This window comes from Maribellus sediminis (assembly GCF_011799805.1).
Taxonomy (GTDB): domain Bacteria; phylum Bacteroidota; class Bacteroidia; order Bacteroidales; family Prolixibacteraceae; genus Draconibacterium; species Draconibacterium sediminis_A.
The window spans coordinates 1211103-1268773 of record NZ_WXUB01000002.1; the positions used below are offsets into that span (position 1 = coordinate 1211103).

A 57671-nucleotide genomic window follows, 5' to 3' on the forward strand; every position below is an offset into this window, starting at 1 on the left:
CGTTTCCATTTTTCGTCGTAGTCTTCCGGCGGCCAAAGCGTACAAAAGTGGCCAAAAGTCCAGGTAACCTGGTATCCATTTCCTTCGAAATAACCATCCTTACGCGAACCTGCACCAATTACCTGTGCAATTTCTTTGGCAACACTTGGTTTCTCTGCAATACAAACAATCATAGCGCTGCAAATATACAAGTATAGCTGTGGCTTTTAAAAGCGAGTTATTAACAGGGGGGGGAGGAAAGATTGGGGGAGATTGAAAATAGATTGATGCAGATTGAAGGAGATTGTGAAATTGTAAAACTGATAAATTGTGAAATGGAGAAAGAGTGGAGTTTGTTCTAACACATTTGCCAACTAAGACGTATGACTGAAGGACTGAAGGACTGAGGGATTGAAGGGCTGAACACTACGACTGTGATTGCCAACTGCTGCTTTGCCAATTCAAGGATTGAGGGACTGAAGGATTGTGGGATTGAAAGTTCGAATGCGTTAATGCTTTAATGCGTTAATATTCTGGAAACTGAGACTGAATACTGAGACTATTTTTGCCAACTGCAACTTTGCCTATTGCCAATTGTGAGGGACTGAAGGATTGAAGGTTCTAATGTAAAATTGCTTTTATGCTAAAATGCTGTAATATTCTGTCAACTGAGACGTAAGACTGATGGTTTGATGGACTGATGGACTGAAAGATATAATTTTGAGACTTACTGAAAACTGAGACTGAATACTGAGACTATTTTTGCCAACTGCAACTTTGCCTATTGCCAATTGAAGTACTGAAGCATCGAATGCGCAAATGTTTTCATATTCTGGAAACTGTGACTGAAAACTGAGACTGCGACTGATCACGGAACTCTGAACTCTGAACTTTAAACTCAAATCAAACTTCACCACACCAAATCGCAGGCGTCAGCGGGCATCCAGTGCTTGTGCTTACCTTCCCATTTCACATTGCAGCCAATAGGATTTGTTACCGGCACCGAAATGGGTTTACCGCTTGTCAGTTCTTCGAGTGCACGAACCAGGTCGTTTACTGTTATTTTCGATGGATCGCGCGGACTATCCACTCCCCTTCCTGTGTAAACCAATTCACGATTTTCATCAAAAACATAAAAATGGGGTGTCCGTAGCGCTCCGTAAGCAAGCGCAATTTCCTGCGATTCGTCGTATAAGTATTTCCACGGAAAATTGTGTTCTTTCATACGCGCCACCATGTGCTCGAAATCATCTTCTTCGTAGGTATTTTTACTGTTCGAGTTGATGCCGACAAAATCCACTCCCAGAGGTTTAAACCGCTCAGCAGTTTTTCGCGTAACCTCATCGCTGTTAATCACATAAGGACAGTGATTACAGGTAAAAAACACCACCAAATATTTCGAGTCTTTAAAACTTTCCAGCGAATAAGTGTTACCGTCAGTTGCCGGAAGATTAAAATCGATTGCTTTTTTTCCTATTTCGAGTGTAAATGCCATGTCGTGTTTTTTGTTGTTTAAAAGTAAAAGGAATTTCGCCTTACATTTGTTTAAGTCAAACAAAAATCTTTGTCTATTTTTAGCGAAACTGAAGTTTTAGAATTCACACACAGATTGAAATGAAGCGGGAAGAAGCATTGGAAAAAATTAAAGCGCTGCAAAGCGAACTCGAAGAACATAACTACAATTATTATGTGCTGGCCCAGCCTGTAATCAGCGATTTCGATTTCGATATGAAACTGAAGGAATTGGAAAAGCTGGAAAAGGAATTTGGCATCAACGATCCGAATTCGCCAACACACCGTGTAGGTAGCGACATCAGTAGCGATTTTGAGCAGGTGGAACATAAATACATGATGCTCTCGCTTTCCAATGCTTATTCCGAAGATGAAATTCGCGATTTTGACACCCGTGTAAAAAAGATCATCGGTACCGAATGTGAATATGTTTGCGAACTGAAATACGACGGTTCGTCGATCAGCCTGACCTACGAAAATGGAGAACTGACACGAGCGGTTACCCGAGGCGACGGTGTTAAAGGCGACGACGTAACGGCCAATGTGCGCACCATTCGTTCAATTCCTTTAAAACTACGCGGAAACGATTATCCTGAAAATTTTGAGATCCGTGGCGAAATTCTGATGCCTTTCGAAGTATTCAATAACCTGAATGCAGAGCTTGAAGCAAAAGGAGAACCCTTATTGGCGAATCCGCGAAATACTGCTGCCGGAACACTCAAAATGAAGAACTCTTCCATCGTGGCTTCACGTAAACTGGATGCTTATCTGTATTACATTTTAGGCGAGAACTTTAGTATCGACGGCCACTATCAAACCTTGGAAAAGGCCCGTGAATGGGGATTTAAAATATCCGATGATTCTCAACTCTGTAAAAACCTCGATGAAGTTTTTGAGTTCATTCATAACTGGGATACCGAGCGATTTAACCTCCCGGTAGCCACCGATGGCGTGGTAATAAAAGTAAACTCAAAAAAACTACAGGAGAATCTGGGCTTCACGGCTAAATCGCCGCGCTGGGCCATCGCGTACAAGTTTAAAGCCGAAAGTGCCTCAACTATTCTTAATTCGGTGTCGTACCAGGTGGGAAGAACAGGCGCCGTTACACCGGTGGCCAATCTCGAGCCCGTGGCAATTGCCGGAACCATTGTAAAACGTGCCTCGCTTCACAATGCTGACATCATTAACAATCTTGATTTGCATGTTGGCGATACTGTTTTTGTGGAAAAAGGCGGCGAGATCATTCCCAAAATTACCGGAGTTGATGCTACTCAGCGACACCCGATGTTTGAACGCGTTGAGTTCATAAAAAACTGTCCGGAGTGTGGAACCGAACTGATTAGAAACGAAGGAGAAGCTGCCCATTATTGCCCCAACGAAGATGGTTGTCCCCCCCAAATTAAAGGTAAAATGGAACACTTTGTAAGCCGGAAAGCCATGGATATTGACGGTATTGGTCAGGAAACCATTGATCTTTTCTATAATCAAAATCTGGCGAAAAACATTTCCGAGCTTTATGAATTGACAAAAGAACAGCTTGAATCACAGGAACGCATGGCTGAGAAATCGGCCCAACGTATTCTCGATGGTCTCGAGGCTTCGAAACAGGTTCCCTTCGAACGTGTTTTGTTTGCACTGGGAATTCGCTTTGTGGGGGAAACAGTAGCAAAAACGCTTGTTAAGAAATTACACACCATTGAAAATATACAAAACCAAACTGTAGAGCAGCTAACCGAAATTGACGAAGTGGGCAGCCGAATTGCAGAAAGTGTTGTCGACTGGTTTTCAAAAGCTGAACATCTTGAATTGTTGGAAAAACTGAAAAAACAGGGACTTCAGTTTGCCATCAGCGAAGATAAACTGGCCGGACAAACTGATAAACTGGCCGGGCTGAACATTGTTATTTCGGGAACTTTCGAAAAACATTCGCGCGACCAACTGAAAGAAATGATCGAAAAAAATGGTGGCAAAAATGTAGGGTCAATCTCAAAGAAAACAAGTTATTTACTGGCAGGAGACAACATCGGGCCGAGTAAGCTCGAAAAAGTAACAAAACTCGGAATCCCGATGATCTCGGAGGACGATTTCCTTAAAATGCTGGAGTAGATAAAAAAGTAACTACATTTGCTTTTCATAATATAAGATCGATGACAGTCCTAATGAAAAACCTTTTATTTATTGTTCTTCTTGCATTCTCAGCATTAATTACGAACGCACAAAATATGCTGGATTGGTCGGAAGACTATCAACTAAAGGTTGAAGATTTTCAGGCTCAAGCACCGGACAACAGTCAACTGCAAAGTGCCTCGGGCAGTTTTTCAACATCCTACGAATTTGGCGGATTAAACCTGATCACTACCCGAAATCTCAATAAGAATGTGGTCAGCCAGTTTCAGCGCGATGCTTCGTATATTGACAAGGCAGATGAGCCTACCACAAAACGATTTCTTGCTTATCAGCAACTTATTTTCAATTTATACGAACTTCAGGCCCGAAAATTAAGGCAACAGTTTTTCGAAGAACGAAGCACCCTACTCACCAAAGGGCCGTCGGTATTGTACGAAAAGGTAACCGCTGAGCACAATAAACTGCTTACCCAGGTTCAGGACGAAACTTTCTATGGTTCAAACGCAGAAGAAATTGCCAGTTGGCACACTTGGGTATTGCAGGAATTGGAAAAGCTAAGCGATTTTTGCCAGGATTGCAAACCAACAAAAAAGAAAAAAAACAAATAAGACGGAATAACGCCAATGGGGATCAAAGAAAAATACCGCACCTGGAAACTTAAGCAGGAACTTGCTAAAATCAACCGAACTCCGGTTATTCGAAACATCGACGAAATAAAAAAGATCGGGGTGATATGGCAACCGCATCAAAAAGAAGCGGTGACTTATTTGCGGAATTATTTCAATAAAAATCACGTTGTATTTCGCACCTACTGTGTATTCGACGAGCTGAGCAACCCGGTTTCGGCAAACAATACGCTTACCACTGCCGACCTTAACTGGTGGGGCATTCCGAAACCTGAAAAAACCCAGGATTTTATGCAGGCCCACTTTGATGTGCTGCTGAATATCGCCCTGCAACAAAATTTTGTACTCGACTATATTACTTCGCTTACACAGGCCGATTTTAAAATTGGCTGGTCGCCGGATGAACAAAATCACTTCGATCTGAATATTAATATTGGCGAAAATCAGGACATGATGTTCCTGGTCAAGCAACAAATTTTCTATCTTGCGCAGCTAAATAAAAATAATAGCAAATGAGCCAGCTTTTTACTGGTGCCGGAGTAGCTTTGATTACACCGTTCACCAAAGAAAAACATGTTGATTACAAAGCACTTGAAACTGTAGTTGAAAATCAGGTAAAAGGAGGAATGGATTATCTGGTGGCTTTGGGCACAACTGCCGAAACTGCCACCCTGTCCGCCGAAGAAAAGGCCAACATTGTAGAGCTGGTTAAGGATAAATCGCAGGGACTTCCGGTTGTTGCCGGAATGGGCGGAAACGATACCCGCACGATTTTAAAACACATCGACAAATTCAATTTTAACGGAATTAGCGGAATTCTGGTGGTAACGCCGTATTACAATAAACCATCGCAGGAAGGCATGTATCACCACTACCTCGAAGTGGCCAAAGCAAGCCCGGTTCCGGTAATTTTATATAACGTACCGTCGCGAACAGGGGTTAACCTCGAAGCAACAACGGTAGCGCGACTGACTGCCGCAACCGACAACATTGTGGCCATTAAGGAAGCGTCGGGCGAACATTCGCAAATGACCAAGATCCTGAAATACACACCTGATAATTTTACCTTGATCTCGGGTGACGATCTCTTGGCGCTTACTGTTTCATCGATTGGCGGGAAAGGCGTAATCTCGGTAATTGCCAACGCACTACCTGCTAAACTCAGCAGATTGATGCACCTGGCTTTGGAAAACAATTACGAAGAAGCTCGCAAGTTGCATTATGAGTTGATTGAAATGTTCCAACTCATGTTCAAAGAAGGAAATCCTGGCGGTGTAAAAGCGCTGATGAACATCCAGGAAACAGTCGAGAACGTGTTGCGCTCACCGCTCTATAAAATCAGCGACGAGCTGTACGAAGAGATAAGAGCCACCTACAACAAACTATCGTAGTTAACGCTTTTTAACCCCAAAGCAACTATTCGATTGGTAAACATTTGTACATTTGCGTCGTTATAAAAAACGATGAGAACGTTTATTACCGCAATACTGGTGCTTCTTACTTTGGGGACATTTGCGCAGCAGGGACTGCAGCTCATGCTTCCCGAAGAAGATTCGGTTGACCTGAATACGGTGCAGCCAGCGCCATCGGTTTTGCTGAATGAAAGCGTAATTACGAATCCCGATTTCCTGATGTACCAGCTTCAGCCTGTTCCTTTAAGTATCGAACAAGGCTATATGAACCGGTACACGGTAAATTCCAGCGTTTTAAAAATGCCGGAGATCAACTACATCCCGTCGATGTCGCTTGGAATGATCTCACCATTTTATTCAAATGCGCAAATTTTTGGAGGCTCGTCTACAAAACTGAACGATAAACTTACCATTGGAGGATTCAGTTACGGAGCCAACTCCATTATGACGGCACCTCTGCCGAACCGGCAAAACGGGAATTTCGATTCGTATGGTTCTACCATGTTTATGCAGTACAAGGTTTCAAAGAACTTTAAAATTGAAACCCGTGTAAGTGTTGGGCAGCAACAGGGACCTCCCCCACCTCCGGGATTTTGAAGGATTGAAGGACGGAAGGATTGAAGGACGGAGGGATTGAAGGAGATTGATGCAGATTGATGCAGATTGAAGGAGATTGATCCGAGATAGAATGTCACAAATCCACAAGTTGAAAGATTACATAACAGATTCCTCAGTTCCCGAATTATCGGGACAGGCAATACCTCTTTCGGAATGACAAGAAAAGTTCTTCTTAAGCCGCGCTTGATCTTCACTATTTGAAGAAATAAAAAATAGCGCGGTCGAAACATACTCAATATTTGTCATCCCGACCCGTCAACTGACGGAGAGGGATCTCAAATTTCCGCGCATCGTCCATCCAGAATCCAATTATAAATTTTCGGCACTTAATCCGAAACGAAGAATTGTGCCAACTTAAGTTTGCCAATTGCCTACTTAGAGAACGAGTGATTGATGGGAGATTGAGAAAAGATTGATAGAGCTTGAAGGAGACTGAAAACTGAACTTTTCATTATCTTTAAACCCTATACTTTAAACATTAAACTTTCGAATGCTGACTGTTTACAAAGCTTCTGCCGGTTCGGGAAAAACCTTTCGTTTGGTTGTTGAATACCTCAAACTTATTCTGGAAAATCCGTTTAATTACCGGCATATACTGGCGGTTACCTTTACCAACAAGGCCACCAACGAAATGAAGAGCCGTATTCTGGAGCAACTTAATTTTATTGCCATCGGGAAAGATTCGGCCACCATTCAGCAGATTCAGAAAGAAACCGATTATTCCGAACAATTCATTCGATCGCGTGCTCAGCAGGTTCTGAAAAATATATTACACGATTACAACCGTTTTTCCATTAACACCATCGATTCCTTCACGCAAAAAGTGATTAAATCGTTTAACCGCGAGCTGGGAATTTCGCCGAATTTCACCTTGGAACTCGATACAGATATGATCCTGGAGGAAGCTGTTCAACGTCTGTTTGCGAAGATTGGTGAAGACAAGAACCTCCTGGACTGGTTACGAGAATACAGCCGCGAACGTATTGAGGAGAATTTTAGCCAGCAGCTCGATGCCGATATCAAACGGCTGGGAATCGAGCTTTTTAAAGAACGTTTCCAGGTGTTCTTCCCCGAAGACGGCGAAACCGTTTATACCCGCGAAAACCTTCAAATCTTTGTAAAAGATGTGCAGAAGGTGAAAACTTCCTTTGAGGCTACACTTAAAAACAAGGGCAATCAGGCGGTTACTGAAATGGAAAAAGCAGAACTAACACCTGCCGATTTTTCGGGTGGTGCCAGTCGCAGTGTGGGTGCATTCCTGGTGAAGCTGGCAAATGGCGATCAGCCTAATTTTACCAATACCGTAAGAAATGCAGCTGAAGATGCCGAGAAATGGGTAGCTCAATCAAAAAAATACCGCGAGGATATTGTACGTGTTGTGGAAAACAGTCTGCTGCCCGTTCTTCAGGAAATCATTACTTACTATGATCAAAATTTTGCACGATACAATACTGCCATTGCCGTATTGAAACAAATACGAACGCTTGGTATTCTTATCGATTTAAAGGAGGAAATTAAGGACCTGTTACACGAAAAAGGAATTCTGCCACTGTCGGATTCAAATCTTTTGCTGAGCAAAATTATCGGGCAAAGCGATTCACCCTTTGTGTACGAAAAAATAGGGAATTACTACCACCATTTTATGCTCGACGAGTTTCAGGATACATCGGGTTTGCAGTGGCAGAATTTCAGACCACTGGTGATTAACTCGCTCGCCGAAGGAAACGACAACCTGATTGTTGGCGATGTGAAACAGTCGATTTACCGCTGGAGGAACAGCGACTGGAACATTCTGGCCGAGAAGCTTTATACTGAATTTACAGCGGATCAGCTAAAAGACGAAACCTTGAAATTCAATTTCCGGAGCGACCGGAACATTATTGAATTCAACAACACGATCATTGAAGCTTTTGTGGCTGAATTCGAGAACCGGCTGTTCAGTGAAATTGGGGAAAGCGAATCGCATCTTCAGCGCTTTAAAACGATTTACAACGAGCACCTGCAGCAACCCGGAAATCCGGATGCGCCACAAAACGGTTTTATTCAGGCTAATTTTCTTGAGCCTGAAGATTTTGAAGAACTGACGACACAAAAGCTGGTTGAGCAGGTAAAACTGTTACAGGACCAGGGAATCAGTGCGGAAGAAATCGCTATTCTGATTCGGAAGAACAGCGAAGGAACGAAAATCATTGAAGCTTTTCTGAATGCGGCGAAACTTCCCGGGAATAAGAATTACAACCTGTCGGTACTATCGAACGAGTCGCTGTTTTTGAATGCTTCAAAAGGGGTACTTTTTATCGTTCACATGCTTGAATTCCTTGTCGATCCCGACGATAAAATAGCGAAAGCCACCTTGCTTTTTATGTGGCAAAGCTGGTTGAAGCCACAACTTCAAACAAAAGGAATTGTGTTAAATAAAGCTGAAGCTCAACAACCATCGCTTTTTGATCAACCTGAAACATGGAAATTAAGCAAAGATTTTGAAGCCGAATTTGAGCTTGAACTTGGCGAACTTCTTGAAAATATACGCTCAAAAGTTTTGCTGGCCTCACTCGATGAAGCCGTGACACAGATCGCTTCTCAAACAGGCATTTTCAGGCTGGAAGCCGAATTGCCCTTTGTTCAAACGCTGATGGACAAAGCCGGAGAATTAAAATCATCACTTTCAAACGATTTGTCGAACCTCTTGCTTTGGTGGAACGAAAAAGGCTACAAAACCTCGGTGAATGTGAATGAAGAAGTGAGTTCAATCCGCTTGCTGACGGTGCATAAATCAAAGGGCCTCGAATACAAGGCAGTATTGCTCCCCTTTTTCAACTGGAACACCGAGCCCGGTGCCAATCAAATGCCAATTCTTTGGTGTGAACCGCAGAGTTCGCCTTTTAACCAGTTCCCGCTGCTTCCAATCCAGTCTGGAAACACCATGAAAGAATCGGAGTTTGCACCGATCTACTTCGAAGAAAAAGTCAATAATTACATCGATACATTAAACCTGGTTTATGTAGCATTCACGCGTGCCAAATCAGTGCTTATCGTCAACTCGCCGCAACCAAAGCTAAAAAGAGACGGAACGGAATCTGAATCCACCAGCATGGATTATTTATTTTACAGTGCCCTGCAAAACTCCGTCATCACCGATAAATATGGAAAGGGACTGGATTCCGAAACTAAAACATTTGAGTACGGTTCATTCAAAGCTGAGCCGAAAAAAGCAGATGAAAACCAGACCTTGTTAATTGGCAAATATGCCTTCAACGATTTTTCGGAACGCATAAAGCTGCGCCTGAGTGGCGAAGACTTTTTGTTGGAAAGCGACAAACAACATTCGGAAAAGAATATCGGGAAAATTATTCATGAAATACTGTCGGCAATTGAAACATCGGAAGATGTTGCCCCGGCGTGTTTGCAGGCATTAAAAGCAGGAAAAATAAACGACGAAGAATACCGAACCATTGAACAATCCATAAGTAAAAATCTTCAACTAGATACCGTTAAATCGTGGTTCGACGGCTCTTTTGAGGTGTTGAACGAGCACGATTTGTTGAGTAATTCAACGCTTCTTCGCCCCGACCGAATTATGATCTCGGGTGATTCAGCGGTTGTGGTGGATTACAAAACGGGTGAAAAAATCCCGACAAAATACAACCGGCAAATCGAGCGCTATGCCCAAACCCTGAAAGATACCGGGTTAAAAAATGTAAGTGGTTATTTGTGGTATTTAAGCTCCAACGAAGTAGAAAAAGTGTGTGAGCTTTAGAAACCGTTTGGGACGTTGATAAAGGATTCCATCCGGCAAATGACGGATGGAATCCTTTATCATTTTTTTAGTTGCTTTCGATCACCTGACCGTGTTCGCGGTAGAGATCAACTTTTCCGTCGAGTAAAACGGCGATTACCGTCACTTCCGGATCGAGCACTTTCTCGGGCACATCGATGTACACAATTCCGGGAACAGCACTCCAGTATTGTTTCATTTTAACGTCCCAGTTCAATTTTGTACCGTTACCAACCACCCACATGCGGTTGATCTTGTTCTTGATTCCCTTCAACATCAGTGGCCCGTTGGGTTTGTGCGGAACATACAAATACAGGATATCTCCCTTTTGATTCAAAGCTGTTGGTCCATAGAAATGCTCGTATGGAATTCCCGCGCGGGTTCCGTAAATCGCCTCGGCATGTTTATTGGTCCAGCGGCCAAGTTCTTTCAAAATAGTCACCTGTTCTTCAGGAATTGTTCCATCCGATTTCGGACCGATATCGAGCAACAGGTTTCCGCCTTTATTAATCGTTTCCACTAAAATGCGGATGATCTGGTTCGGTGTTTTGTAATTGTGATCGTTGTGTTGGTAACCCCAGCTATCGTTTGTGGTCATACACAGCTCCCAGTAGCGGCTGTCGGGACGAGTAACGGGAAGTCCCTGTTCAGGTGTGGCGTAATCGCCATAGCCCTGAATACGGCTGTTCAGAATAACATTTTTATTCCATTTTCGCAGGTCCTCACTCAGTTCTTTGGCTTTCCATTTTTTTGCCGATTGCTCCCAGTCGCCATCAAACCAATACAGGTCGGGCTTGAATTGTTTCGATAATTCTTCCAACTGGCAAAAGTTAAAATCCACAAAGCGATTCCATTTTACTGAATCCTCCTTGTAGCGTTTTATCTCTCGTGTTTTGTTCGGATAATCAGGGTGCGACCAATCTAAAAGCGAATAATACAAACCCACTTTTACATCGTTTTTACGCAGTTCTTTTACAAAGGGAGCTACCAGATCTTTACCGGCAGGTGTCTTTTTCACAACGCTTAAATCGCCGCAATGCGTATCCCAAAGCGCAACACCATCGTGGTGTTTGGTGGTAAGCACCGAATATTTGGCACCACTTTCGGCAATCAGTTTTGCCCAGGCTGCCGGATCGTACTTACTGGCAGTAAAACCATTTAATTGTTTCATGTAATCGTCGTACGAAATATAATCGTTAAAAAACGACCAACTTTCGTCGATTCCATTTACCGAATAAATGCCCCAATGAATAAATATGCCCAACTTGGCATCTTCAAACCATTGCATACGTTTTTCCTTCTCGGCTTCAGTTTCCTGAGCAAAAACCAGATTGGTAAGTAAAATACCGGCTAGTAAAAAGATAATTTTTCGCATAGAATTGTAAATAAGTTCTGTTTTCTATGCAAACTTTGTAAAAAATTTTAAAACAACAATAACTATTCGAATGAATAGTGCTTTTTTATGGCAGATTGAATGTCCCAGACACACTCGAGGCCTTTGGGAAAAGTCACAAAATCGCCTGCCTTAATTGTGATCGATTCGAATTCAGTAGTAATCGTAACTTCACCTTCCAGAATATAGCACAACTCTGTCTGACCGTAATACCAATCAAATTTCTCTTCATCCCTCTCCCAAATTGGCCAGTCAAATACGCCTTCTTCTTCCAGTTCTTCCTGGGTGTATTGTGTGACTTCAATTTTCATTTCTTCTGAATTGCTTATTTTTAAATTTTACCTTTAGTCGTTTTAAAAAGTAATGGATTAACTCGTAATGAACAATTATTTGTTATTCACTCTTTATTAATCCGAAAACAAATTTAAAGATTAATTATAATTTTATTGTTATTTACCATCGGATTTATAGCATCACTGTATATTCGCACAAACAATGAATAATTCAAAATAAATGAAAGCACTAAAAACACTATTAATCAGCATATTAACTATTCTATTTATTTCGCATTCCCAAGCAAAACAAACAACAGATACCATACAAGAAAGCGACACTTTCTCCTTCGTCTTTGTTACTGACATTCATTTAACCGAAGAATATAATGCCGTTGAAGGGTTTTCTCAGGCAATCGACAGCATCAACAAACTGGCGCCCGATTTTGTTTTAACCGGCGGTGATAATATAATGGATGCAATTGCCCAAACATATGAAAAAAGCGACAGTGCATTTCACCTCTTCAGCTCAACCATAGAAAAACTTACTATGCCGTTGTACTCGACAATAGGCAACCACGATGTTTTCGGTCTGTACAAAAAAAGCGGAGTTGATCCGAATCATCCGGAATACGGGAAAAAATTTTATGAAAAACGGATTGCTAAAAGGTATTACTCATTCGATCATAAAAACTGGCACTTTGTTGTTCTCGACGGAATCGGATTCACCGACGACCGTCACTATTATGGTCATGTCGACGTTGAGCAGCTCAAGTGGTTGAAAAATGATCTCGAAAGGAATGGAAAAGAAAAACCGGTGGTCGTTTCCATTCATATTCCATTGCTAAGTATCGGTTCTCAAATTATGGAAAGCCCCACACAAGGCATGTTGGAAAACACGATCGTTACCAACGCCCACGATGTTATCAAAATCCTGGAACAATACAATACAAAGCTGGTATTGCAAGGACATCTTCACTTTTTGGAGGACATTGAATACAATGGTATTCATTACATTACCGGAGGAGCAATTTCAGCACAGTGGTGGACCGGGCCTAATTTTGGCATGGAAGAAGGTTTTGTGAAGATCGATGTTTCAGGCGACCAATTTAGCTGGGAATATGTTGATTACGGCTGGGTAGTGGCTAAGTAAAGAATAAGGGTTATTTCTTAGCTGTACACGGTCAGCACTATCCGACGGCTACCCCCATAATCGCGAAACTCACAAAAATAAATCCCCTGCCAGGTTCCCAAATTTAAACGGTGATTGGTAATAGGAATAGTTACTTCTGCACCAATTACCGAAGATTTTAAATGTGCAGGCATATCGTCGCTCCCTTCATAAGTATGAATATAAACCGGATCATCTTCAGGGATCATTTTATTAATAAAATTCTCGAAGTCGGTCCGCACTGTTGGATCGGCATTTTCGTTGATGGTAATTCCCGCCGAAGTGTGCTTCACCAGAATGTGCAACAGGCCTTGTTCGGGCAGCTCCGGTAGTTCATCTTCTATCATCCGGGTAATTAAATGGTAACCTCTTCGAAACCGTGGAAGTGTAATCTCTTTTTGCCTGATCATTACTAAAACTTTTGGCCTAAAAATAATAACTTTAATGAACGGAAGAAAGCCCAAAAATGCTTCCAAATAAGTTTGCACCCAAGTATCCTCTGTTTACCTAGAAAATAGTTTCGTTCGTCTTATTAATTTGAAAGTTGTTCCGATTTAGAAGTAATTTTAAAACCATTAAAGCCATAAAAAGAAAACAAGATGTTAATTTTAATTATTACAATTACAGCTGCAGTGATTACCCGCCTGTATATGTACAACAGAGCGGAACATTGCCTGCACACAAAAAATCTGAACGTAGAATCGCAGAAGTAAAAACGCAACATTATTCTTGCTGAATGAAATTTCTAGGTAATATTATCTGGCTGGTTTTTGGTGGTTTCGCCATTTTTCTGGAATACATGCTGGCCGGCCTGGCACTTTGTGTTACAATGGTAGGTATTCCGTTTGGTATTCAATCGTTCAAACTTGGTGTATTGGCCCTTTGGCCCTTTGGTCAGAAAATTGAATACATGGATTATGCTCCGGGCTGTTTATCAACCATCATGAATATTCTTTGGTTTTTTATTGGCGGTATCTGGATCATGCTGACCCACGTTTTGTTTGGATTGCTGCTGGGAATCACCATCATCGGAATTCCGTGGGCGCGACAACACTTTAAAATGGCTTCACTGGCTTTGACTCCGTTTGGAAGAAGACTCGTGTGAGAATTGAAGGACTGAAGGTTTGATGGAGTGTCAAATTGAAGGAGTGAACAATCGAATGCGTAAATGCTTTAATGCCAGAATGCTTAAATCGCTTCTGATTATTGAGGCTTAACTCAGAGACTGTGTTTGCCTACTGCAACTTTGCCTACTGCCAACTGAAGGAATGAAGGATTGAGGGATTGAATGCTGAAATGCCTGAATGCTATTATACTTAAATATTCTTGAATCTGCGACTGCGACTGAATACTGCGACTGTTCTCTGAACCCTGAACTTTAAACTCTGAACTTACTTAATAACTGTTCCTTTAGCTCCCCACCAATAAAATGCTTCCATACTTAAGCGGCCTTTTTTAACTGCCGGATCTTCTGCTTCCAGTTTGAGTGCCTCATCCACGGTTTCCACGTCGAAGATCAGCAAGCCACGATGATCGCCACCGCCATCAAATGGCCCGGCAACAATTAGTTTACCCGATTCGGCCAGTGTATTCAAATGCGCCAAATGTTGTTCCTGTATTTTAGCTGCTTCAACAGAATCCTGACTTCGGGTTTCTCCCTTGTTGAGCAACATAAAAACATAACGTTTCATGGTGTAAGTAGTGTCCCCCTCGGTGTAGGAAAATTCGCGCTGATCCTGAGCATTCACAATTCCGGTTACAACCAGCAAAAGGAACATTAAGAATATGTACTTCATACTTTATCGATTAATGTTGATTTTTTAACTGGTCTTTAAAGATCTTTCTGAACTTTTCGAGTTTCGGCGTTATAATGAACTGACAGTAGCCCTGCGATTTGTTCCTGTTGTAGTAGTTCAGGTGATAATCTTCGGCCACATAAAAAGTATCAAACGGAGCCACCTCGGTTACAATTGGTTTATCGTAAACTTGCTCATCTTTGAAAAGTATGATCACTTTTTCAGCAACTTCCTTTTGCTTTTCGTTGTGATAAAAAATGACGGAACGGTATTGTGTTCCCACATCATTTCCCTGGCGATTTAAGGTTGTCGGGTCGTGTGTCATAAAAAACACCTCCAGAATTTCGCTGTAACTCACCACTTCCGGATCGAAAGTGATTTGCACTACCTCAGCATGCCCCGTTGTTCCCGTACAAACTTCTTTGTAACTCGGATTCTTTACATCCCCGCCACTGTATCCGGGTTTTACATCAACCACTCCTTTTAGCTCGAGGTAAACCGCTTCTGTACACCAAAAACACCCACCACCCAATGTGGCCTTTTCCAGATTCTTTGCCATGCCTGTCAATGAAATAAAAATAAATAAGAATAGAGCTATCGCTTTCATGATTCTCCTTTATTGAAAATAACAAAACATGGGTCTGGATGTTTTGTGGCCGGGGATAATTAGTACAAGATTAGGATGTACAGAACTTAAATCTGATGGGTTTGATAAACAATGTAACCGTAAACCGCAAAACGCAGAAAGCGAAACAAGGCATATTTCAGGTAGCGTTTCGAAGGATATCCGGCCGAGCCAATAAGAAGGCTGACTGCTGACCAGGGAAGTGGCGTGAGAGCGGCTACAATAATCAGGAAAATGCCGTATTTTCGAACCTGCTTTTCGGGGTCTTTTAACACCTTCTTTTTCCAGATATTGAACGTTTCATTCTTATTCAGGAATTGGCCAATCAGAAAATTCAGGTACCCCATTAAATAAGAAACCACAGCAAAAAAAGCCAGGTTATACAAATAGTGCAGGGCATCCGCTTTGTTAATGGCCCAGATCATAAACAATTCAGGTGGGATAATTCCAAAGAAGAACTCGGATGCTGCATAAATCAGGTAAATAACACCTGGTCGTGCATAGAATCGGGCGATCCACTCATCGGGGGCATGCGACAACACCAATTCCCTAAAAAGAAAATAAAAAGCCAGCAACACTGCCATCCAGGCAAGGCCTTTTAATCCGTTTTTTACTAGAAATTGTATCCGAGGACTGAGTTTCATGTATTGATTTCTGATTTTAACACCCGAAAATACAACAAATTTAGGTTACATCGGTTTAGCGGTTCTTTACAATAAAGAATCGGCTTTAAAAAGTTAAGGGAACCGATAGCTCGTGTACGTTTTAATCGAATGACGCATCCATTGTTTTGTCGGAATTCGCCACCAAACGATTAATTTCTTCGGTTTCGCTGGCAGTAAAATGTCGATATTCACCCACATTAATGCCGTCGAGATTTATATTCATAATTCGAACACGTTGCAGCCGGGTAACTTCGTAGCCCAGGTAAGAACACATTCTTCTGATTTGCCGGTTTAATCCTTGTGTTAAAACTATTCTGAAGGTATAATCGCTGATGCGTTCAACCTTGCATTTTTTTGTAACCGTTTCAAGAATTGGTACTCCTTCCGACATTTGACGAACAAAAGTCTGGGTGACTTTCCGGTTTACACTTACAATATATTCCTTTTCGTGATTATTACCCGAACGCAATACTTTGTTTACGATATCTCCGTCGTTGGTCAGAAAAATCAAACCTTCACTTGGTTTGTCAAGTCTGCCAATTGGGAATATACGTTCCGGAAATTTTATGAAATCGATGATATTATCGCGAATGGAAGTATCCGTTGTGCAAATAATCCCGACCGGTTTATTAAAGGCCAGGTAAATATTCTCAACTTCTTTCGTGATTAATTTACCTTCTACCTCTATTTTGTCGGTTCGTGTAACCTGAACTCCAAGACCTGCAACAGTCCCGTTCACCTTTACTTTTCCGGCTTCTATCAGGCGATCGGCTTCCCTTCGCGAACAAAATCCTGTTTCTGAAATGGCCTTATTTAAACGTTTTGTTTCCATGACTTAGCAAAGCTAACAAATCGGAGCATAAAGTATCTGTAACTGTAGTTTTTAAAATTTAAAAGTGTTGAAAACAGGTTTTAAATCCACCATTCCATTTTAACACCAAAATAGTAACCCCAGTTTTTTTTGCCGACAAACTGAAGATAGGGAGAATACAAATTTTCCTTTGCAGCGTTGTTATAATGAGCCACCGAACACACAAAGCGGAAATGCGGTCGTGCGCCGGTACTTTTCATCCCGGTTGGAACAAACGTTGGTGCCAGGCTTATCTTTTGAAACGAATACGTATCATCTTCCCCATCCTTTCGCATGCTGTAATGCAACTCACTTAAAAAGTGAAACTTAGGATTGACAAAATATGTTTCCCGAAAGCCAACCGAAAAATCCTTTTTCCGGTTATAGATTTCCCGGCCCAGGTAAGTCTTGGCTTTTCCATTGCTGTCAGCGGCTCCTTTACTTTGTGTATAGATCAGATAAGCGTTCAGGTTGTTGTTTTCATTTAAATCGAATTTGACCTCATCAACCAGCGATAAGGAATATGCGCCAGCAAAGTTCAGTTTTTCCAGATCGGGAGCCCCGAAAGTCATCCAGGTTTTTGAATGACCACCATCGCCGCCATTGGCCAAACGTGTACCATAGCGAACGCTAAAATGATTAAAAGCAACAGGATCGGTTTTACTGATAGATGTATTCCATTTCAAGCCAAAAACAAGCCCGTAATCCGAAGGATAATTTAAAATTATGCCTGATTCCTCGTCATACGGAGTAGGTACTTCATCGTTTTGTACATCTCCCATTCGGTGGTATTCGAACATCCCGGTCAGAACACTGCTTTCCGAAATATCTATATCCTGTTCGAGCACAAACACCACCCTTTGACGCAGTGCAATATTGGCAACTCCATCGCCAATGTTTAAAAAGAAATATGGAGGAACATCCGAAGTAGTGTCAGTGGATGAAACAAAGATCGAACTGAAACGCGTGTTTTTAATTCCGATTCCAAATCCCTGTCCAGAATGGTCATCAAAATAAAAATGGTCGGCAATTTGAACTTCGCCTTTCCTGTCAAAACGCGAACCAATCCAAAGTGTCAGGTCTTTTCCGTTAATATTACTGGCTTCGGCGTAAATTTCGGGCAAAGCTATGGTTAATCCGCCAAGGCTACTGGTTGAAGAGTTTCCGAAAAGTGCCAGGCTCCTTGAATACACCGATAGTCGCGTCTGCACTTTTATCTGTGTTGGATCATCCGCTTTAAACGGCTTAAAAAGAAATATAGGAGCCACTTCCAGGTAATCCTGCTCTTCCATCCGGCCACCGATGCTTCCCATGTTATTCAGGTTTAGTCGCCGGCCAATGGAGCCACCATTTTCAAAACTCCAGTCTACTCCTACCCTTCCGTATGATCCAATTGAAAAGCCATCACTATTTTTTGGTTGATAAGTGACCTGTGCCTGCGATTGTGTCAATGATAAATAAAGAATAGCGATCAGAAATAAAACGCCTCGAGATTTCACGGTACGATTAATTTTATTGATTTACTGAACAATATACAGCGAAATCAGCAAAAAATACGAATCATGCGCCCGTTAATATCAGTCTCAACTCAGTTTCATTATCAGTCTGCGGAAATTATTCGATTCGTACAGGTTTAAGTTCTTCGAAAAAGATATCGTCGTTTGGCACATCGAACTCCATTCCGGTTATTTTCAGGTTATTATCCATATTGAATTTAACCGTTCCGAAATTAAACCAGGCGTGCGTGTTGTCCCAGTCAAGCTTCCACACATCGTAATGCCAGTGTTCCAGAGTTGCTGAGAGTTCGGGAGAATGTTCGAAATACATGCGTAATGAACCGTCTTCCAATTTCACGTCAATATTTCCGTAAATAGCAGCTTTATAGGTTCCGGCATATTTTTCGAGCTCCAGCGAAGGAGTAGTTCCTTCAACGCGACTCGCCATTCGGTCGTCAACACGGGTGTCCTTAGTCTTGCGCTCCAGCTTTTTCTTAAGCATTTCGGCCGACCAGTCTTTTTCCTCTTCGTCCAAAAATGCATTCAAGGCATAATAAGTTACGGCCATTGTTGGCGGATTCATTCCGTTTGAAAGCACAACCACACCTAACTTTTCGTCCGGTATCATGGTTACTGCCGAGATCATTCCATCGTAACCGCCGGTGTGGCTAACACGCAAACGCCCGTAATAATCCGATAAGCCCCAACCAAGTCCGTAACCGCTAAAATGCATGTTAAAATCGTTGCGGTCGTTGCGATTAACCGCGTAACTGTTCTGCATTTTCCAAAGCTGGTTTTTGGCAATGCTTTTTGCACTCATCATGAAACTCATCCATTTCGCCATATCATTAACGGAGGAAATCAGGCCACCCAGGGCACCAACTTCTTCCCAATCTGTATAAGGAATCGGAATGTTCTTATCGTTTTCAAAAGCATGCGGAGTGGCATAATTCCCAACTGCATCGAGCTTTGATAATGAAAAAACGGTGCGGTCCATTCCAACAATGTCGAGAATACGTTCCTGAACGTTTTGCCCCCACGTTTTGCCGGTAACCTGTTTGATGACTTCGCCGGCAGTGATGAACATTACATTGGAATAACCAAAACCGTCGCGGAAATCGTAAGCCGGTTCGAGGTATTTTATTCGCCTGATTACTTCTTCTGAAGTAAGGTCGGATTTATACCAAATGACATCACCGCTAAAAGTTCCGAGCCCAACCCGGTGGCACAACAAATCTTTTATGGTCACTTCATTACTCACCCAGGGATCGTACAACTCGAAATACGGCAGGTATTTTTTCACTTTGTCGTCCCAGTCCAGCTTACCTTCATTAACCAATTGAGCGATAATATAGGATGTAAATGCTTTTGAGTTTGAAGCGATAGCGTAAAGGGAATTTCCGTCAGGTTGTTTGTCTTCTCCAACTTCCATCAATCCATATCCTTTACTGAATACTGTTTCGCCATCCTTTACAATCGCCACACTCATTCCTGGAGTTCCCCAATCGGCAAGTGCTTTTTCGAAATAGTTATCCAGTTTTTCCAGATCAACTTGCTGTGCGTGTAACAAAGTTGTCAGAAACACGAAAAGCAAGAGCAATGAACTTTTCATAATGTTGCGAATAGTTTGTTATATCGTATGTTTTAGTTTTTTACCTTCTGATTTCTTCCCATCAGAAAATAAAGAATTGAGCCTATAATATTAAAGAAAATAACAATAAGCACCCATACAATTTTATTGTTGCCCGTGAACTCGCTTCTAATAATATCGACTAAAGCAATAATGGGTAGAATGAACAGGAATAATGAAATGATCAGGATCATAATAAGTTCCTGAGGTCCGATAAAACCAAGTAGAATCATAATCTATAGTTTAAAAGTTGGCATGTTTAGAATGAATCATATTTTCATTGTCCGATAAATATAATTATAATACTACAAACTCATAAGAATAAACAAAAAGAGGAGACCAAATCTGATCTCCTCTCTGAACCGTATTGATTGATTGAATAATTTATAACGAATCGCCAAAATCGGCTCTGAATTTTGCTACCAGTTTTTCGGTCCAGTCGCCAATTGGTTCCAAACGCCCCATAAAGAAACGCAGTAACGGTGGTTCTTCCACCCACTGCAATCCACCAACCAGTTCACGATTATCGTACAACCATTTTACACGGTCGATAACGTACATGGTTTGCGAAAGCGTAAATACGCGGCGTGGGAAAGCCAGACGCAATAATTCAACATCGGCGAGTATATCATTGCCGTTTTCATCGCGAACGCTCGAAACAGTTCCGCGTTCCATTCCGCGAATACCTGAAACAATATAAAGAGCGGCTGCCAAAGCGCCTGCCGGATATTGTTCCTGAGGTACATGGCTTAAAAAGCCCATCGCATCGATATGACAGCCCAAAGCACCTGCAGGCGTAATTACCGGAACACCTGCGGCATCCAGGTTATCCACTGCATATTTGATAAAAGAAGGTGACTGACTGATAACGGTGTCGTCGCAGGTTTCGAGTAAACCAACCGCCATAGCTTCTATTTCGCGTACAGACATACCACCGTAGGTAAGGAATCCTTCGTACAGTACCAGCAGGTCGCGCATCTTCAGGTAGAGTTCTTCACTATTGGTAAGAATGCCACCACCACGAGTAGAACTTACTTTTCGGCTTGAGAAGTACACTAAATCGGCATAGCCACACATTTCAAGCAAAATATCTTTTATCTCGGCATTTTTAAATTCTTCCTCGCGTTGTTTAATAAAGAAAGCATTCTCTCCAATCAAACTGGCATCGAGTACCATCATTGTGTCGTTTTTGTCGCAAACGGCACGAACATCGCGCATGTTCTGCATCGAGAAAGGTTGTCCGCCAATGAGGTTGGTTGAGGCTTCCATACGCACAAATGCCACCTTCTCTTTGCCATATTTTTCAAAAACAGCATTCAGTTTATCAATATCAATGTTTCCTTTAAACTGTTTGGAACTCTTGATATCCAATGCGTCATCAGCATAAATCTCTAACACTTTACCACCGTTCAACTCCATGTGTTCTTTGGTAGTTGTAAAGTGGTAGTTCATCGGAATTACTTCGCCTTGACTGATAAAAGCCTGCGAAACGATGTTTTCGGCAGCCCTGCCCTGGTGAACAGGTAAAACGTAATGCTTTCCAAAAACTTCGCGTGCAGCGGCTTCCATGCGATAAAAACTTTGCGAACCGGCATAAGCGTCGTCGGCCTGCAACATCGATGAAATCTGGTTGTCGCTCATGGCATTTGTACCAGAATCGGTCAACATGTCAAGAAAAACGTCTTTTGTATTTAACAGGAAAGTATTAAAACCGGCCCCTTCCATGGCAGCCTTTCTTTCTTCAACAGGTTTTAAAAATAATTTTTGTACGATACGTACTTTGTGTTGTTCCACTGGAATCTGTTCGCCACTGTAAAATTTTATGGCGTTGCTCTGGTTCGTCATTTTTTATTGGTTTTTAGTTTCGAAATAACAATTTTCTAAATATAAAATCTTCAAATTGAAATCAATGTATTTCTTACAATATGTTTGATCTTACAATAGAAATTTATAATCGTTCAAAACAAATAATTAGTTAAAACCAATCTCAAAGAACTTCCGAAGCACATAAAATAATGAATTAGCCATTCTCCGATAAGGTGTTCAAAATTTTGATAAATTTGATAATCACAAATTGGAAGCTACTGGATGAGAACACTTTTGATACTGATGCTCATATCATTTGGAATAAACTCCAGTGCACAGGAAAATTACAGTGAAAAGGCTTTCGACCTGCGACCGTTCTCCAGCAGTTCCGACCACTGGTACCGGATCAAGGGCAAAAACAACATTATCGATCCCTTACCCGATCAGCAACGGTATAAACCGACACAAATCACTCAAATTGCCGATAACATGCTGCTCTACCAGCGCAAAAACGGAGGATGGCCAAAAAATTACGATATGCAGGCAATCCTGACTGAAAAACAAAAACAACGCCTGCTAAAAACCAAAGATGAGCTTCATACCACTTTTGACAACGGAACTTCATACACGCAGGTGAATTATCTTGCCCAAGTTTATTCACAAACAAAAATAGAAAAATACAAAGAAGCCTGTTTAAAAGGATTTCAGTTTATCCTCGACGCCCAATACAAAAACGGAGGCTGGCCGCAATATTACCCGCTTCAGGATAATTACAGCCGGCACATTACTTTTAACGACGGTGCCTACATGGGAATTATGAACCTGTTGAAAAAAGTGGCTGCGGATTCTTCTGAGTTTGCTTTTCTGCCAACAGCTTTAAGACATCAATTAGAAGCTGCCTATAAAAAAGGAATTGATTGCATTCTGGATTGTCAGATCACCGACCAGTGGAAATTAACGGCCTGGTGCCAGCAGCATGATGAAATTACTTTAAAACCTGCCTGGGCGCGGGCTTACGAGCCGCCTTCAATTTGTAATGGCGAAAGTGTACCGATTGTCTTTTTTCTGATGCAGCTCGAAAAACCAGATAAGCGTGTGATAAACGCCATCCAGGGTGCGGTGAAATGGTTTGCCGATTCGCGGATTTTCAACACCCGGATTGAATGGTTTGATGCACCAACAGAAGAAACACCTTTTACAACGATTACAAAAGACAAGCGTGTTGTAAATGATCCTTCCGCTCCGCCGATCTGGACACGTTATTATGAACTGGAAACCGAGCGACCATTGTTTTGCGATCGTAACAGCAAGTTTTTGTATTCCATGGCCGAAGTCAGCCGCGAACGAAGAGTTGGCTATGGATGGTATACCCATGCTCCGCAGTATGTATTAAATGCTTATCCCGATTGGTTGAAACGCACCGGGATAAAAGAAAATGTAATAGAAAATTGACTACGAAATTATTCCCAAACCAGCTCCAGAATTTTTTCAAGCCAACGGGCATCAACTTCTGAAAAAGAAGCTAGGTCTTTGCTGTCGATATCCAGCACACCGATAATCTCGCCGGCCTTATTTTTGAACGGCACAACTATTTCTGAATTTGAACGTGAATCGCAGGCAATGTGATCAGGAAACTGATGTACGTCTTCTACCAACAGCGTTTTCTGCTGATTATAAGAAGCCCAACAAACGCCTTTATCTTTTTCAAGAATCTGGCAGGCAACAGGTCCCTGGTACATATTCACCGTCATTTTACCATCGGCGATCAGGTAAAAGCCAGTCCAGAAAAAATAATCCATTTTATGGTGAAGCACGGCAATTATAGTTGCCATGCGCGCTGAAGCATTATCGCTTTTCTTTACCAGCTCACTAAGTTGTTTATATAAGCGGCCGTAGCGGCCGTCTTTCTTGCTATCTTCCATAATTGTTTACTTGAATCTCAGCACGAAATAACAAAAAATTGTCAGAAGAGGGATGTCTTCTTTCCAAAAGATGACATCCTTTTAAAGAAGTCGTTCGTCTCATTTTGTTCTTTTTCCTTACTTTTGCGCCCAAATTAGAATGAACATGGCACAAAAACCTTCGATACCCAAAGGTACCCGCGACTTTTCACCTGTTGAAATGGTGAGACGTAACTATATTTTCGATACCATCAAAGACGTTTTTCGTTTGTACGGATTTCAACCGATTGAAACGCCGGCAATGGAAAACCTATCAACATTGATGGGAAAGTACGGCGAAGAAGGTGATAAACTGCTGTTCAAGATTCTGAATTCGGGAGATTTTATTTCGAAAGTGCCACAGGAAATGCTGGATGAGAAAAACTCGAACAAACTCACCACAAAGCTTTCTGAAAAAGGATTGCGCTACGACCTGACTGTGCCTTTTGCTCGCTATGTGGTTCAGTACCGCAACGACATTGTTTTCCCTTTCAAACGCTACCAGATTCAACCGGTTTGGCGTGCCGATCGCCCGCAAAAAGGACGTTACCGAGAGTTCTATCAGTGCGATGTTGATGTAATCGGCAGCGACAGTTTGCTCAACGAACTGGAACTGGTTCAGATCATCGACAATGTATTCGAACGACTACAGATCAACACCGTAGTTAAAATCAACAACCGTAAAATACTCGCCGGAATTGCCGAAGCTATCGGCGAAGCCGATCGAATTGTTGACATCACGGTTGCCATCGACAAGCTGGATAAAATCGGGCTTGAAAAAGTAAATGCTGAAATGCTTGAAAAAGGTATTTCGGAAACTGCAGTTGAAAAACTGCAGCCAATTTTAAAACTCGAAGGCAGCACAGCAGAAAAACTGGAACAAATTGCTACGGTTATCGGAACTACTGAAGTTGGAGCAAAAGGTATTTCTGAAATGCAGACTTTGTTTGCCTACATTGAAAACTTCGATTTGAAAACCGAAGTGGAACTTGATTTGACGCTGGCCCGTGGATTAAATTATTACACCGGCGCTATTTTCGAGGTAAAATCGAAAGATGTACAAATTGGCAGTATTTGCGGAGGTGGCCGCTACGACGACCTGACCGGCATTTTTGGTATGCCTGATGTTTCGGGTGTTGGAGTTTCATTTGGTGCCGAGCGGATTTACGATGTACTTACCCAGCTCGATCTTTTCCCAGAAGAATCGCTGGAAACTACAAAGGCACTCTTTGCCAACTTCGGCGAAAAAGAAGAAGCCTATTGTTTACCTGTTCTTAGCGAACTGCGGAAAGCCGGTGTTAATGCCGAAATTTTCCCGGAAAGCGCCAAAATGAAAAAGCAGATGAATTATGCCAACAGGAAAAATATTCCTTATGTGATTCTGGCCGGCGATAATGAAATAACCGCTAAAAAGTTCACTTTAAAAAACATGAAAAGCGGTGAACAACAGCTGGTAAGTTCTGAAGAACTGATAAAAATCCTTTCTTAAAAGTTCAATCTGATCGATCTTGCGATAAAATGATAGAATGAATAACTCAATTCTAAACAGGGCAGCAAAAGTATTGGGAGGCGATGTTCGCTTCCCCTGAAATGCTATTCCTCTCTGCATCAAAATTCTCACAATCTTATTTGATGCAAACTTCTGTATTTGAGTAATTTAAATTCCAACATTTATCATTCAGCCTTTAAAATTATGGCAAAACGCATTTTCGAAATCACTCCGAACAATCTCACCTATTCAATAATTCAGGATATATTAGAGAACGATGTAAAACTGGTTCTTTCCGATATTTCCATCGAACTGATACAAAAAAGCAAGAAATACCTCGATCAGAAACTCGAGCGTGCTGAAAAACCACTTTACGGCATTAACACTGGGTTTGGTGCACTTTGCGACATTGAAATTTCAAAAGAGGACCTCAGTAAACTACAGGAAAACCTGGTGGTGTCGCACGCCTGTAATGTTGGCCCGGAAGTTCCGGCCGACGTTGTAAAACTGATGCTTTTATTAAAAGCTCATGCACTTTCAAAAGGAAATTCAGCCGTTCAGCTGATCACCGTTCAGCGCATTCTCGATCTTTTCAATAATAACATTTTACCGATCGTTCGCGAACAGGGATCTCTTGGAGCCAGCGGCGATCTGGCACCATTGGCCATGTTGTTCCTGCCCTTGCTCGGTTTGGGAGAAGTAAATTTTGAGGGACAAAAAACAACATCTGAAAAAGTTCTGGAGAAATTCGGGTGGCAACCGGTAAAATTGGGCGCCAAAGAAGGATTAGCCTTGTTGAATGGCACACAGTTTATGAGTGCTCATGCAGTATACACGCTTTTGAAAACTTTCCGGATTATCGATCAGGGAGATATTATCGGAGCCCTTTCGCTAGATGCTTTTGATGGACTGATCGAACCTTTTTCGGAGAATATTCAACGAATCAGGCCTCATAAAGGACAAACTGAAACAGCCAAAAACTTCAGACATGTACTGGCCGGCAGCGAAATGCAGGCCCGGCATAAAGAACATATTCAGGATCCTTATTCTTTCCGCTGTATTCCTCAGGTGCACGGTGCAGTAAAGGATGCAGTGAAATACGTTTCGAAGGTTATTGAAACCGAGATCAATTCGGTAACCGACAATCCAACTGTATTTCCGGATGAAGACCTGATCATCTCGGGTGGTAATTTCCATGGCGAACCACTGGCACTCTCGCTTGATTTCCTGGCCATGGCACTTAGCGAACTCGGAAGCATCTCGGAAAGAAGAACTTACCGCTTAATTGCCGGAGAACGTGGACTTCCGGAATTTCTTGTGGCCAACCCGGGACTGAACTCAGGATTTATGATCCCGCAATATGCAGCGGCTTCTATCGTAAGCCAGAACAAGCAGTTGTGTACGCCGGCTTCTGTGGATTCAATTCCATCATCGAACGAACAGGAAGACCATGTGAGTATGGGTGGGAATGCCGCTACAAAAGCTTTAAAAGTGGCACTAAACACAGAAAAGATTCTGGCTATAGAATTGTACAATGCAGCGCAGGCCATGGATTTTAGAAGGCCTATTAAGACATCGCCCTTCCTCGAAAACTTTCTGAAAGACTACCGTAAAACCGTGAGTTTTGTGGAAGAAGATACACTGATGTATGTCGGCATTAATAAAACGTTTGATTTTCTGAATCACACTAAAACCAAGCGTTTAGCGCGATAACGGAAGCTCTCTAAAAAAAACTCACCGGATGACTTGCTGAAACATTTCAAAGTCACCCGGTGAATAAACTATATTGATAAAAATCGCTTACAATTCCCTGATCCAGATATTCCGGTAACTAACCGGATTTCCATGATCCTGCAGCTCAAGGCTCTTTGGGCCGTGAGGTTTTACCGTATATTCCGGAATTCCGATGTATTCTGTCGGACCACGAAGTTTCACGTTATTTTGAACCAGTACACCGTTTTGAAGCACAGTAACCGTTGGCGGTGTAAAAAAAGTACCATCATCGTTAAAACGTGGTGCGGTGTAGATAATGTCGTAAACCTGCCACTCACCGGGGCCTTTACAGGCATTTACAAGCGGAGCGTATTGTTTGTACAAACTTCCGGCCTGGCCGTTTCTGTATGTACGGTTATTGTAATTATCCAGAACCTGTACTTCGTACAATCCCTGCAGGAAAATACCACTGTTACCCCTACCCTGGCTTTCACCTTTTACTTCTGAAGGTGTACGCCATTCAATGTGTAACTGGAAATCTTCGAAAACACGTTTGGTTTTTATAATGCCTGTTCCGGCCTTAACCGTTACGCATTCGTCTGACACAGTCCAGCCTGGCTCTCCGCCTTCAGCGTTGGTCCACTCTCGGCCAAGATCAGTACCATCGAACAAAACAATGGCATCGGAAGGCGCATCAGCAGGAGTTTCTCCGGGAGTAATAACCGGAACCTCCGGATCCCAGATCTCGGTCATTTCAGGTTTCATTTTCATCAATTCTTCCTGCGCCATGGCCATGGAGGCAACAAAAAGTAGAATAAATGCAAAAAACAGATTTTTCATGATTTAGTTGTTTATTGGTTATGAAAAGGGTGACCGGCAAAATCCGGCCACCTTATTATTTTTTAAAATTCAATTTCAAAGTAATGGCTTTTTGATTACAAACCAAGTTCGTCCATAATGGCATCGATCTTTTCATCGGCTTTTTGCTCGGCTGCATCAAAATCACTGCGGGAATTTACTGTTCCTGCAACTTCGAAATAAAACTTGATTTTTGGCTCTGTTCCTGAAGGACGTACCGAAATTTTTGTGCCGTCCTGGGTGAAAAACTGAAGTACATTGGAAGTAATCTTTTGATCGATCGCTTTCTCTTCGCCAGTAATCAGATTTTTGGCTACCAAGGTTGAATAATCTTTTACCCATTCCATTGGTGAACCTCCAAGTTCTTTTGGCGGATCGTTGCGGAATTTCGTCATGATCTGCTGAATTTCTTCTGCACCTGATTTTCCTTTGCGAACCACATATTTCATTTTCTCGCGCGAGTAACCATATTCCAGGTAAATATCCTGCAGCAATTCGTAAAGTGTTTTTCCCTGATCGATTGCCCATGCAGTGATCTCGGCCATTAGCGCACATGCAGAAACTGCGTCCTTATCACGAACAAAATCAGAAGGCATAAAACCAAAGCTTTCTTCACCACCGCCGATGTATTTTTTCTTGCCTTCGTTATCGCGAATTACTTCAGCAATAAATTTGAAACCGGTATATACATCGTAGTATTCAATGTTGTTCCTACGGGCAACTTCGGCAATCATTTCTGTTGAAACGATGGTTTTCACCACAAACTCATTGCCTTTCAGTTTGCCCTCTTTCTTCATGTTCACAATAATGTAATAGAAGAAAAGCAGGGCAGTTTGGTTACCGTTTATGATTACGTATTCACCTTTATCGTTTTTAACAGCCACTCCAATCCGGTCAGAATCAGGGTCGGAAGCCATCACAACATCGGCATCAATTTCAGCAGCTTTTTTAGTTGCCATTTCCATGGCAGCAGGTTCTTCCGGATTAGGAGAAATTACTGTCGGGAAATCACCGCTTACTACATCCTGTTCAGGAATGTTAATGATGTTTGTAAAACCAAATTCGCGCAAAGCGGCCGGAATCAGTTTTACTCCGGTACCGTGAATCGGTGTGTAAATAATTTTTATGTCTTTGTGGCGCTCCACCACATCAGGAGAAATCGACACTTTTTTTACCTCGGCCAGAAAATTCTTATCCATTTCCTCGCCCATGATCTCGATCAACTCATCCGGTCCGTCGAATTTAATATCCTCGGGTTTGATTTTGGCGACCTCGTTCACAATATTTACATCGTGCGGAGCTACAATCTGTGATCCATCGTCCCAGTAGGCTTTATAACCGTTGTATTCTTTTGGGTTGTGCGAAGCAGTCAGGATAATTCCACTTTGGCACCCCAACTCGCGAATAGCGTAAGAAAGCTCCGGAGTTGGACGCAAGTCGTCAAATAAATAGGCTTTAATGCCATTGGCTGCAAAAATCTTTGCGCTGGTTTCGGCAAACAGGCGGCTGTTGTTGCGACAATCGTGACCAATGGCCACTTTAATCTCATCAAGATCGGCAAAATTCACTTTCAAATAATTGCTCAAACCCTGAGTAGCCGCACCAACGGTATAAATATTCATGCGGTTGGTTCCAACGCCCATAATGCCACGAAGTCCGCCGGTTCCGAACTCAAGGCTTCGGTAAAACGAATCGATCAATTCGCTTGGGTCCTCAGCATCGAGCAAAGCCTGCACCTGTGCACGGGTTTCAGCATCGTATGTATCCGAAAGCCATTCCTGCGCTTTCGCTCTTACTTCCATTAATTCCTGGTTATCCATTATTATGCTTTTATTATTTGATTTCTCTTCTTGTCAGGTCTCTGGCAGAATGATGAATTGTAAGTATATCAATTCTTTTTTCTGATACCAGTTTGTATATAATTCTGTAATTTCAATAAATCAGTTCACGAATCTGCGGCTCATCAATCTCGTCAACAACTATTCCAATAGTGGGATGTGTTTTTAAAACTTCCTTAAGCTTTCTGATCTTCATAACGTGAATACGGGCATAATTCGCTGAATCCTTAGCTATGAACTCAAAAATATTTTTCAAATCATTTTTCGCCTGTATAGTCCAGTTTATTTGAACCATTTTTTAATCTCGTAATCGATTTCTGCTTCCGAAACAATTTGATTATTCTCTGACTGCTGGATTCCCGTTTCAATCTTTTCAATCAGAATCAGTCGTTCAACCAATTCGTCGATCGAAAATTCATCAGGGAATTTTTCCAGTTCTGCCAGTATTTTTGTTTTTGTCAACATCTCAACATTTTTAGAGAAAAACGATCCTACAAAATAAAAAATTATTCCATCAATTTCTTCAAACAAACCTGTAAACTGTCCTTCCAGTAGGGTATTTCAATATCAAAATTATTCTTAATTTTCAACTTATTCAACACACTGAAATGAGGACGTTTGGTTGGCGTAGGAAACTGATCGCTCAGCACCGGATTCACTTTTATCTTGATGCCTGAAAATTCGAAAATAGCTAAAGCAAAATCGAACCAGCTGGCTACTCCTTCATTCGAATAGTGGTAAATTCCGGGAATAAAATCCGAGTTCTTTATTTCGTACTTTTTTACGATGTGAAGAATGGCTGCTGCCAAATCGGCTGCATAAGTTGGTGTTCCCACCTGGTCGAATACAACGCCGAGCTGCTCCTTCTCTTTTCCGAGACGAAGCATCGTTTTTACGAAATTGTTTCCAAACGAAGAGTACAACCACGAAGTACGAATAATAACTGCCTCCGGATTTTCAGCCAAAACGAAATTTTCGCCATCGAGTTTTGTAAGGCCGTAGGCACCTTGAGGATCGGTTTTATCCGTTTCAGAGTAGGGAGTACACGCGTCGCCGGCAAACACATAATCGGTTGAAACATGAATTAGTTTTGCACCCGCCTCCTGGCATTTTTTAGCCAGGATTTTTGGAGCAATTGCATTTACAAGATGTGCCGTTTCCTGATCTGATTCAGCTTTGTCGACCGCAGTGTAGGCAGCACAGTTTACCACAACATCAACCTTGTTTGTCGAAAGGTAATTTTCAACAGCCGCTTCACTGGTAATGTCCAGCGAATCGACATCGGTAAATAAGAATTTCCAATCCGGATAATTACTCACCAGCTCGTTAATCTCGCTTCCAAGCTGTCCGTATGCACCAGTAACTAATATCTGCATCTTAAAAGTTGAAATTCATTTCTGCCTCATCAAACGAGGGTGCGATCATATCTTTTTCTGAAACAATAGTCTGGCTTTTATCAATCATCCAGTCGATTGCTAATTGCGAATCGAAAGGATTAATCGAACGCTCAGCGCTTTTGTCGTAGGCATTATCGCATTTGTAGGTAAAAATAGCTGTTTCGCTCAATACCGAGAATCCGTGAGCAAATCCGCGGGGAACAAATAACTGTTTCTTATTATTCTCACTCAGCTCAAGGCCAAACCATTTTCCAAAAGTCGGCGATCCTTTTCTTAGATCAACCGCAACATCGAAAACACTGCCCTGCACCACGCGTACAAGTTTTGCCTGCGCAGCTTCACCCAGTTGATAATGCAGTCCACGAACGACTCCTTTCACCGATTTCGACTCATTGTCCTGAATAAAAATGGTATTGATATCCGCTTCAGTATATCGTTGCAACTGATACGTTTCAAAAAAATAGCCCCTGTCATCTTCAAAAACCCTTGGTTCAATTACCACCAAACCTGGAAGGCCCGTTTCAATAATCTTCATCTACTTAAAAAGAAAATATTTGTTTTTCAGCCAACTTCAACAAGTATTGGCCATATTGATTTTTACTTAGCGGTTGTGCCAGTTCTATTAACTGTTCTTTCGAAATAAATCCTTTTTTAAAGGCAATTTCCTCGATGCACGAAACTTTTAATCCCTGACGTTGTTCGATGGTTGCCACATAATTCGAAGCCTGCAATAAACTATCGTGTGTACCGGTATCGAGCCAGGCGAAACCACGTCCCAATAGTTTTACATTCAACCTTTCTTCTTCCAGATACAAACGGTTGAGGTCGGTAATTTCCAGCTCACCACGTTTTGATGGCTTCAGGTTTTTGGCTTTTTGCACCACATCGTTCGAATAAAAATACAACCCGGTAACGGCATAATTTGATTTTGGTTGTTCCGGTTTTTCTTCAATACTGATCACCTTCCCGGTTTCATCAAACTCAACTACTCCGTAACGATCCGGATCGTTCACGTAGTAACCGAAAACGATTGCTCCGTCTTCCAGGTTGGCTGCATCTTCAAGCACTCCCCTGAAATTATAGCCGTAGAAAATATTATCGCCAAGGATCATGCAAACGCTATCGTCGCCAATAAATTCTTCGCCTAAAATAAAAGCCTGCGCCAATCCATCGGGCGAAGGTTGAACCACATACGAAAGTTTCAGTCCCAATTGTGAGCCGTCGCCAAATAAATTTTCATACAAACCTATATCAGTTGGTGTCGAGATGATCAGGATCTCACGAATCCCGGCCAGCATTAAAACCGACAAAGGATAATAGATCATCGGTTTGTCGTACACCGGAATAATTTGTTTTGAAATTGATCGGGTTATCGGGTAAAGCCGTGTGCCTGAACCACCTGCGAGAATGATGCCTTTCATATTGTATATTTTAGCTGTTCTATCTGATTTTGTTCTTTTTGGATTAACTCAACATTTAAGCTGAAAGTCACAGACAAATGTACTATTTTTGCTTAACCTAGAAGCCCCAAATTAAGTTTCCTAGCCAGAGAATCCGGATTCATAACAAGAATTTGGTAACATTTTCGCTCAAAATCAATAAAATAGAGTAAATCCTTTGTGAATACTGAATTAAGTTCTATTTTTGCGCGCGATTTAAAAACAATATAATGTCTAACTCATTAATTTATTAAGAATTACATGACTGAAGAAAAAAAAGAAAATCTTGAGCAGGAAGTACAAGAAACTCCGGTTCAGGAAGAAATCAAAGCTGCGGAAGCAGTAAAAGAAGAAACTCCTGCTGCTGAAGAGGTAGTAGAAGAAGCTCCGGTTGCAGAAGCTGCCGAAGTTGAAACAGAAAAACCAGCAGCTAAAAAAGAAGCTCCAAAAGCTAAAAAAGAAGCTGCAAAAGCTGAAGAAGAATTTGACTGGGCCAGCCTTGAAAGCGGAACAGAAACTTATTCTGAAAAAGAAAGAGGCGACCTGGAAAATCTGTACAACAACACACTGAACACCGTTTCAGAAAAAGAAGTACTTGAAGGAAAAGTTATTTCACTAAACAAACGCGAAGTAGTTGTTGACATAGGTTACAAATCAGACGGTATCGTTAGTTTGAACGAATTCCGTTACAATCCTGAGCTGAAAGTAGGTGACACAGTAGATGTTTACATCGAAAGTCTCGAAGATAAAAAAGGCCAGATGATCCTGTCGCACAAAAAAGCGCGTGCAACCCGTTCTTGGGAGCGTGTTAACGAATCGCTTGAAAACGACGAAATCATCAAAGGTTACATCAAATGCCGCACAAAAGGTGGTATGATCGTAGATGTATTCGGTATTGAAGCCTTCTTACCGGGTTCACAGATTGATGTTAAGCCTATCCGCGATTACGATGTATACGTTGGTAAAACCATGGAATTCAAAGTGGTTAAAATCAATCACGAATACCGTAACGTTGTTGTTTCACACAAAGCGCTTATCGAAGCCGAACTGGAACAACAGAAGAAAGAAATTATTGCTAAACTTGAAAAAGGACAGGTACTTGAAGGAGTTGTTAAAAACGTTACATCATACGGTGTATTCATGGACCTTGGTGGTGTTGACGGTTTAATCCACATTACCGACCTTTCATGGGGACGCATTTCTCACCCAAGTGAAATCGTTGAACTGGATCAGAAACTGAACGTGGTGATCCTTGATTTCGATGATGACAAAAAACGTATCGCACTTGGTCTGAAACAACTGACTCCTCACCCATGGGATAACCTGGATGAGAAACTGAAAGTTGGCGACAAAGTAAAAGGTAAAGTTGTTGTAATTGCCGACTACGGTGCATTTGTTGAAATTGCTCCTGGAGTTGAAGGTCTGATCCACGTTTCTGAGATGAGCTGGAGCCAGCACCTGCGCAGTGCACAAGACTTCCTGAGCGTAGGCGACGAAGTAGAAGCTTCAATCCTTACTCTCGACCGCGAAGAGCGTAAAATGTCACTGGGTATCAAACAACTGAAAGAAGATCCATGGTCGAATATCGATACTGAATACGGAGTAGGTTCAAAACACACTGCAAAAGTTCGCAACTTCACCAACTTTGGTGTATTTGTTGAAATTACAGAAGGTGTTGACGGATTGATCCACATTTCAGACTTGAGCTGGACTAAAAAGATCAAGCATCCATCTGAATTTACTGCAATCGGTGAAGACATCGAAGTAGTTGTTCTGGATATCGATAAAGAAAACCGTCGTTTGAGCTTAGGCCACAAACAACTGGAAGAAAACCCATGGGACGTTTTCGAAACCATTTTCACTACCGATTCTATCCACGAAGGAACTGTGGTTGAGTTGATGGACAAAGGTGCTGTAATTGCATTGCCTTACGGTGTTGAAGGTTTTGCTACTCCACGTCACCTGGTTAAAGAAGACGGAACTTCGGTTAAACAAGACGAAAAACTCGATTTCAAAGTTATCGAATTCAACAAATCAGCTAAACGAATCATCGTTTCGCACTCAAGGATTTACGAAGATGTTAAACGTGCAGAAGAAGGCGAACAGCGTAAAGCTCAGAAGAGTACTACAAAACGCGCTATGAAATCTGTTAGCGATAACATCGAAAAAACTACCCTTGGAGATATCAGCGAATTAGCTGCTTTGAAGAAGGAGATGGAAAAATCGGAGAAAAAAGACAAATAAGCAGTTGGTGTATTTAAACTGATTTTCGTAAATTGAAGCATGGCATTCGAAATTCGAAAAAACGGCAAGTATACTTTAGTTAAAGTAAACGCCGATAGATTAGATACTAACAACGCACCCGATCTGAAGTCAGAACTGCTTTTTGTTAATACTGATGGCGAAAAAAACATAGTTCTCGATTTGAGTGAAGTTGCTTATTGCGACTCCTCGGGATTAAGAGCAGTTTTGGTCGCGAATCGGCTCTGCGAAGACGCAATTGGAACTTTTATCCTCTGCGGTTTGCAGCCCGATGTGGAAAACCTGATAAAGATTTCGATGCTTCACACGGTTCTGTTAATTACCGATACCGTTGAAGAAGCAGAGGAATTACTGGTAAAGAAAGAAAATCTGTAACAACAGGAATGTCTTTCGAACTGACCATATTGGGAAGTAACTCAGCATTACCAACTTCAAACAGATATCCAACCGCCCAGGTACTTGAAGTACCTGGGCGTTGTTTTTTAATCGACTGTGGTGAAGGAACGCAAATTCAGCTTCGCCGTAATAAGATTAATTTCAGCAAAATCCAGCACATTTTTATTTCCCACCTTCATGGCGACCACTTTTACGGACTGATTGGTTTAATCTCGACCATGAACCTGATGGGTATAAAAACCGACCTCCACATTTATTCGCATTCCGAATTAAAAAACCTCATTCAGCCACAACTCGATTTTATTAATGCTGAAATGACGGTTAAACCTGTTTTTCACCCCTTGAACTTCAAAAAGCCACAAACCATTCTCGACACAAAAAAAATAGAGGTGATCTCGTTCCCGGTAAAACACAGCATCCCGACCTGTGGGTTTTTGTTCCGGGAGAAGCCAAAACCGGCAAATATCAAAAAGGAGTTGATTGAAGCATACAATATACCGATAGCCGAAATCAGGCAAATAAAAGGTGGCGCCAATTTTATCACCGAAGACGGGCAAATCATCCCAAACGAACAATTAACCATTCCGCCACCAAAACCAAAATCGTACGCATTTTGCACCGATACGGCTTTTCATCCGCCGCTTGCCGAGATCATTAATGGTGTTGATCTGCTTTACCACGAGGCCACTTTCCTGGAAAAGTTAAAAGCTCTTGCTGAAAAAACACTGCACTCTACGGCCAAACAAGCCGCTGAAATGGCTAAACTATCAAACGTTGATAAATTGTTGATCGGTCATTTTTCAGCCCGGTTTAAAAAGGTGGAACAGTTTGAAGAAGAGGCCCGTGAAGTATTTGAAAATACTGAAGCTGTTGTTGAAGGAAACAAATACATTATTTAATCAATCTTCTGCGCCCTCAAAAAATCCTTTATCGAAATTCACCAGGTAGAGTTTTTCGGTTGGCCGGGTAAATGCCGTGTACAGCCAACGGTAATATTCTTTATCGAGCATATCCTCGGTTAAATACCCGTGATCTACAAAAACCGCCTTCCATTGTCCACCCTGTGCTTTATGGCAGGTTAATGCGTAGGCGTATTTCACCTGCAGGGCATTGAAATACGGATTCTCCTTTATTTTTTTCCAGCGTTCGCGCTTATTTCGCACATCGAGGTAGTCTTCGGAAACAGCGTCGAAAAGCTGCCTGTTTTGCTCGCTGCTGAACGAGGCACTTTCCAAACTCAGTGTATCGAGAAAGATTTTACAATCGAGTTCTACATTTTTATAATCCAAAAAACGCAGGCTAACATTGGCAAAACGAAATCCATAAAGTTCCTCGTAGCCATTTATGGTAATTATTTCGGCAATATCGCCATTAGCAATAAAATCGATTTCGGTATCGTCATTAGCCCAAAAATAATTGTTCTTTACCACCATCAGCAAATCGCCACGTTCAATTTCGCTTTCTTTGTATAAAATCGAGCCCCGAATTCCTTTGTTAAAAATATTTGCCCGTTTGTTTGAGCGGGTCACCACAGTAGTATCAAACAAGCCGTATCTATCGTAGCAAGTTGAAATCGTCTCAATCAAGTCAGCACCCGAAATTCGGATGATGTCGTCATAAGGTAGAAGTTCGATGGGAAAAAACCCTGGTTCCTGTTCTTCTGCTCCAATTCGGGTTCTGAGGTCGGTGGCATTGCTAAGAATTCCCGATCCCTCTGCCTGACGAACAACATCGGTAAGTTCCATCTCTGAAACACCAAAACCATAGCTTTCCAATACAAAGGCCTCCAGTGCCGGACTAATGTCGAGCCCGACAGGCGGTAATTGCGCCGTGTCGCCAACAAGAATCAGGCGGCAATTCTCGCCCGAATACACATATTCCAACAAATCGTCGAGCACACGACCGCTGCCAAAAACCGAACCTTCGTACGATTCATTCGAAATCATAGAAGCTTCATCAACAATAAAATAGGTATTCTTATACAGGTTCTTATTCAAAACAAATCGGCCCATTCCATCGCTCGACGATTGTTGCCTGTAAATACTTTTATGAATGGTAAAAGCGGCTTTCCCCGAATAATCAGCCATCACCTTTGCTGCCCTTCCGGTTGGAGCCATCAGTATAGAACGGATTTTTAACAGATCGAGCACCTGTGTTAAGGTAAAAATCATAGTTGTTTTTCCGGTTCCTGCATACCCTTTTATCAGCATAATCCGGTCGGGCTCATCGGAAGCGATATAGCTGGCCATCATATCAATTAAAAGATCTTGACTTTTGGTAGGCGGAAAGGCCAGTTTTTCAGTTAATATCCTTATCAGGTGATTTTTGATCATACGGCCTAAAATAACATTAAGTAAGGGAAGCTAATTTATTTTTTTTTATAAATTTGCATGCAAACGAAAAATGAACCTATAAAAAATTAAGAATGAGAACCGTATTTCAGATTTTACTAGTCGTTGCTGCAGTTGTGCTTACTTTCTTTATTTACAAGAGCATCCAGCGCCCGATCCAATTCGAAAAAGCTAAAGATGCACGTTACGAAGCTACAGTTGCAAAGTTAAAAGATATTCGTAAAGCTGAGTTAGCATATAAAGATGTTTACGGCCAGTTTACCGGAAGCTTTGATACCCTGATCAATTTCGTAATTAACGATTCGGTTAGAAACGTAAGAGCAATCGGCGAATTAACCGACAGTATGATCGAAGCAAAAATTACCGAAAAGAAGGCTATTGAAATGGGACTTATCATTCGTGATACTATTAGAGTTTCTGTTTTGGAATCGCTTTTTGGAAAATCATATGATGCAAAAAGTTTGCGTTACGTTCCTGTTCCTGGTGAACCAACAGAATTTCACCTGGCACAAACAGTTATCACTACAGGCTCAGGAATTCAGGTTCCTATTTTTGAAGCTAAAGCTCATAACAATGTTATCTTAAGAGGTCTTGATGAGCAATTAATCATTAACCTTAACGATCAACGCAGAACCAATGAAAAATACCCTGGATTGAAGGTAGGTTCGTTAGTTGAAGCCAATAACAACGCAGGAAACTGGGAATAATACTCATGTATGATTTTATAGACGATTCATTTAGTCGCAAAAATTCACACGAATATATTTTATCCATTCAGGTTAGCCTGAATGGATTTTCTTTTTGTATCCGGGAATTGTCGGGGCGAATACTGTGCTTCAAACACATCGATTTGAAGATCAGTAGCGAGCAGTTTATTTCGAGGCGTTTTGCTGACTGGTGCAACGAAGAGGAATTGTTGCAGCTTACATACAACCAAAAGCAGCTGGTTTACACCGGTACGCGTTTTACTTTGTTGCCTCAGCAGATGGAAAGCGAAGAACTTAAAAGCGATCTGCGCGAACTGCTGCTTCAAACCAGCGATGAAGAAGAATATGCCGAAAACTGGATTAAAGAGGTACAGGCAAAATTACTATTTGTTTTGCCCCCGGAATTTAACGGCACGGTGAAGGAAAAACTCGGAGAAGTAAGAATTTGTCATATTGTTCAGAAATTAATCAACTGGCAGAATTTGCAAACCGATGAATCTGGTCTGCTGTTATTCTTCGACCATAAAGATTTATTCCTTGTAGTAAAACAGAACAAGCAACTGACTCTGGCAAACGCGTTTAAAGTGAACCACGCCAACGATGTAATTTATTATGCACTGTCTGTGACCAAACAGTTAAAAGTCGATTTAAAAGGCTGTAAAGTAACAACAGGCGGACAATCCGTATTGAGAAATTCACTGAACGAACAACTGCAACAACATTTTGGCACGGTTGAAAGCCTGGCTGCCGGAACTACCAACTCTGAAAAGGGTGAAATTACTATGAATGATATTATTTGTTTGATTTAAGTATGCGAATTGTTGGAGGAAAATATGGTGGCAGGATGTTTCATCCGGGCAAAAAATTTAAGGCACGCCCCACTACCGATGTTGCCAAAGAAGGGCTTTTCAATATCCTGGAAAACCGTTACGATTTCTCTACCAAAAAGGTTCTCGATCTGTTCTCGGGAACGGGTAGTGTAGCCTACGAATTTATTAGCCGCGGCTGCGAACATGCCACGATGGTTGAAAACAACTTCAATCACTACAAGTTTATATTGGAAGTGATCGATACCCTGAAAATAGAAAATGCAAAGGTTTTTAAAGCTGATGTGTTTAAGTTTCTGAATAAGTCTCCCGAGTTATTCAACATTATTTTTGCCGACCCACCATTCGACCTACCGAAATTTGAGAGCGTAGCTGATGCCGTTCTTGAAAGCGAATTACTGGCTCCTGAAGGTGTATTTATACTTGAACATCCCAAAGAATACGATTTTTCGCAACATCAGTATTTTAAAGAGCTCAGAAAATACGGCAAGGTCAATTTTAGTTTTTTTGAAAAAGACTAACTTCTTCTTTTTAACCACAAAAAAAGCTTCCACACGAGAGGAAGCTCTTCAACTAAATAAATATCAAAAATCTAAATTGTATTAATCTAACTTTCGTTTAATGCTGCAGCCAACAGGCTTAGTTTCATTTATAGCAACTGTTTTTCCACTTCCCAGGCTTACTAAAGCTTCTTGCAGATATTCTTTAGAAACCTTTTCAGCACTGCCATTACCATCATCTATTGCTCCTTTGTAGGCGAGGTCGTAATTGCTATCGAAAAGAAAAACGTGAGGTGTTGTTTGCCCGCCAAAAGAGTTAGCAATCCGGCTTTCTTTATCCACTACATAATGAAAGTTATAGCCCTGCTTCTTCGCTTTTTCCTGCATGGCTTCCATCGAATCAGATCCTGTTCGGTTCTGATAATTTGAATTCAAAACAATCATCCCAACATTGTTATTGTCGGCCCACTTTTTAATTTCATTGTAACGGCTCTCCCATTTCAAAACAAACGGGCAGGTATTGCAAGAGAAAAGTACCAAAACACCATTTTCCTTTTTAACATCGGCAATTGAAACACTCTTCCCCGAAACATCAGTCATTTTCACATCGGTTAAAACCGCTTTATCTCCAATCTCCAGCTTTCCTGCATTCTTGGTAGCAAGTACCGGTATTGCAGTTAAAATTAGTAGTACAATCAAAAGGTTTTTCATGGTTATAAAATTTAATATTAAACACTAATTAGTATTTTATTGAAAAACAACGGCGCGAAAATAAAGTTCAGAAACTAAACAAAAACCGTGGTATCGGGTTATTTGGGTGAATACTTTTAGAGATGAAACTTGAATCGATACGACGCGAATATACGCGAGCAGAACTTAGTAAGAAAAATGCCGACAAACATCCCATGCACCTGTTTCAACGCTGGATGAAAGAGGTACTAAATTTGAATAAAATTGATGCCACTTCAATGTCGATTGTGACCAACGGAGCCGATGGATTTCCCGATTCCAGAATTGTTTTGCTCAAAAGCTATAACAACGAAGGCTTTGTCTTTTTCACCAACTACAACAGTCAAAAAGGACAAGCGATAGCAGAAAATCCAAAAGTAAGTTTACATTTTTTCTGGCCCGAACTTGAACGGCAGGTCCGCATTTCGGGAATTGCTGAAAAAACCAGCATTGAAGAATCGGAAGCTTATTTTCATTCTCGCCCGTTTGAAAGCCAGGTTGCAGCTGCAGTATCCGATCAAAGTGCGGAAGTTCCATCGCGCGTTTATCTGGAAGAAAAATTCGATGCCCTGAAAAAAGAACTCAACGGTACGAATCCGGAACGCCCTAAGAATTGGGGCGGATATTTAGTTCGCCCGGTAAAATTCGAATTCTGGCAGGGCCGCGAAAACCGGCTGCACGACCGTATTGTTTACGAACTGAAAGATGAAGACTGGATTATAAAACGTTTGGCTCCTTAGAAATCGAGGTTGAGTGTTTGTTTCAGGTAAGCTAAATTCGGATTCTTTACGGCCAATGCCTGGTAACGCTCGATATCGGAATAAATTACCTTTTCGCGCACTACCTCCGTAATCAAGGTTTTCAGATTGATTTTCGAATTCCGGAGTTCTTTGCGCAAAAACGACACCAGCTCGGGCCGGATATTCGCAATCAATTCATCCTGAATACGGTTGTCAATTTCCAGCAACAAAGAAAAATTCTCTTCAATTTTAGGCACATTCGCGAGTGTTACCTTCATATTCGAACCGTCTTCAAGGCGCGTAAGAAACAAATCCCATTTTTCTTTCAGTTGATCAGAAGTGAACGGTTCTACCTCGCCTTCCTTCGAATAAAGTTCGTGCTGTTCTTTGGCCGAAAGCTGAGTGTTATCTTCAAACTCTCCCCTCATGGCACGTTTGATTGAAGGTGTGCCCATGCTCTGCGAACCGCGTTTTAAAACCCGACGTTGTGGTTTGGGCTTAGCCACTTCCGGCTCTTGCACTACTGCTTTTTGAACAACCGGTTTAGCTACCGCAGGCTTTTGTGCTATTTTTTCTTCAGGAATATCTTGCCCGGTGAAAATGGGCTCGAGGATGTCATCCTCGGTGTCAGCTATTTTTTTTTTTAAGGTCAGCTGTGCTATCCGTATCAAAGCCAGTTCAATCAACAGGCGTTTGTTCTGACTCGTTTTGTAGTTCAGATCGCAATCGTTGGCAATTTGCATGGCATCGAGCAGGAAATCGCTGTTACACGCAGCAGCCTGTGTTTTGTAGCGTTCTTTAATATCGCCGCCAACTTCAAGCAACTGAACAGTTACCGCATCTTTACACACCAGAATATCGCGCAAGTGGCTGCTTAATCCGGTAATAAAATGATGACCATCGAAACCATGGTTCAGAATGTCATTAAAAATGATCAGTACTTCGGTAACATTGTTTTTCAGGAATTCATCCACCAGACGGAAATGATAGTCGTAATCCAACACATTCAGGTTGGTAATTACATCCTGGTATGTAATCTTCTTGCCCGAGAAACTCACGATCTGGTCGAAGATCGACAAAGCATCGCGCATGGCACCGTCGGCTTTCTGTGCAATTACATTCAATCCTTCCGGTTCCGCTTCAACATCTTCGCTTTTTGCAACGTAAGTAAGGTGATTTGAAATATCGCTTACACCTATTCTGTTGAAATCGAAGATCTGACAACGTGATAAAATCGTTGGGATAATTTTGTGCTTTTCAGTAGTCGCCAAAATAAAAATGGCATGCTTCGGCGGTTCTTCCAGCGTTTTCAAAAACGCGTTAAACGCCTGCGACGACAACATGTGAACCTCATCGATAATGTACACGCTGTATTTTCCCATTTGCGGAGGAACGCGCACCTGGTCCGTCAGGTTCCGGATATCGTCAACCGAATTGTTCGAGGCAGCATCGAGTTCATGAATATTGAACGAACGACTCGTATTGAAAGACTTGCACGATTCGCACTCGTTACAGGCTTCGGTATCGGCAGTTAAATTTGTACAGTTTATCGTTTTAGCGAAAATACGTGCACAGGTAGTTTTCCCCACTCCACGCGGGCCGCAAAACAAATAAGCATGTGCCAACTGTTTGCTTTTAATGGCATTCTTCAGCGTTCCGGTAATGGACGCCTGTGCCACAACTGTTTCAAATGAATCGGGCCTGTATTTTCGTGCTGATACAATAAAGTTCTCCATAAAATCTTTCCTGCCTTTGCGGATGACCAAAGATAATTAAAACTGGCTTTTATAGGGAGTTTTTTTATTAACACAATATTGGTAACTTTCGAAGAAACTGATTGCGAAATGATTACCAAAAGAAAAAGATCCACGGCCTGTTTGATCCTGGTTTTGACAGCTATTTTCGCGCTCGAATCATCGGCGCAGGAAAAGACTTTTTACGATTTTTCCGGAAGAACGATAGATGGCGAACTGATCAGTTTCGAGATTTTCAAAGGGAAAAAAGTGCTGGTGGTGAATACAGCTTCTGAATGCATGCTGACACCTCAATACGAAAAATTACAGGAACTATACGAGGAGTACGGTGGCGACGATTTTGAAATTGTTGCTTTTCCGTGCAATGATTTTGGGCACCAGGAACCGGGATCAAACCAGGAGATTAAAGAGTTCTGTAAACAGTATGAAGTGAGTTTCACTTTAATGGAAAAGATCTCGTTAAAAGACGATGACATGCCACCACTTTACCGCTGGCTCACCAACAGCGAAGAAAACGGTACGCTTGACGCCAAGGTCCGCTGGAATTTTCAGAAATTTATGATTGATAAAACCGGCCACGTGGTTGATTTTGTTGGTCCGGCCGGCAGCCCGCTTAGTAAAACAATCATCGAGTGGTTAAACAGCGATTAATCGTTGTACAAGTTTCCCGGCTTTTTGGTCTGATGCGGAACTTTCCCGTGGATATTTCCTCCATGCCATTCAGTACGGCCGCTCTTTCGTTTAAAATGTACCTTTTTCTTATCGTCCTTCTTAAATTCCTGCCTGAAATACTCGATGGCGTAGAAAGGCAAAAACACAATAAAAAACACGAGCAAGCCGCCAAGCATCCAGGCTTTTGTATTGGCTGAAGTAAAAAGATGCATAAAAAGCGCAACTATCACAACCAGCAAAGCTCCGGGTCCGGCAATCAACAATATCGTTTTCTTTAGTTTGTCGCTCATTCTTTTTTTCAAATTAAGCCGATGTGGATGCAGCAGCAGCCGAAATAGCTACCGATGCAGCAACAGCCTGCGATGCAGAAATAGCATCGGCAACTGCGGTTGAAACGCGATTGCCCACCATCATTTCCTTTAAACGCGCACGTGCCTTTTTTCGCTCTTGTCTGTCGGGGAACAAGCGGGGCAACAAACCGGCCGGCTGAATAAACGACAGCAGAATCAACGACTCTTCATCCGATGTTCCCCGCATGATACTTTCTTTAACTTCATCAACCAGTTTATACAATACCTGCTTATTGGTAGCGAACGGTTTCTTCCATTTAAAAATCAGGAAACGCTTGTCTTCAATTTTTATCAGCCGTTTCGAAACCAGGCCGTCGCGCACTTCACCACGAATGTAATTCAGTGAATAATAAAATTTATTGATCCAGCTTGAAATCCGGCGCGGACCTTTGGCCTTACTCATTTTTTGCAACATAAACCGATGAGCCTCATTATCCGATTTGTCGGAAAGCAAAACGATTCTTTTATTATCAAACTTAATATTCTTATTCAGGTACATTTCCATCAGCAGTCCTCCAACAATTACGTAATCCATAGCAGTACCCGACTGATACACGATCCCTCCTTTTTCAGGATGAATACCCAGCAAATATAATTTTTGAGCCAACGGAATTAAAGTTTCCATTTTTGATTGATTTTGATTTTTTCTTAGTTAATTCGTCTTGAATTAACAGCCAAAAGGTACAAATAAACCGCATTTATTCAAACTTTACGAATCGTACAACAGCAAGAGAATTATTATGAAAAAAGGATTTGCAAGCGATAACAATTCCGGAGTTCACCCGGCAATTTTTAAGGCGATGGAAGCCGCTAATCAGGGACATGTTGTTGGCTATGGCAACGACCCGTTCACGCAAAATGCAATCGATATTTTTAAGCAACGATTTGGGCGCGAAACCGAAGTGTTTTTTGTGTTTAACGGAACAGGCGCCAATGTTTTGGGGCTTTCAACACTCACACACAGTTTTAACTCGATAATTTGTGCCGAAACCGCGCATATCCAGGAAGACGAATGCGGGGCGCCCGAGAAATTTACAGGTTGTAAACTGATTCCGGTAGAACCGGTTAACGGAAAAGTAACGCCCGAAGCAGTGCTGCCACATTTGAAAGGATTTGAATTCGAGCACCATTCGCAGCCCGGAGTGATATCCATTTCTCAGGTTACCGAAATGGGTACGGTGTATCAACCCAAAGAAATTATCGCACTGGCCGATCTGGCTCATAAACACAATATGTTCTTGCACATGGATGGTGCCCGGATTGCCAATGCCGCTGTTTCGCTCAACCTCGAATTTAAAACATTTACCAAAGATTGCGGTGTGGATGTATTGTCGTTTGGAGGCACAAAAAACGGTATGATGTTGGGTGAAGCGGTGCTGTTTTTTAATCCTGAACTAACCAAACTTACCAAATACATTCGGAAACAAAGCATGCAACTATATTCGAAAATGCGCTTCGTCGGGGCACAGTTCCAGGCATATTTCGAAAACGACCTTTGGCGTGAAACAGCTTCTCATTCAAATAAAATGGCTAAACTGCTTGAAAAGGAAGTAAGCCGGATACCCGAAATTAAAATTACGCAACCGGTTGAAGCCAACGGTATATTTGCCATTGTTCCGCCCGAAATTATTGAACCACTAAAAGAACAGTTTTTCTTTTACATGTGGGATGAAATAAAATCGGAAGTTCGCTGGATGTGTTCGTTTGATACAACAGAACAGGAAATTCTCGATTTTGTAAAGCTGATCAGGAAATTACTGGCCAAGTAAATCAATCTTTTGCACCGGGTTTTAACCCGGTGATTCCAGGTAGATGCAAGTCTGGCTTTAGCCGTTAATATTCAAAATCTTAATGGCTGGGGCCATATTTTTATGCACTTTATTCACCGGGCTAAAGCCACGGTACAAAAATCATCAATCCTCAGAATTTCATACTTAAAAGATATTCAAATTAATAACTAAACTTTATTTAAAATTTTTGGTAGTAACAGAAATGCTTAACTTTCAGCTTCAGTAAAAAAGCAGGCGGCTAATATCGCTTGCATAAACCGACAAGAGAAAAGCAAATGCCCTTATTTCGTTATTATCCAAGCAATCCCAAAAAACTGGATCCTGAGATCGAGAAGAAAATTTTCTATCACAGCCTCCTGTTTCCGGCAATTTTTGTATTGCTGATGTGGATCGTAAAGATACTGGAACTCACTTCCGGATACAGTTTAGTTGAGTTCGGCATATTCCCTTTACGACTCGACGGCTTACAGGGCGTACTCTTCTCCCCTTTTATCCATGCCGATTTTAGTCACCTCTTCTCCAACTCGCTCCCCTTATTCATTTTGGGTTTTATGCTCATTTATTTCTACCGGCGTATTTCGTACCGCATTTTCTTTTTACTGTATTTTTTGTCAGGGATCAGTACCTGGCTGATGGGGCGCGAGGCCTGGCACATTGGCGCAAGTGGAGTTGTTTATGCCCTCGCTGCATTTCATTTTGTGAGCGGAATCATCCGTTCTGATGTGCGTTTACTCACACTCTCAGTGGTGGTTGTGTTTTTATACGGAGGTTTGGTTTGGGGCCTGCTTCCCATCCGTCCCGAAATTTCATGGGAAGGTCATTTGTCGGGAACAATTTCAGGTGTGGTTTTGGCTTTCTATTATCGAAAATATATTATTCGCCGCGAAAAATACGATTGGGAGTTGGAAGAAGAAGATGAGGATGAGGAAGAAAAGGCAAAGGCGGAGGAACAGGAACAGGTGGAGGTGGAAGACGAAACGGGGAGAAAGATTCCGATTGAGGGTGATCAGGCTGGGTTTACGAAGCAGAAAAAAACAGTAAAAGAAAAGGACAAACTTCCCGGAAATATCAGTCACACAGGGCAGTTTTAATTCACCGGGTGCTTTGTCTTTTCACTCAGAATTAAGGTTCTGTTCATTTGTGATGCAACTCTCAACAAGATTAAAAAAAAGGTGTAATTTTGCGCCATATTTTATTACGAAGTTCATTTAAAATGATTAGCAGAAGGATTATCCGTACCAAGGTGTTGCAAGTGTTGTACGCCTATTATTCATCAGAAGAAAAGTCGATTAACAACACTGAAAAAGAACTCTTTTTCTGCATCCAAAAAGCCTACGATCTGTACCATTACCTCTTCGATCTGGTAATTGAAATAGCAGATTATGCCGAAAACAGGATCGAGATAAAAAAGAATAAACACCAGCCATCGTACGAAGATCTTAACCCGAATACAAAATTCATCACCAACCAGGTTATCGACCAACTGCGTACAAACCGACAGCTGTTTAGTTACCTCGAGCAGAAAAAACTTTCGTGGAAAGACAATCCTGAATTGATCAAGGAATTGTACCTGATGATGATTGAATCGGAGATGTACGAAACTTACATGAACGACAAAACCCGTTCGTACCTCGACGACCGCAAATTTATCGAAAGGCTGTTCAACAAAATTATTTTGGTGTCGGAAGACCTTTACCAGGTGCTCGAAGAAAAAAGCATTTACTGGAACGATGACGTTGATTTTGTGATCTCGATGATCATTAAAACCCTGAAACGTTTTAACGAACTGTCGAATTCGGACCAACGTTTAATGCCGATGTACAAGGACCAGGAAGACCGCGATTTTACTAAAGACCTGCTGCGTAAATCAATCATCAATCACGACGAACTGCGTGAATTGATTAAAGAACACTCGAAAAACTGGGATGTGGAACGTATTGCCTTTATGGACATCCTGATCATGCAACTCGCAATAGCCGAATTCCTTTATTTCCCAAGTATTCCAACAAAAGTCACACTGAACGAATACATCGAACTGAGTAAGTTTTACAGCACCGAGAAAAGCAGGAACTTTATCAACGGCATCCTCGACAAAACGCTGAAAGACCTGAAAAAGTCGGAAAAAGTCAACAAGGCCGGCAGAGGATTGATTGGCGAATAATGAACCGTGTATTTGTTTCGATACTGCTTTTTTTAACGGTGGCCTGCACGGGTAAATCGCCGCAGGAAAAGTCTGCACAAAAAGTTGAAACTCCGCTTCAAAATACAAGCATTGAATTTACCGAACTATCGCATGGTTTTGGCGAACTGAAGGCCGGCGAAATCGTACTGCACACCTTCGAATTTGAGAATACCGGAAGCCACGATTTTGTAATCGAATCGATTGAAACCGACTGTGGCTGTGTGCATACAAACTATATTGAGGAGCGCGTAAAACCCGGCGAAAAAGGATGGATAGAAGTTGAACTGGATACTTCCGGTTTGGTTGGAAGAGAATACAAGACAATTGAAATTCATGGAAATAGCAAGGAATTAAAACATTTAGCTATTTTTGCTACGGTTAAAAACGAATTATTGGAAATTAAATATTAAAAATTACAGACATGTTGAATAGTATTTTGTTAATGATGCAACCCGCCGAAGGTACAGAAGCCAACCCACTGATGAGCTTTTTGCCATTGTTGCTGATCATTGTAGTGTTCTACTTTTTTATGATTCGTCCGCAGATGAAACGTCAGAAAGAAACACGTAAATTTCGTGAAGCATTAGCTAAAGGCGATAAAGTAGTAACTACCGGAGGTATTTACGGAAAAATTTCAGAAGTAAAAGAAACATACATCATGCTTGAAGTAGCTAAAGATGTACTGATTAAAGTTGATAAAAACGGTATTGTAAAAGACATGAGCGACGTTCAACCACAGCGCTAAACCGTTTTGCTAAAATGAAAAAGGGTTGGTCTTTTAAAGGCCAACCCTTTTTTTTCTGAAAGTCTCGTAGTGCAATAATTGGTATTCAGAGTAGAATCAATTATTATTAACTCACCCTGATTGTGCCTACGACACAATCGTCCCTCTCTGCGCGCAGAGAGGGAATGAGGGAGAGTCTGCATAAAATTGTATGGCTTTCATTCCTGTTTGTGATTCCCAGGAATCATAATTGTTTTATTGCGATAAACACGAGTTTCTTTAGTTTACATGAAATTTAACTTCATTTGGTTTTCCGGCATTGATTACAACCAGGTATTTCTGCCCGGCAACTTCAGAAAGTTTTCCGGAAGCCTTCATTTTCAACTGAATCTGTTCGTAGGGTTTTAAAACTGGCACAGTAGATCGACCAATTTCGACTTGCTTTTCTCCTTCAATTTGAAACACTTGTATTGTTGCTTTCTCCGACTTCACCTGGCCAAAGTTTTCTACCTCAACTGAAATTGTATTCGCGGCTAAATCAATCCCGGGCTTGCGGGCCGATAATTCTGCTTCTATGTATTGAACTCCCGGCAAGCGTGAATAGCCAAAAAGTAATTTTCCGTTTTTATCTTTCCCTAAGAGTTTGGCAGCAAAGTTATCGTCATCAATGCCGTTTCCTTCTCCGTAAAAAGTAAGGATGGCATTTTTACCATCAGCCTGAATGTTTTTAAGCTTGCAACCTCTGCCAAAGTTTACTTCTTCCGGTGCTCCAAAACGTAATGATTCAAGATCGATATCTGTATTTGGATCAAAACCTTCTTCTGCCTGCACCTGCACTCGAATTTCCATAGTATTTTTGTCGATCGGCTTTTTATTCAACACCGTCAGCAGCCTGCCAACGGTAAGCGGAATCGTTATGTTCTTTGAGCTGTGATTATCGTTGGCATGATCTTCCCATTTTATGGTGTCGATCACGGCAAAATTGGCCTGAACTGCCCGACCGTACTCGTCCTGCAAAACTTTTATTCGCTCATATTTAAACCAATCTTCAACAACACCGTTTTCGTGTCGGGCAATTCCGGGCATGTAGGCTTCACCCGGCTCTACTTTCCAGTGCACACCGTCTTTCGAGCGCAGGTACCAGGCAATTCGTCCCAGCCAGTCATTTACAATCAAATGATACTGAATGTTGGTTTTCCAAATCAGCGGATCTTCAAAACGTCCGTCAACCGGAGGATAAACACGTGAGTCGGAGATCTGATTCCAGGTAGAAAGTCCGTCTTTGCTGATCCAGACTCCGCCTCCACGACAGATCATCAGGTACGAACCGTCTTCACGTTCGGCAAAAGTAAGGTTTGAAAGACCTTCGATAATTTTGCGGTCACCTGGATCGAATTCAAACTTTTTATATTCCCATGGTCCGTTAATGTTGTCGGCCAGGTAATATCCTTCGATTACATAAATCACAAATTTTCCGTCTTTGGTGATGTACCACTCGGGATTGTGCCCCTTTCCAATTTCAGATACAACTTTATACGGGCCGGCCGGATTTTCAGCAACAGTATGAACCACATTTGAATTCCCCCACTCCATGTGTCCTTTCGGAGAATTTTCAGCCCAGCAGCATACAAACAAATGGTATTTCCCATCGTCCATTAAACGAATGTTACCGCCCCAGTACGACCAAAGCGGATCTTCGATGCCATTATTCACATCGCGCGGAATCACATTCTTCGCCCCCCAGGTATTAGAAGTCTTCCCACCAAGATCGGGCATGGGTAAAAAACGATCCATAAATCGACCGCCAAAAACCAGTTTATTCCATTCTGCCGGTCGTTCACGTTCGGTTATCTGGGCGTTTGAAAACGCAAAAATGAATCCAAGAATTAGAGTAAAAAACAGCTTCGCATTAGTCATAAGAAAATAGGTTTATATTTAGTTGGTACATTTTCCCAAATATAAACATATTCAGTTTGGGGTAAGAAATTAAGAATGGTTTTTAACAGAAAACACCAAGGCACAAAGACTCTAAGAAATCTTTCTATTTGAAAACTTTAGCTTTGTGACTTAGTGTTCTTAGTGGTAGTGGTGCTATTTCCATGTGGATACTGAAGCGACTTCAATATCGTGAAAAGATTTACTTCCAACCTACCCGGAAGTATTATAGCTTACCTGTAATTAAATTTACCAGGCTTATACATTAAAACGGAAATGCATAATGTCTCCGTCCTGAACCACGTATTCTTTTCCTTCGATCGCCATTTTTCCGGCTTCCTTGCAGGCAAGCTCCGAACCAAGAGTTACAAAGTCGTTGTACTTGATCACTTCGGCACGAATAAATCCTTTTTCGAAATCGGAGTGGATAACACCGGCAGCTTGTGGTGCCTTGCTACCTTTGTGGTAAGTCCATGCACGAACTTCTTTCACACCGGCAGTAAAATAAGTTTCGAGCTGCAACAGTTTGTAGGCCGATTTAATCAGTTTACTAACTCCAGCTTCTTCTAAACCAAGGTCATCTAAAAACATCTGGCGTTCTTCAAAATCTTCCAGCTCTGCAATATCGGCTTCTGTGGCAGCTGCGATCATCAGCATTTCAGCATTTTCGTCTTTTATTGCTTCCTTAACCGCCTCAACGTATTTATTTCCTTTTAAAACAGCGGGCTCGTCTACATTGCATACATAAAGAATAGGCTTATTTGTCAACAATTGCAAACCTTTTACAGTGGCAAGATCAGCGGGATCAACTTCAACTGTACGTGCTGATTTTCCCTGCACCAACACTTCTTTATAGGTTGAAAGAATGCGATACAAGCGCTTTGCTTCCGGATCGTTTCCGGTACGTGCCTGTTTTTCAACTTTTACAATCCGGCTTTCAACAGTTTCAAGGTCCTTTAACTGTAATTCAATATCAATAGTTTCCTTATCACGAACCGGATCAATGGTTGTATCAACGTGGGTAATGTTGTCGTTTTCGAAACAGCGCAAAACGTGGATAATAGCATCGGTTTCACGAATATTTCCAAGGAACTTGTTTCCCAGTCCTTCACCTTTGCTTGCACCTTTCACCAGGCCGGCAATATCAACAATTTCAACGGTGGTAGGAACCACACGCTGAGGTTTTACCAGTTCTTCGAGTTTATTCAATCGTTCATCGGGAACGGTAATTACCCCTAAATTGGGTTCAATAGTACAAAAAGGAAAATTAGCCGACTGTGCTTTCGCACTCGACAAACAGTTGAAAAGTGTTGATTTTCCCACATTTGGCAAACCAACAATACCACATTTTAAAGCCATTTTACTTGATTAAATTTGCGCTGCAAAGGTAATTTTTTTTTGAAATTTACTCTAACCCTATTATGATCTATTCCAATGATTTAAATTCAGTGGATCAACCCTTTACAAAAACTTTAATCTACTGTTTTTCAGAGCAATAAAACGTTTGATTTCGAAAGATCAAAACTGATTGCAACAACTTACCCTGAATATTCAAATTTTTCACTAAAATTGAAGTGACAAAAAAGTGAAAGTAAAAACTCTGAATTATCAAGCTGGACGGCAGCCACAAAGCTTATTGTGTTTCGCACAATTAAAAAGAAAAATATGGTTTTAATGGCTGCATTCCTTACATTTGTTAAAACTTTAAACTTATGATACTTAAAAATCTGTCGATCGACTGTGTTATTTTCGGTTTTAAAGACAACAAACTCAATGTTTTGTTATGGCAGGCCGAACCCGCACTTCTCGAGAATTTTCTCACGACCGAAGAAGAATATCAGCAAACCAAGGAAATATTTGAAAAAAACCCTGCACTGGCCTCCGACCAATACTGGGGACTTATTGGTACCCACCTTCCCATTGAAGAGGATTTGGATGTTTATGCAAAAAAAATTCTTGAGGTTGCAACAGGTTTAAAAAACATTTACCTGAAACAATTCAAAACATTTGGCGACTCGAAGCGCATTCCGCATATGCGTGTTCTAACTGTGGCTTACTATGCTCTTATTAACCCTGAATATCACGATCTGGAATTATCATCGATTGCCAAGGCTGTTAAATGGTTCGAAATTGATAAACTTCCTAAAGTGATTTTCGACTCTGAAGCCATTATCGACAGTGCGCTCAGAACTCTGCGTGAGGAAGTAAAATATCACCCGGTTGGTTTCCATTTGTTGCCCGAAAACTTTACTTTAACCGAATTGCAGACCTTGTATGAAGTTATTCTGGATAAAAAACTCGACACCCGAAATTTCAGGAAAAAAATACAAAAAATGGGATTGTTGGTCGACACGCAGAAAAAACAAACCAATGTGGCACACCGCGCAGCTAAACTTTATGCTTTCGATATGAAAATTTACCAGCAACTTACCGAAGAAGGTCTGAATTTTAGTATCTAAAATTGGCATTAAACCTTTACCGGCAAAACGTGTCATACTGAGGAACTATTTATGCCGGATTCAGAACAACATATTATCGCCGATCTTAGGGACGAAAACAAGAGAGATCTTGCTTTCCACGTTCTGGTAAAAACATACCAGGAACGCTTGTACTGGCACATCCGGAAAATTGTAATGAACCACGACGATGCCGACGACATCCTGCAGAATACCTTTATGAAGGTTTGGCGCAGCATCGACAAATTCAGGGAAGAATCGAGCCTTTACACCTGGTTGTACAGAATTGCCACCAACGAATCGATTACTTTTTTAAATTCAAAGAAAAAGAAAAGCCTGATGGCACTGGGAGAGGAAAATGAATACCTTGTTGACAACCTGATGTCGGATCCGTATTTTGACGGCGATGAGATTCAGCTAAAATTACAGGAGGCTATTTTAAAATTACCCGAAAAACAAAGGCTGGTTTTTAACATGAAATATTTTGATGAAATGAAATACGACGACATGGCGCAAATTCTCGACACCTCGGTTGGAGCGCTAAAAGCATCGTATCATCATGCTACCAAAAAGATTGAAGAATTTTTGAAAAATACGGATTAGCAAGATTTAAACCTTTTATAAGAATTAGAGTCAATAATAATATTAAAATGGGAAAAATGAATGAGTTGAAAAATAACGCACCCGAATTATCGAAACTGAAGAAGGAGCATCCGTTCAGGACTCCGGACAATTATTTCGATGATTTTTCTGCCCGTCTTCAAATGAAGCTGGAAGCCGAGAAAAGTGCAGCCGTTCCCAGGAAAATCAAGTTTATTCAAATACTTAAACCGGCACTGGGACTGGCAGCAAGCTTTGCTTTGATCTTTATGCTGGTATACGTGCCTTTAAAAACATTTATACCCGAGCGGGTAACAGACTTAGCCCAAAACACTGAGGAAACTGATGCAGATTGGGGTATTTTAAATTACATAGAAAGTATCGACGAGTCGTCTTTCGTTGCATTGTTAAACGAATCGGAAAATAACGATGATTTTACAGATGATGAATTGACTTTATATGTAAGCGCCAATTTTAGTGATTACGAACTTTACGAAAATTTGAAAAATAACCAATAAGATTATGAAACGGATTTTTGCAATCATATTTATCAGCCTTTTTCTTGTAAGTCAGGGTTTTTCCCAGGAAAAGAACAGGGATGGGAATCAGGACCGGTGGGAAAAATACAGGTCTGAAAAAGTAGCATTTCTTACCAATAAACTGGATTTGACACCTCAGGAAGCTGAAAAATTCTGGCCGGTTTATAATGCAATGGAAAAGGAACGATCGGAAGTACAGAAAAGTAGACGCGATTTGGAGAAACAAGTTCGTGAAGCAACCGAACAGTCATCCGATCACGAAATAATAAAACTGACACGGGAATTTGCGAGCAACCTCGAAAAAGAAGGCATGCTGGCTACCGAATATAACGAGAAATTCCTGAAGATTCTTCCACCACAAAAAGTACTTAAGATGTACAAGGCCGAAGGAGAATTCAGAATGTACATGTTCCGAAAGTTTAGGGAACATCGAGACGATTCACCCGATGAATAAAATAAAAAAAAGACAGGCCAAAGCCTGTCTTTTTTCGTTTATCGTTTTTACAATTATAATGCCTTAAACCAATCCTGAAATAATTTACCAACCCAGGGAATTTCTTTCATTTCGCCGTTTACCGCACCAATAAGACTAATAATCCAGAATACCAGAGTTATTATCCATCCAACAATGTTTAGAACAGGAATGAAAGTAATTACAAGCGAGAACAGCCAGAGTCCCAACATCTGGCGAATGTAGAAGCTGGCCAGTTCATCTTTTTCATTTGAATTAATGATCAAGGCAATTACCCAACCTATCCAGGTAATATGTGCAACAATTGCTTTTGTTTTTCCATCCATTTCATTTCGAGTTTTAAATTTCTTTAAAAGTAAGGATTTATGCTCTTTCCGCTTCAACAAAAGCATAAAAAAGTCGCTTTATGTTTACCAAATGTATAGAAACACTATGCGCATCAGTCGTTCCAGTGTGTTGAAATAAGATCCTGCATCACCGGGTAATCCTTGTCTGTATCTCCGTTTTCGTTACGTAATCGTATCAACTCTGTTTTCATCTCTGCTATGATAGCAGCATATTCAGCCTCGCCATAAGCATTGTGCAGCTCTTTCGGATCTTTTTGCAGGTCGTAGAATTCCCAGGCCGGCTCGGTTGTTTCCTTTTGGGTACCTTCTTTTTCAAGCGGCTGTCCATAAAAGAAAGCCAGTTTATATCGCTGATTTCTGATGCCGAAATGAGCAGGACGATCAACTAAATGCAACCAATAACGATAATACATTGAGTGGCGCCAGTTGTCGGGTGTTTCACCTTTCAGGTTTGCTCTGAAACTGTTCCCTTCAACAAAATCAGGTTTCTTAACGCCTGCAAAATCGGCCAGTAAAGCTGCAAAATCAATGTTCAGAATAATGTCGTTGATACGTTTACCCCCATTAAATTCTTTGGGATAACGAATAACAAAAGGCATTCGGAGTGACTCTTCGTAAATCAGTCGCTTATCGAAGAAACCGTGTTCGCCTAAAAAGTAGCCTTGATCGGCAGTATAAATCACCACGGTATTGTCTGCAATGCCTTCAGCTTCCAGAAAGTCGAGCAATTTGCCAATATTGTCATCTATGGCTGCCCCGCTTCGGATAAAATCCTTAACGAGTTTGTGGTAAGTTTTTCTGCGTTGTTCTTTGGCATCCAGACCGTCAACCGAAAACGGTAGCTCGGGATATTGTGCCCAGTAGGTCGAATCGCGGGTATTTGCAAGGAAGCGATCACGCAGATTTTCCAACACCTGCCCCTTAAAAGTACGGCCTGTTGTTTCGGGGCCTGCATCGAACAGACTGGCCGGCTCAGGAATTTCAACACTATCCAATAGATGCTTAAAGCGATCGGGAAAATCATAAGGTTCGTGTGTCGCCTTAAAATGACACATCATCATAAAAGGCTTTGTCTTGTCGCGGTTTTTCATCCAGTCGATACTCAAATCGGCAATCACATCGGTTGAAAAACCTTCGTATTCTTTTCCTCCGCCATAACCGTCTTCCCAGTTCTCTTTGGTTTTCAGGATCGGATTCCAGTAACGTCCCTGCCCGGGCAATACATTAAAATAATCGAAACCTGCAGGTTGCTTTTTTAAGTGCCATTTTCCTACAATGGCGGTTTGGTAGCCATTTTCGTGCAGTACTTTGGCTATGTTCATGCTATCGGGATACAAGGCATCGGCCAGGGTATATACCCCGTTGTGGTGGCTGTACTGACCGGTTAAAATAGTGGCACGACTCGGCGTACAAATTGAGTTTGTGCAAAAGCAATTATCCAGCACCACTCCTTCTTCGGCCAGCCGGCTGATATTTGGTGTATGTACTACATCTTTAAGAATTCCGCCATAGATACCCCAGGCTTGCGATGTATGGTCATCACTAAGAATAAAGAGGATATTTGGTTGCTCCTTCGGTTCCTCTTTTGTATTGCAAGCTGAAAAAAGCAAAATCGTGGCACAAACAAACAGTGCAGATTTGAGTGCTTCTATAAGTTTAGTATTCATATCGCTTAACTTATTAGTTTTAATTCGCTAAATCGTCGACTCCTTTATACAACTCACGCCAATCTTTAAGCCGCTCTGAATCTGTTCGTATATCTTCAGGATAATTGGGACTGTAAACCATGTTTTCGGTTCGTAACACCAGTCTTCCATCTTTTACAAAACCTTCTCCCCTTTCGCTCAGATGATCCACCATGTGCTGGCGCCACTTTTCCAGTTCTTTTTTGTTGGTCTCCGAGAGGTCTGTTATCTCACCCGGATCATTTTTCAGGTTGAATAACTGCTCCTTTCCAGTACTAAAAAACCAGATATACTTCCAGGTACCGTCGGTAAGGGCACTCCAGTAATTATCCTTACTGTAGGTTGTTGAATGTTCCATATCGATGTAAGGCCGCCATTCCGATTTTGGATTGCGAACCAGGTTAAGCATCGACAAGCCATCCAGCTCTTCAGGAATTTCGGCTCCGGCAGCATCAAGGAAGGTAGGCAAAAAGTCGCGTAATTCAGTCGTATTTTCAAGTGTTGCGCCACGCTGCAATTTCCCTTCAAAATTCTTTGGCCATTTCAAAATAAAAGGCACATTCGATGAACCTTCGTAGGCATAGGTTTTTCGCCAGTGGTAATGATCTCCCATCATATCGCCATGATCAGAAGTAAAACAGATCAGCGCATTGTCGTACATTCCCTTTTCTTTTAAGGTTTTTATGATCTCACCAACCATTTCGTCGATAAAGGTAATGTTGGCATAATAATGACGTCGGCTTTCAACCGCATAGTCGACTCCGTAATCGCCGAATGCAGCATCCGGACCACCATCGTAGCCCTGCCATTCTGCGTCCCAATCACCCAGATAAGGCTCCGGAATTTTAGCGTCTTTGTACATGTCGAGCACTCGTTGGGGCGGATCGTACGGACTGTGCGGACGGGCAAACGAAACTTTCAGGTAAAGTGGTTGATCCAGATTGTAATTTTTTATCAATTCAATGGCCGTTTCTCCGGTCCAGTAGGTAGGATGCAGTTTTTCGTCGAGTTGATAAACTCCATAGCGGTGTTCATTCCAGCCGATTCCTGTTTTGTCCGGATCTTCGCCCGGCGCCTGCAGTTTAAACCAATCGCGGTAATCGCTGATGTAACCGTCCTGTTCCACACGTCCACTTTCGTCAACCAATGTTCCGTTGAAACCGTGCAAAGCCTTTTGCGGAAACCAGTGCATTTTACCAATTCCGAACGTATAATAACCGGCTTCG

Annotated in this window: 59 protein-coding genes (2 of these 59 cut by a window edge); 28 read left to right on the plus strand and 31 right to left on the minus strand. The window is 41.6% G+C overall.

The annotated features are described in order from the left end of the window. On the minus strand, positions 1-173 hold the start of the coding sequence (locus tag HFD85_RS11330; RefSeq protein ID WP_167609242.1) for a type IA DNA topoisomerase. It extends 2125 nt beyond the left edge of the window; 173 of the gene's 2298 nt are visible here — the first part of the coding sequence; the start codon lies at positions 171-173; its stop codon lies off the left edge, out of view. A gap of 716 nt (positions 174-889) precedes the next feature. Then, a complete protein-coding gene (locus tag HFD85_RS11335) occupies positions 890-1474 on the minus strand; it encodes a thioredoxin family protein (protein WP_167609244.1) in 585 nt (194 codons plus the stop codon). Between the two features lie 119 nt (positions 1475-1593). On the opposite strand from HFD85_RS11335, the gene ligA reads away from it, so the two are divergent. The 6 genes from ligA (at position 1594) to HFD85_RS11365 (ending at position 10031) form a co-directional block, all read left to right on the plus strand. Beyond that, on the plus strand, positions 1594-3597 hold the full coding sequence (gene ligA, locus HFD85_RS11340) for an NAD-dependent DNA ligase LigA (RefSeq protein WP_167609247.1): 2004 nt from the start codon (positions 1594-1596) through the stop codon (positions 3595-3597). A 53-nt stretch (positions 3598-3650) separates the two neighbouring features. Further along, positions 3651-4226, plus strand: a complete 576-nt coding sequence (locus HFD85_RS11345) for a hypothetical protein (RefSeq protein ID WP_167609250.1) — start codon at positions 3651-3653, stop codon at positions 4224-4226. Positions 4227-4241: 15 nt separating this feature from the next. After that, complete coding sequence (locus tag HFD85_RS11350; RefSeq protein WP_167609253.1) at positions 4242-4760, plus strand: DUF6913 domain-containing protein; 519 nt, start codon at positions 4242-4244, stop codon at positions 4758-4760. Continuing rightward, complete coding sequence (dapA, locus tag HFD85_RS11355) at positions 4757-5635, plus strand: 4-hydroxy-tetrahydrodipicolinate synthase (protein WP_167609256.1); 879 nt, start codon at positions 4757-4759, stop codon at positions 5633-5635. The genes HFD85_RS11350 and dapA overlap by 4 nt, the downstream gene beginning before the upstream one ends. 72 nt (positions 5636-5707) lie before the next feature. Next, positions 5708-6253, plus strand: a complete 546-nt coding sequence (locus HFD85_RS11360) for a hypothetical protein (protein WP_167609259.1) — start codon at positions 5708-5710, stop codon at positions 6251-6253. A 511-nt stretch (positions 6254-6764) separates the two neighbouring features. After that, positions 6765-10031 (plus strand): UvrD-helicase domain-containing protein, encoded by a 3267-nt coding sequence (locus tag HFD85_RS11365; RefSeq protein WP_167609262.1) that lies wholly within the window; start codon positions 6765-6767, stop codon positions 10029-10031. Positions 10032-10098: 67 nt separating this feature from the next. Here the strand turns inward: HFD85_RS11365 and HFD85_RS11370 are convergent, their stop codons facing one another. Together HFD85_RS11370 and HFD85_RS11375 are read right to left on the minus strand one after the other, a co-directional pair. Further along, a complete protein-coding gene (locus HFD85_RS11370) occupies positions 10099-11424 on the minus strand; it encodes an alpha-L-fucosidase (protein WP_167609265.1) in 1326 nt (441 codons plus the stop codon). A gap of 62 nt (positions 11425-11486) precedes the next feature. Further along, the gene (locus HFD85_RS11375; RefSeq protein WP_167609267.1) at positions 11487-11753 is read right to left on the minus strand and encodes a cupin domain-containing protein; all 267 of its coding nucleotides are present in this window, start codon (positions 11751-11753) and stop codon (positions 11487-11489) included. Between the two features lie 202 nt (positions 11754-11955). Between HFD85_RS11375 and HFD85_RS11380 the strand changes: the two genes are divergently transcribed. Beyond that, complete coding sequence (locus HFD85_RS11380) at positions 11956-12867, plus strand: metallophosphoesterase family protein (RefSeq protein WP_167609269.1); 912 nt, start codon at positions 11956-11958, stop codon at positions 12865-12867. A gap of 17 nt (positions 12868-12884) precedes the next feature. Here HFD85_RS11380 and HFD85_RS11385 read toward each other — a convergent pair whose 3' ends face one another. Next, positions 12885-13295, minus strand: a complete 411-nt coding sequence (locus HFD85_RS11385) for a secondary thiamine-phosphate synthase enzyme YjbQ (RefSeq protein WP_167609272.1) — start codon at positions 13293-13295, stop codon at positions 12885-12887. A 326-nt stretch (positions 13296-13621) separates the two neighbouring features. Here HFD85_RS11385 and HFD85_RS11390 point away from each other — a divergent pair, with 326 nt between their 5' ends. Continuing rightward, complete coding sequence (locus HFD85_RS11390; RefSeq protein ID WP_167609275.1) at positions 13622-13990, plus strand: YccF domain-containing protein; 369 nt, start codon at positions 13622-13624, stop codon at positions 13988-13990. Positions 13991-14276: 286 nt separating this feature from the next. Here the strand turns inward: HFD85_RS11390 and HFD85_RS11395 are convergent, their stop codons facing one another. The 8 genes from HFD85_RS11395 to HFD85_RS11430 all read right to left on the minus strand — a co-directional run bounded on the left by HFD85_RS11395 (position 14277) and on the right by HFD85_RS11430 (position 21792). Then, positions 14277-14681, minus strand: coding sequence for a YciI family protein (locus HFD85_RS11395; RefSeq protein ID WP_167609278.1), 405 nt, complete (start codon positions 14679-14681; stop codon positions 14277-14279). Between the two features lie 10 nt (positions 14682-14691). Beyond that, positions 14692-15288, minus strand: coding sequence for a peptide-methionine (S)-S-oxide reductase MsrA (msrA, locus tag HFD85_RS11400; protein ID WP_167609281.1), 597 nt, complete (start codon positions 15286-15288; stop codon positions 14692-14694). Between the two features lie 86 nt (positions 15289-15374). Then, positions 15375-15950 carry a protein kinase family protein gene (locus tag HFD85_RS11405; protein ID WP_167609284.1) on the minus strand — a complete coding sequence of 192 codons (576 nt, stop codon included), beginning with the start codon at positions 15948-15950 and terminating at the stop codon, positions 15375-15377. Between the two features lie 121 nt (positions 15951-16071). After that, the gene (gene rluF / locus HFD85_RS11410) at positions 16072-16803 is read right to left on the minus strand and encodes a 23S rRNA pseudouridine(2604) synthase RluF (RefSeq protein WP_167609287.1); all 732 of its coding nucleotides are present in this window, start codon (positions 16801-16803) and stop codon (positions 16072-16074) included. An 80-nt stretch (positions 16804-16883) separates the two neighbouring features. Beyond that, positions 16884-18320 (minus strand): carbohydrate porin, encoded by a 1437-nt coding sequence (locus tag HFD85_RS11415; protein WP_167609290.1) that lies wholly within the window; start codon positions 18318-18320, stop codon positions 16884-16886. Positions 18321-18435: 115 nt separating this feature from the next. After that, the gene (locus HFD85_RS11420) at positions 18436-19929 is read right to left on the minus strand and encodes a serine hydrolase (protein WP_167609293.1); all 1494 of its coding nucleotides are present in this window, start codon (positions 19927-19929) and stop codon (positions 18436-18438) included. Between the two features lie 32 nt (positions 19930-19961). Further along, entirely contained in the window at positions 19962-20180 is a 219-nt protein-coding gene (locus HFD85_RS11425) for a PLDc N-terminal domain-containing protein (protein ID WP_167609296.1), read from the minus strand. Positions 20181-20331: 151 nt separating this feature from the next. Then, positions 20332-21792, minus strand: coding sequence for a tryptophanase (locus HFD85_RS11430; protein WP_167609299.1), 1461 nt, complete (start codon positions 21790-21792; stop codon positions 20332-20334). 243 nt (positions 21793-22035) lie between these two features. Here HFD85_RS11430 and pelA point away from each other — a divergent pair, with 243 nt between their 5' ends. Next, complete coding sequence (pelA, locus tag HFD85_RS11435) at positions 22036-23205, plus strand: pectate lyase (protein ID WP_167609302.1); 1170 nt, start codon at positions 22036-22038, stop codon at positions 23203-23205. A gap of 8 nt (positions 23206-23213) precedes the next feature. On the opposite strand, the gene HFD85_RS11440 is transcribed toward pelA, so the two are convergent. Further along, positions 23214-23675 carry a GAF domain-containing protein gene (locus HFD85_RS11440; protein ID WP_167609305.1) on the minus strand — a complete coding sequence of 154 codons (462 nt, stop codon included), beginning with the start codon at positions 23673-23675 and terminating at the stop codon, positions 23214-23216. A gap of 145 nt (positions 23676-23820) precedes the next feature. Between HFD85_RS11440 and hisS the strand changes: the two genes are divergently transcribed. Together hisS and hutH are read left to right on the plus strand one after the other, a co-directional pair. After that, on the plus strand, positions 23821-25182 hold the full coding sequence (gene hisS / locus HFD85_RS11445) for a histidine--tRNA ligase (protein WP_167609308.1): 1362 nt from the start codon (positions 23821-23823) through the stop codon (positions 25180-25182). A 204-nt stretch (positions 25183-25386) separates the two neighbouring features. After that, the gene (gene hutH / locus HFD85_RS11450; RefSeq protein WP_167609311.1) at positions 25387-26895 is read left to right on the plus strand and encodes a histidine ammonia-lyase; all 1509 of its coding nucleotides are present in this window, start codon (positions 25387-25389) and stop codon (positions 26893-26895) included. Positions 26896-26982: 87 nt separating this feature from the next. On the opposite strand, the gene HFD85_RS11455 is transcribed toward hutH, so the two are convergent. The 7 genes from HFD85_RS11455 to rfbA form a co-directional block, all read right to left on the minus strand. Then, a complete protein-coding gene (locus HFD85_RS11455) occupies positions 26983-27735 on the minus strand; it encodes a 3-keto-disaccharide hydrolase (protein WP_167609314.1) in 753 nt (250 codons plus the stop codon). A gap of 95 nt (positions 27736-27830) precedes the next feature. After that, positions 27831-29573: a phospho-sugar mutase gene (locus HFD85_RS11460; protein ID WP_167609317.1), complete on the minus strand. Its 1743-nt coding sequence runs from the start codon at positions 29571-29573 to the stop codon at positions 27831-27833. A 112-nt stretch (positions 29574-29685) separates the two neighbouring features. Continuing rightward, positions 29686-29886 (minus strand): type II toxin-antitoxin system RelE/ParE family toxin, encoded by a 201-nt coding sequence (locus HFD85_RS11465; RefSeq protein WP_167609320.1) that lies wholly within the window; start codon positions 29884-29886, stop codon positions 29686-29688. Continuing rightward, on the minus strand, positions 29874-30056 hold the full coding sequence (locus HFD85_RS11470; RefSeq protein WP_167609323.1) for a hypothetical protein: 183 nt from the start codon (positions 30054-30056) through the stop codon (positions 29874-29876). The genes HFD85_RS11465 and HFD85_RS11470 overlap by 13 nt, the downstream gene beginning before the upstream one ends. A gap of 41 nt (positions 30057-30097) precedes the next feature. After that, positions 30098-30967 carry a dTDP-4-dehydrorhamnose reductase gene (gene rfbD, locus HFD85_RS11475; protein WP_167609326.1) on the minus strand — a complete coding sequence of 290 codons (870 nt, stop codon included), beginning with the start codon at positions 30965-30967 and terminating at the stop codon, positions 30098-30100. 1 nt (position 30968) lies between these two features. After that, on the minus strand, positions 30969-31523 hold the full coding sequence (gene rfbC, locus HFD85_RS11480; protein WP_167609329.1) for a dTDP-4-dehydrorhamnose 3,5-epimerase: 555 nt from the start codon (positions 31521-31523) through the stop codon (positions 30969-30971). A gap of 4 nt (positions 31524-31527) precedes the next feature. Then, positions 31528-32409 carry a glucose-1-phosphate thymidylyltransferase RfbA gene (gene rfbA / locus HFD85_RS11485; RefSeq protein ID WP_167609332.1) on the minus strand — a complete coding sequence of 294 codons (882 nt, stop codon included), beginning with the start codon at positions 32407-32409 and terminating at the stop codon, positions 31528-31530. A gap of 279 nt (positions 32410-32688) precedes the next feature. Between rfbA and rpsA the strand changes: the two genes are divergently transcribed. Genes rpsA through HFD85_RS11500 form a run of 3 tightly spaced genes read left to right on the plus strand, consistent with a single transcriptional unit; the run spans position 32689 to position 35984 of the window. Beyond that, on the plus strand, positions 32689-34671 hold the full coding sequence (rpsA, locus tag HFD85_RS11490; RefSeq protein ID WP_206081946.1) for a 30S ribosomal protein S1: 1983 nt from the start codon (positions 32689-32691) through the stop codon (positions 34669-34671). A gap of 39 nt (positions 34672-34710) precedes the next feature. Continuing rightward, positions 34711-35064, plus strand: coding sequence for an STAS domain-containing protein (locus HFD85_RS11495; RefSeq protein WP_167609335.1), 354 nt, complete (start codon positions 34711-34713; stop codon positions 35062-35064). An 8-nt stretch (positions 35065-35072) separates the two neighbouring features. Next, positions 35073-35984, plus strand: a complete 912-nt coding sequence (locus HFD85_RS11500) for a ribonuclease Z (protein WP_167609338.1) — start codon at positions 35073-35075, stop codon at positions 35982-35984. Here HFD85_RS11500 and HFD85_RS11505 read toward each other — a convergent pair whose 3' ends face one another. Beyond that, a complete protein-coding gene (locus HFD85_RS11505; RefSeq protein WP_167609341.1) occupies positions 35985-37418 on the minus strand; it encodes an ATP-dependent DNA helicase in 1434 nt (477 codons plus the stop codon). 92 nt (positions 37419-37510) lie between these two features. Between HFD85_RS11505 and HFD85_RS11510 the strand changes: the two genes are divergently transcribed. From HFD85_RS11510 to rsmD, 3 genes are read left to right on the plus strand one after another with little or no spacing between them, the layout of a single operon-like run. Further along, positions 37511-38143 carry a hypothetical protein gene (locus HFD85_RS11510; protein WP_167609344.1) on the plus strand — a complete coding sequence of 211 codons (633 nt, stop codon included), beginning with the start codon at positions 37511-37513 and terminating at the stop codon, positions 38141-38143. Between the two features lie 5 nt (positions 38144-38148). Beyond that, positions 38149-38952 (plus strand): DUF3822 family protein, encoded by an 804-nt coding sequence (locus tag HFD85_RS11515; protein ID WP_167609347.1) that lies wholly within the window; start codon positions 38149-38151, stop codon positions 38950-38952. Between the two features lie 2 nt (positions 38953-38954). Continuing rightward, entirely contained in the window at positions 38955-39491 is a 537-nt protein-coding gene (gene rsmD, locus HFD85_RS11520; RefSeq protein WP_167609350.1) for a 16S rRNA (guanine(966)-N(2))-methyltransferase RsmD, read from the plus strand. Positions 39492-39572: 81 nt separating this feature from the next. Here rsmD and HFD85_RS11525 read toward each other — a convergent pair whose 3' ends face one another. Then, positions 39573-40181, minus strand: a complete 609-nt coding sequence (locus HFD85_RS11525) for a redoxin domain-containing protein (RefSeq protein WP_167609353.1) — start codon at positions 40179-40181, stop codon at positions 39573-39575. A gap of 122 nt (positions 40182-40303) precedes the next feature. Between HFD85_RS11525 and pdxH the strand changes: the two genes are divergently transcribed. Continuing rightward, a complete protein-coding gene (gene pdxH, locus HFD85_RS11530) occupies positions 40304-40939 on the plus strand; it encodes a pyridoxamine 5'-phosphate oxidase (RefSeq protein WP_167609356.1) in 636 nt (211 codons plus the stop codon). On the opposite strand, the gene HFD85_RS11535 is transcribed toward pdxH, so the two are convergent. Further along, complete coding sequence (locus tag HFD85_RS11535; protein ID WP_167609359.1) at positions 40936-42675, minus strand: DNA polymerase III subunit gamma/tau; 1740 nt, start codon at positions 42673-42675, stop codon at positions 40936-40938. The genes pdxH and HFD85_RS11535 overlap by 4 nt on opposite strands. A gap of 108 nt (positions 42676-42783) precedes the next feature. Here HFD85_RS11535 and HFD85_RS11540 point away from each other — a divergent pair, with 108 nt between their 5' ends. Further along, positions 42784-43344, plus strand: coding sequence for a glutathione peroxidase (locus HFD85_RS11540; RefSeq protein WP_167609362.1), 561 nt, complete (start codon positions 42784-42786; stop codon positions 43342-43344). Here the strand turns inward: HFD85_RS11540 and HFD85_RS11545 are convergent. Together HFD85_RS11545 and HFD85_RS11550 are read right to left on the minus strand one after the other, a co-directional pair. After that, a complete protein-coding gene (locus HFD85_RS11545) occupies positions 43341-43655 on the minus strand; it encodes a hypothetical protein (protein WP_167609365.1) in 315 nt (104 codons plus the stop codon). The genes HFD85_RS11540 and HFD85_RS11545 overlap by 4 nt on opposite strands. Positions 43656-43668: 13 nt before the next feature. Then, positions 43669-44340, minus strand: a complete 672-nt coding sequence (locus HFD85_RS11550) for a GOLPH3/VPS74 family protein (protein ID WP_167609368.1) — start codon at positions 44338-44340, stop codon at positions 43669-43671. A 115-nt stretch (positions 44341-44455) separates the two neighbouring features. Here HFD85_RS11550 and HFD85_RS11555 point away from each other — a divergent pair, with 115 nt between their 5' ends. The 5 genes from HFD85_RS11555 (at position 44456) to yajC (ending at position 48432) form a co-directional block, all read left to right on the plus strand. Continuing rightward, on the plus strand, positions 44456-45484 hold the full coding sequence (locus tag HFD85_RS11555) for a threonine aldolase family protein (RefSeq protein ID WP_167609371.1): 1029 nt from the start codon (positions 44456-44458) through the stop codon (positions 45482-45484). A 296-nt stretch (positions 45485-45780) separates the two neighbouring features. After that, on the plus strand, positions 45781-46596 hold the full coding sequence (locus HFD85_RS11560) for a rhomboid family intramembrane serine protease (protein ID WP_167609374.1): 816 nt from the start codon (positions 45781-45783) through the stop codon (positions 46594-46596). A 122-nt stretch (positions 46597-46718) separates the two neighbouring features. After that, positions 46719-47666 carry a transcription antitermination factor NusB gene (gene nusB / locus HFD85_RS11565; RefSeq protein WP_167609377.1) on the plus strand — a complete coding sequence of 316 codons (948 nt, stop codon included), beginning with the start codon at positions 46719-46721 and terminating at the stop codon, positions 47664-47666. After that, entirely contained in the window at positions 47666-48097 is a 432-nt protein-coding gene (locus HFD85_RS11570) for a DUF1573 domain-containing protein (RefSeq protein ID WP_167609380.1), read from the plus strand. The genes nusB and HFD85_RS11570 overlap by 1 nt, the downstream gene beginning before the upstream one ends. An 11-nt stretch (positions 48098-48108) precedes the next feature. After that, positions 48109-48432 (plus strand): preprotein translocase subunit YajC, encoded by a 324-nt coding sequence (yajC, locus tag HFD85_RS11575; RefSeq protein WP_240925036.1) that lies wholly within the window; start codon positions 48109-48111, stop codon positions 48430-48432. Positions 48433-48690: 258 nt separating this feature from the next. On the opposite strand, the gene HFD85_RS11580 is transcribed toward yajC, so the two are convergent. Further along, positions 48691-50328 (minus strand): glycoside hydrolase family protein, encoded by a 1638-nt coding sequence (locus tag HFD85_RS11580; protein ID WP_167609383.1) that lies wholly within the window; start codon positions 50326-50328, stop codon positions 48691-48693. Between the two features lie 276 nt (positions 50329-50604). Then, on the minus strand, positions 50605-51705 hold the full coding sequence (ychF, locus tag HFD85_RS11585; protein ID WP_167609385.1) for a redox-regulated ATPase YchF: 1101 nt from the start codon (positions 51703-51705) through the stop codon (positions 50605-50607). A 353-nt stretch (positions 51706-52058) separates the two neighbouring features. Here ychF and HFD85_RS11590 point away from each other — a divergent pair, with 353 nt between their 5' ends. Genes HFD85_RS11590 through HFD85_RS11605 form a run of 4 tightly spaced genes read left to right on the plus strand, consistent with a single transcriptional unit; the run spans position 52059 to position 54395 of the window. Beyond that, the gene (locus tag HFD85_RS11590) at positions 52059-52805 is read left to right on the plus strand and encodes an NUDIX hydrolase (protein ID WP_167609388.1); all 747 of its coding nucleotides are present in this window, start codon (positions 52059-52061) and stop codon (positions 52803-52805) included. 51 nt (positions 52806-52856) lie between these two features. Further along, positions 52857-53405: an RNA polymerase sigma factor gene (locus HFD85_RS11595; RefSeq protein WP_167609391.1), complete on the plus strand. Its 549-nt coding sequence runs from the start codon at positions 52857-52859 to the stop codon at positions 53403-53405. Between the two features lie 56 nt (positions 53406-53461). Further along, positions 53462-53920 carry a hypothetical protein gene (locus HFD85_RS11600; RefSeq protein ID WP_167609394.1) on the plus strand — a complete coding sequence of 153 codons (459 nt, stop codon included), beginning with the start codon at positions 53462-53464 and terminating at the stop codon, positions 53918-53920. 4 nt (positions 53921-53924) lie between these two features. After that, positions 53925-54395 carry a hypothetical protein gene (locus tag HFD85_RS11605; protein WP_167609397.1) on the plus strand — a complete coding sequence of 157 codons (471 nt, stop codon included), beginning with the start codon at positions 53925-53927 and terminating at the stop codon, positions 54393-54395. A gap of 53 nt (positions 54396-54448) precedes the next feature. Here the strand turns inward: HFD85_RS11605 and HFD85_RS11610 are convergent, their stop codons facing one another. The 3 genes from HFD85_RS11610 to HFD85_RS11620 all read right to left on the minus strand — a co-directional run. Beyond that, the gene (locus tag HFD85_RS11610; protein WP_206081947.1) at positions 54449-54739 is read right to left on the minus strand and encodes a hypothetical protein; all 291 of its coding nucleotides are present in this window, start codon (positions 54737-54739) and stop codon (positions 54449-54451) included. Positions 54740-54852: 113 nt separating this feature from the next. Then, the gene (locus HFD85_RS11615; RefSeq protein WP_167609402.1) at positions 54853-56427 is read right to left on the minus strand and encodes a sulfatase family protein; all 1575 of its coding nucleotides are present in this window, start codon (positions 56425-56427) and stop codon (positions 54853-54855) included. A 19-nt stretch (positions 56428-56446) separates the two neighbouring features. Continuing rightward, positions 56447-57671, minus strand: the 3' portion of a protein-coding gene (locus tag HFD85_RS11620) for an arylsulfatase (RefSeq protein WP_167609405.1). Its footprint extends 332 nt past the window's final position; the window shows 1225 of its 1557 coding nt (coding positions 333-1557); the start codon falls outside the window, past its right edge; the stop codon is at positions 56447-56449.

Excerpts from the sequence above, each read along its gene's own strand:
- HFD85_RS11335 (WP_167609244.1), bottom strand. The coding sequence starts at position 1,474 with ATGGCATTTACACTCGAAATAGGAAAAAAAGCAATCGATTTTAATCTT.
- ligA (WP_167609247.1), top strand. The coding sequence starts at position 1,594 with ATGAAGCGGGAAGAAGCATTGGAAAAAATTAAAGCGCTGCAAAGCGAA.
- HFD85_RS11345 (WP_167609250.1), top strand. The coding sequence starts at position 3,651 with ATGAAAAACCTTTTATTTATTGTTCTTCTTGCATTCTCAGCATTAATT.
- HFD85_RS11350 (WP_167609253.1), top strand. The coding sequence starts at position 4,242 with ATGGGGATCAAAGAAAAATACCGCACCTGGAAACTTAAGCAGGAACTT.
- dapA (WP_167609256.1), top strand. The coding sequence starts at position 4,757 with ATGAGCCAGCTTTTTACTGGTGCCGGAGTAGCTTTGATTACACCGTTC.
- HFD85_RS11360 (WP_167609259.1), top strand. The coding sequence starts at position 5,708 with ATGAGAACGTTTATTACCGCAATACTGGTGCTTCTTACTTTGGGGACA.
- HFD85_RS11365 (WP_167609262.1), top strand. The coding sequence starts at position 6,765 with ATGCTGACTGTTTACAAAGCTTCTGCCGGTTCGGGAAAAACCTTTCGT.
- HFD85_RS11370 (WP_167609265.1), bottom strand. The coding sequence starts at position 11,424 with ATGCGAAAAATTATCTTTTTACTAGCCGGTATTTTACTTACCAATCTG.
- HFD85_RS11375 (WP_167609267.1), bottom strand. The coding sequence starts at position 11,753 with ATGAAAATTGAAGTCACACAATACACCCAGGAAGAACTGGAAGAAGAA.
- HFD85_RS11380 (WP_167609269.1), top strand. The coding sequence starts at position 11,956 with ATGAAAGCACTAAAAACACTATTAATCAGCATATTAACTATTCTATTT.
- HFD85_RS11385 (WP_167609272.1), bottom strand. The coding sequence starts at position 13,295 with ATGATCAGGCAAAAAGAGATTACACTTCCACGGTTTCGAAGAGGTTAC.
- HFD85_RS11390 (WP_167609275.1), top strand. The coding sequence starts at position 13,622 with ATGAAATTTCTAGGTAATATTATCTGGCTGGTTTTTGGTGGTTTCGCC.
- HFD85_RS11395 (WP_167609278.1), bottom strand. The coding sequence starts at position 14,681 with ATGAAGTACATATTCTTAATGTTCCTTTTGCTGGTTGTAACCGGAATT.
- msrA (WP_167609281.1), bottom strand. The coding sequence starts at position 15,288 with ATGAAAGCGATAGCTCTATTCTTATTTATTTTTATTTCATTGACAGGC.
- HFD85_RS11405 (WP_167609284.1), bottom strand. The coding sequence starts at position 15,950 with ATGAAACTCAGTCCTCGGATACAATTTCTAGTAAAAAACGGATTAAAA.
- rluF (WP_167609287.1), bottom strand. The coding sequence starts at position 16,803 with ATGGAAACAAAACGTTTAAATAAGGCCATTTCAGAAACAGGATTTTGT.
- HFD85_RS11420 (WP_167609293.1), bottom strand. The coding sequence starts at position 19,929 with ATGAAAAGTTCATTGCTCTTGCTTTTCGTGTTTCTGACAACTTTGTTA.
- HFD85_RS11425 (WP_167609296.1), bottom strand. The coding sequence starts at position 20,180 with ATGATTCTACTTGGTTTTATCGGACCTCAGGAACTTATTATGATCCTG.
- HFD85_RS11430 (WP_167609299.1), bottom strand. The coding sequence starts at position 21,792 with ATGACGAACCAGAGCAACGCCATAAAATTTTACAGTGGCGAACAGATT.
- pelA (WP_167609302.1), top strand. The coding sequence starts at position 22,036 with ATGAGAACACTTTTGATACTGATGCTCATATCATTTGGAATAAACTCC.
- HFD85_RS11440 (WP_167609305.1), bottom strand. The coding sequence starts at position 23,675 with ATGGAAGATAGCAAGAAAGACGGCCGCTACGGCCGCTTATATAAACAA.
- hisS (WP_167609308.1), top strand. The coding sequence starts at position 23,821 with ATGGCACAAAAACCTTCGATACCCAAAGGTACCCGCGACTTTTCACCT.
- hutH (WP_167609311.1), top strand. The coding sequence starts at position 25,387 with ATGGCAAAACGCATTTTCGAAATCACTCCGAACAATCTCACCTATTCA.
- HFD85_RS11455 (WP_167609314.1), bottom strand. The coding sequence starts at position 27,735 with ATGAAAAATCTGTTTTTTGCATTTATTCTACTTTTTGTTGCCTCCATG.
- HFD85_RS11460 (WP_167609317.1), bottom strand. The coding sequence starts at position 29,573 with ATGGATAACCAGGAATTAATGGAAGTAAGAGCGAAAGCGCAGGAATGG.
- HFD85_RS11465 (WP_167609320.1), bottom strand. The coding sequence starts at position 29,886 with ATGGTTCAAATAAACTGGACTATACAGGCGAAAAATGATTTGAAAAAT.
- HFD85_RS11470 (WP_167609323.1), bottom strand. The coding sequence starts at position 30,056 with ATGTTGACAAAAACAAAAATACTGGCAGAACTGGAAAAATTCCCTGAT.
- rfbD (WP_167609326.1), bottom strand. The coding sequence starts at position 30,967 with ATGCAGATATTAGTTACTGGTGCATACGGACAGCTTGGAAGCGAGATT.
- rfbC (WP_167609329.1), bottom strand. The coding sequence starts at position 31,523 with ATGAAGATTATTGAAACGGGCCTTCCAGGTTTGGTGGTAATTGAACCA.
- rfbA (WP_167609332.1), bottom strand. The coding sequence starts at position 32,409 with ATGAAAGGCATCATTCTCGCAGGTGGTTCAGGCACACGGCTTTACCCG.
- rpsA (WP_206081946.1), top strand. The coding sequence starts at position 32,689 with ATGACTGAAGAAAAAAAAGAAAATCTTGAGCAGGAAGTACAAGAAACT.
- HFD85_RS11495 (WP_167609335.1), top strand. The coding sequence starts at position 34,711 with ATGGCATTCGAAATTCGAAAAAACGGCAAGTATACTTTAGTTAAAGTA.
- HFD85_RS11500 (WP_167609338.1), top strand. The coding sequence starts at position 35,073 with ATGTCTTTCGAACTGACCATATTGGGAAGTAACTCAGCATTACCAACT.
- HFD85_RS11505 (WP_167609341.1), bottom strand. The coding sequence starts at position 37,418 with ATGATCAAAAATCACCTGATAAGGATATTAACTGAAAAACTGGCCTTT.
- HFD85_RS11510 (WP_167609344.1), top strand. The coding sequence starts at position 37,511 with ATGAGAACCGTATTTCAGATTTTACTAGTCGTTGCTGCAGTTGTGCTT.
- HFD85_RS11515 (WP_167609347.1), top strand. The coding sequence starts at position 38,149 with ATGTATGATTTTATAGACGATTCATTTAGTCGCAAAAATTCACACGAA.
- rsmD (WP_167609350.1), top strand. The coding sequence starts at position 38,955 with ATGCGAATTGTTGGAGGAAAATATGGTGGCAGGATGTTTCATCCGGGC.
- HFD85_RS11525 (WP_167609353.1), bottom strand. The coding sequence starts at position 40,181 with ATGAAAAACCTTTTGATTGTACTACTAATTTTAACTGCAATACCGGTA.
- pdxH (WP_167609356.1), top strand. The coding sequence starts at position 40,304 with ATGAAACTTGAATCGATACGACGCGAATATACGCGAGCAGAACTTAGT.
- HFD85_RS11535 (WP_167609359.1), bottom strand. The coding sequence starts at position 42,675 with ATGGAGAACTTTATTGTATCAGCACGAAAATACAGGCCCGATTCATTT.
- HFD85_RS11540 (WP_167609362.1), top strand. The coding sequence starts at position 42,784 with ATGATTACCAAAAGAAAAAGATCCACGGCCTGTTTGATCCTGGTTTTG.
- HFD85_RS11545 (WP_167609365.1), bottom strand. The coding sequence starts at position 43,655 with ATGAGCGACAAACTAAAGAAAACGATATTGTTGATTGCCGGACCCGGA.
- HFD85_RS11550 (WP_167609368.1), bottom strand. The coding sequence starts at position 44,340 with ATGGAAACTTTAATTCCGTTGGCTCAAAAATTATATTTGCTGGGTATT.
- HFD85_RS11555 (WP_167609371.1), top strand. The coding sequence starts at position 44,456 with ATGAAAAAAGGATTTGCAAGCGATAACAATTCCGGAGTTCACCCGGCA.
- HFD85_RS11560 (WP_167609374.1), top strand. The coding sequence starts at position 45,781 with ATGCCCTTATTTCGTTATTATCCAAGCAATCCCAAAAAACTGGATCCT.
- nusB (WP_167609377.1), top strand. The coding sequence starts at position 46,719 with ATGATTAGCAGAAGGATTATCCGTACCAAGGTGTTGCAAGTGTTGTAC.
- HFD85_RS11570 (WP_167609380.1), top strand. The coding sequence starts at position 47,666 with ATGAACCGTGTATTTGTTTCGATACTGCTTTTTTTAACGGTGGCCTGC.
- yajC (WP_240925036.1), top strand. The coding sequence starts at position 48,109 with ATGTTGAATAGTATTTTGTTAATGATGCAACCCGCCGAAGGTACAGAA.
- HFD85_RS11580 (WP_167609383.1), bottom strand. The coding sequence starts at position 50,328 with ATGACTAATGCGAAGCTGTTTTTTACTCTAATTCTTGGATTCATTTTT.
- ychF (WP_167609385.1), bottom strand. The coding sequence starts at position 51,705 with ATGGCTTTAAAATGTGGTATTGTTGGTTTGCCAAATGTGGGAAAATCA.
- HFD85_RS11590 (WP_167609388.1), top strand. The coding sequence starts at position 52,059 with ATGATACTTAAAAATCTGTCGATCGACTGTGTTATTTTCGGTTTTAAA.
- HFD85_RS11595 (WP_167609391.1), top strand. The coding sequence starts at position 52,857 with ATGCCGGATTCAGAACAACATATTATCGCCGATCTTAGGGACGAAAAC.
- HFD85_RS11600 (WP_167609394.1), top strand. The coding sequence starts at position 53,462 with ATGAATGAGTTGAAAAATAACGCACCCGAATTATCGAAACTGAAGAAG.
- HFD85_RS11605 (WP_167609397.1), top strand. The coding sequence starts at position 53,925 with ATGAAACGGATTTTTGCAATCATATTTATCAGCCTTTTTCTTGTAAGT.
- HFD85_RS11610 (WP_206081947.1), bottom strand. The coding sequence starts at position 54,739 with ATGGATGGAAAAACAAAAGCAATTGTTGCACATATTACCTGGATAGGT.
- HFD85_RS11615 (WP_167609402.1), bottom strand. The coding sequence starts at position 56,427 with ATGAATACTAAACTTATAGAAGCACTCAAATCTGCACTGTTTGTTTGT.